At 71.9% G+C, this 56,262-nt stretch carries 55 protein-coding genes, 2 pseudogenes and 1 riboswitch (2 of these 58 running past the window's edge); of the genes and pseudogenes, 39 read left to right on the forward strand and 18 right to left on the reverse strand.

The window, feature by feature from the left end; translation table 11 throughout:
• The 5 genes from ID554_RS26325 to ID554_RS26345 all read right to left on the reverse strand — a co-directional run.
• Positions 1-616, reverse strand: the start of a protein-coding gene (locus ID554_RS26325) for a phage tail sheath family protein (RefSeq protein WP_117228106.1). Its footprint begins 656 nt before the window's first position; the window shows 616 of its 1,272 coding nt (coding positions 1-616); its start codon is at positions 614-616; its stop codon lies beyond the left edge, outside the window.
• A gap of 22 nt (positions 617-638) precedes the next feature.
• Positions 639-1,328: a carboxypeptidase-like regulatory domain-containing protein gene (locus ID554_RS26330; protein WP_117228105.1), complete on the reverse strand. Its 690-nt coding sequence runs from the start codon at positions 1,326-1,328 to the stop codon at positions 639-641.
• A 79-nt stretch (positions 1,329-1,407) separates the two neighbouring features.
• Positions 1,408-1,743: a hypothetical protein gene (locus ID554_RS26335; protein WP_117228104.1), complete on the reverse strand. Its 336-nt coding sequence runs from the start codon at positions 1,741-1,743 to the stop codon at positions 1,408-1,410.
• An 82-nt stretch (positions 1,744-1,825) separates the two neighbouring features.
• Positions 1,826-2,593: an LppM family (lipo)protein gene (locus ID554_RS26340; RefSeq protein ID WP_117228103.1), complete on the reverse strand. Its 768-nt coding sequence runs from the start codon at positions 2,591-2,593 to the stop codon at positions 1,826-1,828.
• A 215-nt stretch (positions 2,594-2,808) separates the two neighbouring features.
• Complete coding sequence (locus ID554_RS26345) at positions 2,809-3,795, reverse strand: LacI family DNA-binding transcriptional regulator (RefSeq protein ID WP_117228102.1); 987 nt, start codon at positions 3,793-3,795, stop codon at positions 2,809-2,811.
• A 178-nt stretch (positions 3,796-3,973) separates the two neighbouring features.
• Between ID554_RS26345 and ID554_RS26350 the strand changes: the two genes are divergently transcribed.
• The 3 genes and pseudogenes from ID554_RS26350 (at position 3,974) to ID554_RS26360 (ending at position 6,581) form a co-directional block, all read left to right on the forward strand.
• A complete protein-coding gene (locus ID554_RS26350) occupies positions 3,974-5,224 on the forward strand; it encodes an MFS transporter (RefSeq protein ID WP_396888570.1) in 1,251 nt (416 codons plus the stop codon).
• 185 nt (positions 5,225-5,409) lie between these two features.
• Positions 5,410-5,848: pseudogene (gene paaI, locus ID554_RS26355) on the forward strand (hydroxyphenylacetyl-CoA thioesterase PaaI); the annotation flags it as partial.
• A gap of 166 nt (positions 5,849-6,014) precedes the next feature.
• Positions 6,015-6,581 carry a dienelactone hydrolase family protein gene (locus tag ID554_RS26360; RefSeq protein WP_117228197.1) on the forward strand — a complete coding sequence of 189 codons (567 nt, stop codon included), beginning with the start codon at positions 6,015-6,017 and terminating at the stop codon, positions 6,579-6,581.
• Between the two features lie 582 nt (positions 6,582-7,163).
• Here ID554_RS26360 and ID554_RS26365 read toward each other — a convergent pair.
• Positions 7,164-8,534: pseudogene (locus ID554_RS26365) on the reverse strand (adenylate/guanylate cyclase domain-containing protein); the annotation flags it as partial.
• On the opposite strand from ID554_RS26365, the gene ID554_RS26370 reads away from it, so the two are divergent.
• The 5 genes from ID554_RS26370 to ID554_RS26390 all read left to right on the forward strand — a co-directional run bounded on the left by ID554_RS26370 (position 8,533) and on the right by ID554_RS26390 (position 16,704).
• Complete coding sequence (locus ID554_RS26370; protein WP_117228100.1) at positions 8,533-11,418, forward strand: helix-turn-helix transcriptional regulator; 2,886 nt, start codon at positions 8,533-8,535, stop codon at positions 11,416-11,418. The pseudogene ID554_RS26365 and the gene ID554_RS26370 overlap by 2 nt on opposite strands.
• Positions 11,419-11,503: 85 nt before the next feature.
• Positions 11,504-12,274, forward strand: coding sequence for a DUF5995 family protein (locus ID554_RS26375; RefSeq protein ID WP_117228099.1), 771 nt, complete (start codon positions 11,504-11,506; stop codon positions 12,272-12,274).
• A gap of 257 nt (positions 12,275-12,531) precedes the next feature.
• Entirely contained in the window at positions 12,532-12,831 is a 300-nt protein-coding gene (locus ID554_RS26380) for a hypothetical protein (RefSeq protein ID WP_117228098.1), read from the forward strand.
• 5 nt (positions 12,832-12,836) lie between these two features.
• Positions 12,837-14,930: an APC family permease gene (locus ID554_RS26385; RefSeq protein ID WP_223884261.1), complete on the forward strand. Its 2,094-nt coding sequence runs from the start codon at positions 12,837-12,839 to the stop codon at positions 14,928-14,930.
• Positions 14,931-15,099: 169 nt separating this feature from the next.
• Positions 15,100-16,704 (forward strand): right-handed parallel beta-helix repeat-containing protein, encoded by a 1,605-nt coding sequence (locus tag ID554_RS26390; protein WP_117228196.1) that lies wholly within the window; start codon positions 15,100-15,102, stop codon positions 16,702-16,704.
• Positions 16,705-16,808: 104 nt separating this feature from the next.
• On the opposite strand, the gene ID554_RS26395 is transcribed toward ID554_RS26390, so the two are convergent.
• The 5 genes from ID554_RS26395 to ID554_RS26415 all read right to left on the reverse strand — a co-directional run bounded on the left by ID554_RS26395 (position 16,809) and on the right by ID554_RS26415 (position 20,819).
• Positions 16,809-17,015, reverse strand: coding sequence for a hypothetical protein (locus ID554_RS26395; RefSeq protein ID WP_117228195.1), 207 nt, complete (start codon positions 17,013-17,015; stop codon positions 16,809-16,811).
• A gap of 205 nt (positions 17,016-17,220) precedes the next feature.
• Complete coding sequence (locus tag ID554_RS26400) at positions 17,221-17,949, reverse strand: helix-hairpin-helix domain-containing protein (RefSeq protein ID WP_117228096.1); 729 nt, start codon at positions 17,947-17,949, stop codon at positions 17,221-17,223.
• Positions 17,950-18,168: 219 nt separating this feature from the next.
• Positions 18,169-19,518 (reverse strand): FAD-dependent oxidoreductase, encoded by a 1,350-nt coding sequence (locus ID554_RS26405; RefSeq protein WP_117228095.1) that lies wholly within the window; start codon positions 19,516-19,518, stop codon positions 18,169-18,171.
• 14 nt (positions 19,519-19,532) lie between these two features.
• Complete coding sequence (locus ID554_RS26410) at positions 19,533-19,880, reverse strand: TcmI family type II polyketide cyclase (RefSeq protein ID WP_117228094.1); 348 nt, start codon at positions 19,878-19,880, stop codon at positions 19,533-19,535.
• A 132-nt stretch (positions 19,881-20,012) separates the two neighbouring features.
• Positions 20,013-20,819, reverse strand: a complete 807-nt coding sequence (locus tag ID554_RS26415; RefSeq protein WP_117228093.1) for an AfsR/SARP family transcriptional regulator — start codon at positions 20,817-20,819, stop codon at positions 20,013-20,015.
• Between the two features lie 309 nt (positions 20,820-21,128).
• Between ID554_RS26415 and ID554_RS26420 the strand changes: the two genes are divergently transcribed.
• From ID554_RS26420 to ID554_RS26485, 14 genes are all read left to right on the forward strand, one after another.
• Positions 21,129-21,455 (forward strand): TcmI family type II polyketide cyclase, encoded by a 327-nt coding sequence (locus ID554_RS26420; RefSeq protein ID WP_117228092.1) that lies wholly within the window; start codon positions 21,129-21,131, stop codon positions 21,453-21,455.
• On the forward strand, positions 21,452-22,846 hold the full coding sequence (locus tag ID554_RS26425; protein ID WP_158573724.1) for an ATP-binding protein: 1,395 nt from the start codon (positions 21,452-21,454) through the stop codon (positions 22,844-22,846). Before ID554_RS26420 ends, ID554_RS26425 begins: the two co-directional genes overlap by 4 nt.
• Positions 22,843-23,589: an SRPBCC family protein gene (locus ID554_RS26430; protein WP_117228091.1), complete on the forward strand. Its 747-nt coding sequence runs from the start codon at positions 22,843-22,845 to the stop codon at positions 23,587-23,589. Before ID554_RS26425 ends, ID554_RS26430 begins: the two co-directional genes overlap by 4 nt.
• Positions 23,582-23,980: a cupin domain-containing protein gene (locus ID554_RS26435; RefSeq protein ID WP_117228090.1), complete on the forward strand. Its 399-nt coding sequence runs from the start codon at positions 23,582-23,584 to the stop codon at positions 23,978-23,980. Before ID554_RS26430 ends, ID554_RS26435 begins: the two co-directional genes overlap by 8 nt.
• Positions 23,977-25,251 (forward strand): beta-ketoacyl-[acyl-carrier-protein] synthase family protein, encoded by a 1,275-nt coding sequence (locus ID554_RS26440; RefSeq protein WP_117228089.1) that lies wholly within the window; start codon positions 23,977-23,979, stop codon positions 25,249-25,251. The genes ID554_RS26435 and ID554_RS26440 overlap by 4 nt, the downstream gene beginning before the upstream one ends.
• The gene (locus ID554_RS26445; RefSeq protein ID WP_117228088.1) at positions 25,248-26,549 is read left to right on the forward strand and encodes a beta-ketoacyl synthase N-terminal-like domain-containing protein; all 1,302 of its coding nucleotides are present in this window, start codon (positions 25,248-25,250) and stop codon (positions 26,547-26,549) included. Before ID554_RS26440 ends, ID554_RS26445 begins: the two co-directional genes overlap by 4 nt.
• Positions 26,546-26,890 (forward strand): antibiotic biosynthesis monooxygenase family protein, encoded by a 345-nt coding sequence (locus ID554_RS26450; RefSeq protein ID WP_117228087.1) that lies wholly within the window; start codon positions 26,546-26,548, stop codon positions 26,888-26,890. Before ID554_RS26445 ends, ID554_RS26450 begins: the two co-directional genes overlap by 4 nt.
• A gap of 244 nt (positions 26,891-27,134) precedes the next feature.
• Positions 27,135-27,317: a hypothetical protein gene (locus ID554_RS26455; RefSeq protein ID WP_117228086.1), complete on the forward strand. Its 183-nt coding sequence runs from the start codon at positions 27,135-27,137 to the stop codon at positions 27,315-27,317.
• Positions 27,318-27,742: 425 nt separating this feature from the next.
• Positions 27,743-30,205 carry a sensor histidine kinase gene (locus ID554_RS26460; protein WP_117228085.1) on the forward strand — a complete coding sequence of 821 codons (2,463 nt, stop codon included), beginning with the start codon at positions 27,743-27,745 and terminating at the stop codon, positions 30,203-30,205.
• Positions 30,195-30,620 (forward strand): roadblock/LC7 domain-containing protein, encoded by a 426-nt coding sequence (locus ID554_RS26465; RefSeq protein WP_117228084.1) that lies wholly within the window; start codon positions 30,195-30,197, stop codon positions 30,618-30,620. Before ID554_RS26460 ends, ID554_RS26465 begins: the two co-directional genes overlap by 11 nt.
• Positions 30,617-31,051, forward strand: a complete 435-nt coding sequence (locus ID554_RS26470) for a DUF742 domain-containing protein (protein WP_117228083.1) — start codon at positions 30,617-30,619, stop codon at positions 31,049-31,051. Before ID554_RS26465 ends, ID554_RS26470 begins: the two co-directional genes overlap by 4 nt.
• Entirely contained in the window at positions 31,035-31,625 is a 591-nt protein-coding gene (locus tag ID554_RS26475) for a GTP-binding protein (RefSeq protein WP_117228082.1), read from the forward strand. The genes ID554_RS26470 and ID554_RS26475 overlap by 17 nt, the downstream gene beginning before the upstream one ends.
• 70 nt (positions 31,626-31,695) lie before the next feature.
• A complete protein-coding gene (locus ID554_RS26480; protein WP_117228081.1) occupies positions 31,696-32,667 on the forward strand; it encodes a glycine betaine ABC transporter substrate-binding protein in 972 nt (323 codons plus the stop codon).
• A 101-nt stretch (positions 32,668-32,768) separates the two neighbouring features.
• Entirely contained in the window at positions 32,769-33,029 is a 261-nt protein-coding gene (locus tag ID554_RS26485; protein WP_117228080.1) for a hypothetical protein, read from the forward strand.
• A 131-nt stretch (positions 33,030-33,160) separates the two neighbouring features.
• Here the strand turns inward: ID554_RS26485 and ID554_RS26490 are convergent, their stop codons facing one another.
• Positions 33,161-34,597 (reverse strand): glycine hydroxymethyltransferase, encoded by a 1,437-nt coding sequence (locus ID554_RS26490; RefSeq protein WP_117228079.1) that lies wholly within the window; start codon positions 34,595-34,597, stop codon positions 33,161-33,163.
• An 18-nt stretch (positions 34,598-34,615) separates the two neighbouring features.
• Positions 34,616-34,705, reverse strand: a riboswitch (ZMP/ZTP riboswitch).
• 88 nt (positions 34,706-34,793) lie between these two features.
• Positions 34,794-35,240, reverse strand: a complete 447-nt coding sequence (locus ID554_RS26495) for an Lrp/AsnC family transcriptional regulator (protein ID WP_117228078.1) — start codon at positions 35,238-35,240, stop codon at positions 34,794-34,796.
• Positions 35,241-35,403: 163 nt separating this feature from the next.
• Between ID554_RS26495 and pdhA the strand changes: the two genes are divergently transcribed.
• The 5 genes from pdhA (at position 35,404) to ID554_RS26520 (ending at position 41,250) form a co-directional block, all read left to right on the forward strand.
• Positions 35,404-36,567, forward strand: coding sequence for a pyruvate dehydrogenase (acetyl-transferring) E1 component subunit alpha (pdhA, locus tag ID554_RS26500; protein WP_117228077.1), 1,164 nt, complete (start codon positions 35,404-35,406; stop codon positions 36,565-36,567).
• On the forward strand, positions 36,567-37,580 hold the full coding sequence (locus ID554_RS26505) for an alpha-ketoacid dehydrogenase subunit beta (RefSeq protein WP_117228076.1): 1,014 nt from the start codon (positions 36,567-36,569) through the stop codon (positions 37,578-37,580). The genes pdhA and ID554_RS26505 overlap by 1 nt, the downstream gene beginning before the upstream one ends.
• Positions 37,577-38,983, forward strand: coding sequence for a dihydrolipoamide acetyltransferase family protein (locus ID554_RS26510; protein WP_117228075.1), 1,407 nt, complete (start codon positions 37,577-37,579; stop codon positions 38,981-38,983). Before ID554_RS26505 ends, ID554_RS26510 begins: the two co-directional genes overlap by 4 nt.
• A gap of 471 nt (positions 38,984-39,454) precedes the next feature.
• Positions 39,455-40,711, forward strand: a complete 1,257-nt coding sequence (locus ID554_RS26515; protein WP_117228074.1) for a L,D-transpeptidase — start codon at positions 39,455-39,457, stop codon at positions 40,709-40,711.
• Between the two features lie 188 nt (positions 40,712-40,899).
• Entirely contained in the window at positions 40,900-41,250 is a 351-nt protein-coding gene (locus ID554_RS26520; protein ID WP_117228073.1) for an STAS domain-containing protein, read from the forward strand.
• A gap of 100 nt (positions 41,251-41,350) precedes the next feature.
• On the opposite strand, the gene ID554_RS26525 is transcribed toward ID554_RS26520, so the two are convergent.
• From ID554_RS26525 to ID554_RS26535, 3 genes are all read right to left on the reverse strand, one after another.
• The gene (locus ID554_RS26525) at positions 41,351-41,731 is read right to left on the reverse strand and encodes an FKBP-type peptidyl-prolyl cis-trans isomerase (protein WP_117228072.1); all 381 of its coding nucleotides are present in this window, start codon (positions 41,729-41,731) and stop codon (positions 41,351-41,353) included.
• Positions 41,732-41,895: 164 nt separating this feature from the next.
• Complete coding sequence (locus ID554_RS26530; RefSeq protein ID WP_223884263.1) at positions 41,896-42,468, reverse strand: DoxX family membrane protein; 573 nt, start codon at positions 42,466-42,468, stop codon at positions 41,896-41,898.
• A 183-nt stretch (positions 42,469-42,651) separates the two neighbouring features.
• Positions 42,652-43,371, reverse strand: a complete 720-nt coding sequence (locus ID554_RS26535) for a helical backbone metal receptor (protein ID WP_117228071.1) — start codon at positions 43,369-43,371, stop codon at positions 42,652-42,654.
• Between the two features lie 78 nt (positions 43,372-43,449).
• Here ID554_RS26535 and ID554_RS26540 point away from each other — a divergent pair, with 78 nt between their 5' ends.
• Together ID554_RS26540 and ID554_RS26545 are read left to right on the forward strand one after the other, a co-directional pair.
• Entirely contained in the window at positions 43,450-44,358 is a 909-nt protein-coding gene (locus ID554_RS26540) for a PDDEXK family nuclease (protein WP_223884264.1), read from the forward strand.
• A 267-nt stretch (positions 44,359-44,625) separates the two neighbouring features.
• A complete protein-coding gene (locus tag ID554_RS26545) occupies positions 44,626-45,885 on the forward strand; it encodes a hypothetical protein (RefSeq protein ID WP_117228069.1) in 1,260 nt (419 codons plus the stop codon).
• A 70-nt stretch (positions 45,886-45,955) separates the two neighbouring features.
• Here ID554_RS26545 and ID554_RS26550 read toward each other — a convergent pair whose 3' ends face one another.
• Positions 45,956-46,300, reverse strand: a complete 345-nt coding sequence (locus tag ID554_RS26550; protein WP_117228068.1) for a histone-like nucleoid-structuring protein Lsr2 — start codon at positions 46,298-46,300, stop codon at positions 45,956-45,958.
• Positions 46,301-47,030: 730 nt separating this feature from the next.
• Between ID554_RS26550 and ID554_RS26555 the strand changes: the two genes are divergently transcribed.
• The 8 genes from ID554_RS26555 to ID554_RS26590 all read left to right on the forward strand — a co-directional run bounded on the left by ID554_RS26555 (position 47,031) and on the right by ID554_RS26590 (position 52,522).
• Positions 47,031-47,306, forward strand: a complete 276-nt coding sequence (locus ID554_RS26555) for a hypothetical protein (RefSeq protein ID WP_117228067.1) — start codon at positions 47,031-47,033, stop codon at positions 47,304-47,306.
• Entirely contained in the window at positions 47,303-47,647 is a 345-nt protein-coding gene (locus ID554_RS26560) for a hypothetical protein (RefSeq protein ID WP_117228066.1), read from the forward strand. The genes ID554_RS26555 and ID554_RS26560 overlap by 4 nt, the downstream gene beginning before the upstream one ends.
• Before the next feature lie 86 nt (positions 47,648-47,733).
• Positions 47,734-48,483, forward strand: a complete 750-nt coding sequence (locus ID554_RS26565) for a DUF5131 family protein (protein WP_117228065.1) — start codon at positions 47,734-47,736, stop codon at positions 48,481-48,483.
• Between the two features lie 123 nt (positions 48,484-48,606).
• On the forward strand, positions 48,607-49,674 hold the full coding sequence (locus ID554_RS26570) for a three-Cys-motif partner protein TcmP (protein WP_117228064.1): 1,068 nt from the start codon (positions 48,607-48,609) through the stop codon (positions 49,672-49,674).
• 118 nt (positions 49,675-49,792) lie between these two features.
• Positions 49,793-50,044, forward strand: a complete 252-nt coding sequence (locus ID554_RS26575; RefSeq protein ID WP_117228063.1) for a hypothetical protein — start codon at positions 49,793-49,795, stop codon at positions 50,042-50,044.
• Positions 50,041-50,550 carry a hypothetical protein gene (locus ID554_RS26580; RefSeq protein ID WP_223884265.1) on the forward strand — a complete coding sequence of 170 codons (510 nt, stop codon included), beginning with the start codon at positions 50,041-50,043 and terminating at the stop codon, positions 50,548-50,550. The genes ID554_RS26575 and ID554_RS26580 overlap by 4 nt, the downstream gene beginning before the upstream one ends.
• Positions 50,504-51,820 carry an IS256 family transposase gene (locus ID554_RS26585; RefSeq protein ID WP_191088637.1) on the forward strand — a complete coding sequence of 439 codons (1,317 nt, stop codon included), beginning with the start codon at positions 50,504-50,506 and terminating at the stop codon, positions 51,818-51,820. The genes ID554_RS26580 and ID554_RS26585 overlap by 47 nt, the downstream gene beginning before the upstream one ends.
• Positions 51,821-52,102: 282 nt before the next feature.
• Entirely contained in the window at positions 52,103-52,522 is a 420-nt protein-coding gene (locus tag ID554_RS26590) for a roadblock/LC7 domain-containing protein (RefSeq protein WP_117228836.1), read from the forward strand.
• Between the two features lie 122 nt (positions 52,523-52,644).
• On the opposite strand, the gene ID554_RS26595 is transcribed toward ID554_RS26590, so the two are convergent.
• On the reverse strand, positions 52,645-53,763 hold the full coding sequence (locus tag ID554_RS26595; protein WP_117228837.1) for a hypothetical protein: 1,119 nt from the start codon (positions 53,761-53,763) through the stop codon (positions 52,645-52,647).
• 229 nt (positions 53,764-53,992) lie between these two features.
• On the opposite strand from ID554_RS26595, the gene ID554_RS26600 reads away from it, so the two are divergent.
• On the forward strand, positions 53,993-56,056 hold the full coding sequence (locus ID554_RS26600) for an alpha-glucuronidase (RefSeq protein ID WP_117228838.1): 2,064 nt from the start codon (positions 53,993-53,995) through the stop codon (positions 56,054-56,056).
• Positions 56,057-56,190: 134 nt separating this feature from the next.
• Positions 56,191-56,262, forward strand: partial view of a LolA-like protein gene (locus ID554_RS26605; protein ID WP_223884266.1) — the 5' portion only. 741 nt of this gene lie beyond the right edge of the window; the window shows 72 of its 813 coding nt (coding positions 1-72); the start codon lies at positions 56,191-56,193; its stop codon lies beyond the right edge, outside the window.

Genomic DNA, 56,262 nt, shown 5'->3' on the forward strand with positions numbered 1-56,262 from the left:
GCCGGTGCGCCGTCGGGTTAGCGCTCGACCCGGTCGTACCACCGCCCGAGCCGCCGGAGCCACCCGAGCCACCCGAACTGGCCGGGGTGTCGCCGCCCTCGCTGGGCTTCGCCGCCCGGCCGGCGCCGGCCGTGGCCACCCGGGTCAACGTCGAGATGTCGTCGATGTCGGGAGCCGGATCGCAGATCGCGACCATGGTGCGGGTGCGCTCTGCCAGGCTCAGCAGCGCCTCGTGCGCGACCGCGTCGTGGAAACCGGGCGCGGCCACGATGGAGATCTCGTCGATCGCCTCCAGCAGGTCCAACCCGCCGCGCTGGCGGCCGTTGCCGGTGAGCGCGCCGCCCTCGCCGACGTTGACCACCCAGCAGCGGGTGCCGCCGTTGTCGAGGAAACCGAAGACCGCGCGGGCCAGCGGGGTGCTCTCGAACTCGTCGCCGTCGGCGTAGAGGCGGAGGAACTCGGTCCAGTTGTTCACGGCGAGGGCCTCGCCGAGGCGGGCGGTGCGGTCCGGTGCCACGCCGACGAAGGCTGCCGTGCTGGTGCCGACCGGTCCGATCGGCCGGGCACCGGCAGGCACCTCCTCGACGTAGATCCCGGGTGAGAAGTAGCTGGGCATCGGTCCTCCCGTACTGGTCGGGTCAGCGGGTCGGTGGCGCGCAGACGATGACGATGTCGGGGTCGGTCGGGTCCACCTCGGCGGTGAGCACCTGACCCCGACCGGTGAGCCGGAGCCGGACCGGTCCGGGCTGCTCCGGGTCGTGTGGCACGCCGACGACCCGGAAGCGTCCCGCCGGGTCGGTGCGGGTCGCGTACGGCTGACCGACGACCTCCACCCGCATCGCGGCGAGCGGCTGGTCGGCGGGACCGACGACGCGGCCGTCGAAGGTGAGCATCTCCAGTTGCCGCAGCCGCAGCGGGCGCAGCACCGGCGGTGCCGGCTCGTGCGGATGGGTGACCTGCACCGGTACGTCGATCAGCAGGGCGGGCCGGGGCGGTACGCCGAGCGCCACCCACAGCGCCGGGTCCCCGGCCTCCAGCACGAGCGTGTGTCCGCTCGGACTGGTGGCCTCGACCAGCACCCGGTCCAGCTTCGCCAGGGCCTTCGGTCCGTCGGCGGCGAGCAGGTAGCGGACGATCAGCCGGTACGGCTCGGGTCCGCCGCTGCCCCGGGTCTGCCGGGCCGGGCGCAACTCCAGCGGCCACAGGGTCAACCCGTCCGCCGCCGGTCCGGGCGCGGGCGGGCCGACCGGGACGGCGTCGCCCGCCGCCCCGGCCAGCCACCGCGCCAGTTCGGCGGTGGCCGCCTCGATCGGACCGCCTCCGGTCATCGCGGCGGCGTCCCCTGGATCCGGTACGCGATGGCCTCGTTCCACACGTGCGGGTAGACGCCGATCATGACGACTCCACTCAGGCCCAGGAGCGGATGAAGCGGGGCTCGTTGCCCTGCGCCAGCCGGGTGGGCGTCGCCTGCCGGTTGCCGGGGGGCAGTTGGTTGACGCCGAGGGCGGCGGAGAAGATGACCAGCCCGTTGAAGAAGGCGATGATCCACTTCTCGGCGCCCGCCTCAGTGGCGAAGGCCGCGGTGAGGTACGACAGCAGCAGGGCGATACCCAGCGCGATCCACTTGCGTGCGGTGTCGGCACTCGGGCCGATCAGCCCGCCGATGACGTTGGTGGCCAGCAGTGTCGCGGCGCTCGCGCCGGTGAGACTGCCCAGTGCCGCCCAGGTGAAGAGATCGTTCATCGCCGATCCCCCTTCGGTTTCGCGTGGTGCGAGGTGGGATGTGGTGCCGCCCGCCGGGGCGGGCGACGGCGCCGGCTGAGGTTCAGCCGGAGCCCGACGCACCACCGGTGGTGGTGCGCGGTGCCGGGCCGGGGATGCCCGAGCCGCCGGGCGTGCCCGGGCTGTCGGGCGTGGGAGGTGCGCCGGAGGTCGGGGAATCGCCGGCTGCCGGGCCCTTCGGCCGCCGCAACAGGAGTACGACGAGCGTCGCCACCAACAGCAGGATCACCGCACCGGCTCCGACCAGCAACCATGGGAAGTCCCCGCCGGTGTCCTCCTCGTCCGCCGGGGCGGACGGCCGGGGCGGCGCCTCGGCCACGGCCCGCAGTTCGGGCGGCTTCGGCTGGTTGCGGGCGACCCGCCAGGTGACCGTACGGTCGTTGACCTGACCGCCCGTGCTGACGTCCAGAACGCGTCCGGGGAACGTCACCGAGATCTCGAACGACATCAGCGTCATGAATCGCGCCTGATTCGCCGGATCCTGTTCGGCAACCTTTCCGCCGTACTTCTTCGGATCAAGCGGAAGGGTGAATACGTACCGGTCGTCACCCTGCCGGACGATGCTCAGACTTTCGCTGTCGAATCGATCGAGCGGAACATTCCGATAGTTGATCTGAGAACCGTAGTGGGTGACGTCCTCGTACCGGGTCTCGGTGCCTTCGGGAAGCGCCGGGATGTTCTGCCGAAGCTCGGCGAAGCCGGCCTCGAGCGTCTTGTTGTTCACGGTCAGCACGTTGCGTTCGGCGGTCAGCAGGAGCTGTCCGCTGACCGTGTCGTCGGCGTTGACGGTCAGTCCGGTGTTGAGTTGCATGCAGCCGGAAAGGGCCGCCAGTAGGACGAGACACGCCGCGCCGTGGAGTATCCTGGTGCGGCCGGGCCCCGATTTCATGGGCTCAGTCTGTGCGTTCGCGACCCGAACCATCAGTCAGCGATCAGTCAGATGGCGGTCGCCGATCTTACCGATTTCCGGTCACATTCGACCGAGGTCGCACACCGCCGAAATGGATATCCTGAAAGGTTCGGCCGTCAGGCGCTGTCGCGGCTTACCAGTGCGGACGGGAAACGGGTGCACATCGGGGCGTGCCGGTGTTCCAGCACCATGGTGGCGGCGGCGCTGGCGATCTGGCGGACCGGGTGACTGGCGGTGGTCAGGGCCGGTGCCGTCACGGCGGCCAGCGGGATGTCGTCGAAGCCGGTCACCGCGACGTCGCCGGGCACCTGCACGCCGTCGGCGCGGAGCCGACCGATCACGCCCAGCGCGGTCGCGTCGCTGATCGCGACGATCGCGTCCGTGTCCGGCCAGCGGCGCAGCACCTCGCGGGCGGCGGCGCGGCCCCGCTCCACGGAGAAGTCGCCGACCACCTCGCGCGTCGGCAGGCCTGCGTCGCGCATCAGCCCCCGGTACGCGTCTACCGAGCGGTTGGCGCAGGTCAACCACGGGGGGCCGGTGACCATCGCGATCCGGCGGCGACCGCCGGAGTAGAGGTGACGGACGATGGCCTCGGTGGCGCCGCCGTTGTCGATGTCCACCGACGGCACGGTGGCCGAGCCGACTCCGATCGACACGGCCCGCCCGCGCAGCCGGCGCGGCACCAGTTCCAACAGTTCCGCGGTCGTGTTGACCAGGATCAGGCTGGTCACCCCTCGGTCGTCGGTCAGTCGGACCAGTCGCTCCGGCGCGTGCAGCGGCACCCAGTCGACGGTGACGCCCAGGCCGTACGGTGCGCAGACCCGCGCGGTGGCGCCGAGCACCTGGTCGACGTAGCTGTCGTCGAGCACGGCCGGGTCGTTGCCGGCCACCGCCACCAGCAGCCGTACGCCGGTGCCGTGCACCAGCGCCCGGGCGGCCGGGTTGGGTACGTAGCCCAGCTCGTCCGCGGCGGTGCGGACCCGTTCCCGGGCGGTCGGTGACGCGAACCCGTTGCCCGCGATGACCCGGGACGCCGTGGAGCGGGAGACTCCGGCGGCACGGGCGACGTCGTCCAGGGTTGCCGGCCGGCGTGCCGTGGTCATGGTGTCTCCCTGTTGCCCTCGGCCCGCCTGGTACGCGGGCTCCCACCCGCATCATGCCTCGCCGACGGTCCAGGGGTAAGGACCGGAGGTGGATTGTGGTGGTAGCGCTCCCAGGTGTGTGATCGTTGCCTGCGCCCCACCACCGTCGAGAGGACCGGGAAGTTCCATGGATCCCGCCATCAGCACCCCCGCGACACCGCCGGTCACCTCGGGTCCGCCTCGGGCGGTGCTGGCCGCCCGTAACGGCGTGGCGGTGGTGTTCGCACTCAACGGGCTGGCCGTCGCGACCTGGTTCTCCCGGGTGCCGGCGATCCGCGACGGGCTGGAACTCAGCCCCGGGCGTCTCGGCCTGCTCCTGCTCGCCATGTCCATCGGCGCGATCGTCGCGATGCCCACCGCCGGCCTGCTCACCCAGCGCCTCGGCGCGGCCCGCGCGGTGGCGTTCTCCACCACCGTGGTGGCCCTCGGCCTCACCGTGGCGGGGGTCTCCGCCGTGGCCGGCTCGTTGCCCGGGGTGGCGGTGGGCCTGTTCGCGCTCGGGTACGGCTCCGGCAGTTGCGACGTGGCGATGAACATCGAGGGTGCGATCGTCGAACGCCGCCTGGGCTGGACGGTGATGCCCCGCTTCCACGCGGCGTGGAGCCTCGGTTCGGTGGCGGGTGCCGGTCTGGGCGCCGGGGCCGCCCGGCTCGGCCTGCCGGTCGCCGTTCACCTCGGGGTGCTGGCGGCGGTGGTGCTCGCCGGCACACTGCTGGGTGCCCGCGCGTTCCTGCCCGCCGTGCCCGGCACGGAGAGCGAGGGCTCCGGCGGCGGCCGCAAGTCCCTGCTCGCCGCCTGGCGGGAACCGCGCACCCTGCTCATCGGCCTGGTGGTGCTGGCGGCGGCGTTCGCCGAGGGCAGCGCCAACGACTGGATCGCGGTCGCCTTCATCGACGGATACGGCTTCAGCGAGGCGGCCGGGGCAGCGGTCTTCGCCGTCTTCGTGACCGGCATGACGGTGGGCCGCACCCTCGGCACGGTGGCGCTGGACCGGTGGGGGCGGGTGCCGGTGCTGACCGTCACCATCCTGCTCGCCATCGTCGGCGCGGGGGTGGCGATCCTCTCCGGCTCCGGACCGGTCGCGGTGGTCGGCGTCGTGCTGTGGGGGATCGGCGCCTCGTTGGGCTTCCCGGTCGGCATGAGCGCCGCCGCCGACGACGAGGAGCACGCCCACGTCCGGGTGAGCGTGGTCGCGGTGATCGGCTACACCGCGTTCCTGGCCGGGCCGCCGTTGCTGGGTCTGCTCGGTGACCGGATCGGCACGCTGCACGCGTTGCTGGTGGTGCCGTTGTTGCTGCTGCCGACCCTGCTGCTGGTACGGGTCACCCGCCCGCCCGTCTCCGGCGCCACGGGGGCGGAGCGGGCTGGTGCCCCCCGGCCGGAGGCGTAGCGCAGGACTCATCACGGGCAGGCCGCTTACCGCGGTGGGCTGCGGTCCAGGCTTGTTGCCAATGATGTGTGACTGCGAAAGAGTGGCGAAGCGATGATCAGCGCCGGGCCGGATCGGGGACACCGATCCGGCCCGGTCGTCGTCGCGGACCCGCCGCGCCGGACGCCCCGGTCGGCGGTGGCATGATGGCGGTCCCCGGGGCGCAGGGCCCCGCCGATCACCGTCGGGAGCCAGGTGGACGCCCGCACCGCCGCGCACGAGATGTTCGAGGCCGACGTGGCGTCGAACCGGCTCGGCATCGAGCTGGTCAGCGCCGCGGGCGGCGCCGCAGTGGCCCGGATGACGGTCACCGACACCATGGTCAACGGCCACCGCATCGCGCACGGCGGCTTCGTCTTCCTGCTCGCCGACACCGCCTTCGCGCTGGCCTGCAACAGTCACGGCCCGGCCACCGTCGCGGCCCGCGGCGAGATCACCTTCGTCCGCCCGGCCCGCGCGGGGGACTTGCTGGTCGCCCGGGCCACGGAACGGACCCGGTACGGCCGCAGCGGGATCTACGACGTCACGGTGAGCCGCGCGGACGGGCAGGTGGTAGCCGAGTTCCGAGGGCACAGCCGGGTCCTCCGGCCGGACGCCGGTGCCCGGGATGGCGTAACGGCTCCGGCGCGGCCGGACGGCGGACCGGAACAGGGGGCACCGGCCGGCGGACCGGTCGGGGCCGGCCGAGACTGACCGGAGTGCCCGCGCGCGGCGGCCCGGGACGGTCGGCGCCGTCGGGCACGATGAGCGGATGGGACACGTCGCTCTCTTCCACTCCGTGTACGGGCTGCGGCCCGCGGTGCGGGACACCGCCGACCGGTTGCGCGCCGCCGGACACCAGGTGCACGCGCCCGACCTGTACGGGGTGCCCGCCGTCGACACCGTCGAGGAGGGGTTCGCCCTGCTCGACCGGGTCGGGCAGCAGACCGTCCTGGACCGGGCCCGGGCCTCGCTCGACGGGCTGCCGCCCGACACCGTGCTCGCCGGGTTCTCGATGGGCGCCGGGGTGGCCGGCGCGATGCTGACCGAACGCCCCGACACCGGCGGCCTGCTGCTGTGGCACGGCACCGGCGGCGCTCCCGCCGACGTCCGGCCCGGTCTGGCGGTCGAGCTGCACCTGGCCGATCCCGACCCGTACGACCCGCCGGCCGAGGTCGACCAGTGGCGGCGGGAGATGACCGCGGTCGGCGCCCACGTCACCGTGTACGGCTACCCGGGGGCGGGACACCTGTTCACCGACCCGGCCGTGGCCGACCACGACCCGGCCGCCGACGCGCTCGCCTGGGAGCGCGTGCTGTCCTTCCTGGCCGGTCGCTGACCCCGACCGCACCGGTCCCGCCGCCGGCTCGGGGCATGCGTCGGGGACCGGGACACCGGCCCGGCGGGTGAAGGTGGCCCGCGTCGCCCGGGGAAGCCGGGCGACGGCGACCTCCCGCAGCGCCGGGTCGACGAACGCGTGCCCACCGGTGGGCGGCCGGACGAGCAGACCCGCCCCGGTCAGGGCGCGCAGGGCCGCCTCCACCTGCGCTCCGGCCCAACCGAGTGCCCGGGCCAGGTCCGCGACCGGGCTACCGGGCGGGAGGGCGGCGACCGCCATCAGGGCAGCCCGTCGGGTGCCGTCCAACCGGTCCAGCCGGGCTTCGGCGGCCCGCCGGATGCTCTCCGGCACCGGCAGCCGGGCCGGGTCCGCCCCGGCGAGCGATCGCACGTACGCCACCGCGCGTCCCGGGTTGCCGCCGACCAGCGGGATCAGCCGTCCTACCAGCCCGGCCGGCTGACCGGCCCGGCGCAGCAGGCGCCGCAGCAGCCGGCCGCTCGTCACCGCGTCGAGCGGACGCAGCCGTACCCGGGTCGTCGGCCGGGCGGAGTGCACGCCCGCCCCGGTGCCGACCAGCACCAGCGGCAGGCCGTCGGCGGTGGCCAGGTCGACCAGGGCGTCCAGGTGACGGCGCAGCGCCGGGGCGGCGCGGTCGAGGTCGTCGACGGCCACCACCACCGGCTGCCGCCGCGCCAGCCCGAGCAGGACGTCCCGCCAGTGCAACGCCGCCCGGGCAGCGGCGGCCCCACCGGTGCCGGTCACCAGATCGTCCACTGTGTCCAGCGCCGCCGCGAGGCGGTCGCCGGGGACCGCGCCGCCCACCGCGGCGGCCAGCCGGTCGCGGAGCACGTCGGCGGCGACCGGGGTACGGGTGCCGGCCAGCGCCCGGACCAGGTCCACGACGGGAGCCAGCGGCCCGTCCGGGTACGGTGGGCAGGCGGTCAGGCACCACCGCACCGGCATCCCGTCCAGCGTGGGCGTGCTGCGGGCCAGCTCGCGCAGCAACCGGCTCCGTCCGCTGCCCGACGGACCGGTCAGCACCAGTCGCCGTACGCCGTGTCCGCGTACCGCCTCGGCGAGCTGTTCCCGGACGGCGGCCAGCTCCCGGTGCCGGCCGATCAGGGGCGTGTCGTGACGCGGCGGCCGGGGCGCCACGGTGCCCACGGCGTGCCAGACGCCCACCGGCAGCGTCTTGCCGCTGACCGTCACCGCCGGCACCGGGCGCAGCCCGATCAGCCCGGCGACGGCCCGGTGCGTGGCCGCGCAGACCGCCACCCCGCCGTGCGGGGCGTGTTCCTGAAGGCGGGCGGCGAGCGTGATCACCGCGCCGCTGGCCATACCGTGCCCGCCGTCCCGCCCGGCAGCCAGGTCCACCATCGCCTCGCCGGTGGCCACCCCGACACGGACCCGCAGCTCGGGCGCGCTGGCCAGCGGCCGCCGGTCCAGTGCCCGCTGGACCTCCAGCCCGGCCCGCACCGCCCGGTACGCCTCGAAGCCGTCCCCGGCCCGCGCGCCGAACAGCGCCATCACCGCGTCGCCGACGTACTTCTCCACCACGCCGTCCCAGCGGCGCAGCACCCGGGCGACCGTGCGGAAGTAGACCCGTTGCAGTGTGCGTACGTCCTCCGGGTCGAGCCGGTCGACCAGACGTGTCGACCCGACGATGTCGACGAAGAGGACGGTCACCGTCCGTCGTTCCTCGGCTACCGGCCAGCGCCTCCGCCGGGCCGGTTCATCTGCGACAACCCACATGGGCATCGAGATCGCACCCGCCTCTCCCCCCGTGTGTGCCAACGATGTCCGGAGACTGCCATCCCCGGTCCGACGGCGGATCTGCCGAACGACGTATGTCGGCCGAGCGCAACCTTCGGTCGCATTGTCGACGCGAGTGGGGGAGGGGCGGCGCGGCGACGGTAGAACGGGGGCGGCGGCGGTGACTAGGCTGCGAGCCATGGCCAGCGCCGTGGACACCACACCGCTCGTCGGTCGGGCCGACCTGGTGGCGACGGCACGTGCCGCGCTGCTCGACGACGTGGCGCCGGGAAACACGGCCGGCGTCTTCCTCACCGGCGAGAGCGGCGTGGGCAAGACCCGGCTGCTGCACGAGATTGGCGGGCAGTTGAGCGCCGGTGGGGCGGTGGTGCTCACCGGTTCCTGTCTGGACATCGGCGACGCCTCGCCGCTGCATCCGTTGCGGCAGGCGCTGCGGCGTCTCGACGCCCACCTGGCCCCGGCCGCCGCCGCGTCGGTGCGCGCCCTGCTCGGCGTGTTCGCGCAGGACTCGACCGGGCCGGACGGCGCGGGGGCGTTGCTGGAGCGGGTGTCGCGGGGGCTGGGCGTGATCGCCGGCGGTCGTCCGGTGGTGCTGGTCCTGGACGACCTTCAGTGGGTCGACCGGACCACCCGCCAGTTGCTGCTCTATCTGCTCGCCGGTCTGGGTGACCTGCAACTGTCGGTGCTGGCGGCGGTGCGGTCGGAGTCGTTGCAGGGTGCGCACCCGCTGCGCCGGGTGCTGACCGAGTTGCGTCGGCTGCGGTCGGTGCGGGTGTTCGATCTGGCGCCGCTGGACCGCACCGCCACCGAGGAGCTCGCCGCGGCGATCGTCCGGGCCCCGCTCGCCCCCGAGGCGGCCGACCGGCTGTGGCAACGCAGCGGGGGCAACCCTTTCGTGGTGGAGGAGTTGTCCCGGGACCTGCGGGACGGTCGTGACGATCTGTCCGACACCCTGCGCGAGGTGTTCCTGGCCCGGGTGGACGCGCTGCCGCAGCCGGCGCACCGGGCCGTGCACGCGGTCGCCGCCGGGGTGGAGCCGGTCGAGCACCGGCTGCTCGCCGAGGTGGTCGGACTGCCGGAGCAGGAGGTGCTCGCCGCGGTGCGGGCGGCCGTCGCGCACCGGTTGCTGGTCGGTTCCGAGGACGGCTACCGGCTGCGGCACCGGCTCGTCGCCGAGGTGCTGGAGGACGAGCTGCTGCCCGCCGAACGCGCCCTGCTGCACCGGCGGTACGCCGAGGCGCTGACCTCGGCGCCGGGCGAGCTGCACCAGGCCCGGCTGGCGCACCACTGGCGGCTGGCCGGTGAGCCGGAGCGGGCGTTGCCGGCGGCGGTCGCCGCCGCCGAGGAGGCTGAGCGGCTGTACGGCTACGCCGAGGCGCACCGGCACTTGTCGGTGGCGGTGGAGTTGAGCCAGGGGCGGGCCGGGGTCGACCGGGCGGCGCTGCTGGGCCAGGCCGCCGAGGCCGCCCACAAGAGCGGAGAGTACGCCCGGGCGCTGGCCCTGCTGGAGGAACTCGCCGCCACCGACTCCGCCCCGCCCGCCTGCGAGCTGCACATCCGGCGGGCGCGGTACCTGGCCGCCGCCGGACGGTCGGCGCTGGCCGAGGTGGAGTACCAGCAGGCGCTGGACGCCGCGGACTGCACGCCCGGACAGCGGGCCACCGCCGCTGCCCATCTGGCGGAGCTGTTGTTGCATCTGGGCCGGTACGCCGACGCGGGCCAGCGGGCGCGGGAGGCGCTGGCCCTGGCGGAGCAGGTCGAGGGCGCCACCACCGAGGTGGTGCTGGCCAGTGCGGCGTTGGGCTTCTCCGAGGCGTACCTGGAGGATCCGGACGCCGGTCTGGTGGTGCTGCGGCGGGCGCTGGACACCGCCGAGCGGGCCGGCCGCCCGGAGGACGTGGCGCGGGCCTACCTGCACCTGGCGGAGCTGCTCACCGGGCCGCTGAACGTCATCGAGGAGGGCGTGGTGGTGGCCCGCCGGGGCGCCGAGCGGGTTGCCGAGCTGGGGCTGGGCCGCGCCTACGAGACGCGGCTGCTGGCCATCGCCACCAACGGGCTGTTCCGGGTGGGGCAGTGGGCCGAGGCGGAGAAGGTCATCGCGGCGGCGCTGCGGCACCGCCCGTCCGGTGCGGACGCGGTCGAGCTCCTGCTGGCCCGGTGCCGGCTGTCGGTCGGGTACGGCGACGTCGAGGCCGCCGACCGGGATCTGGACGCGGCGGCCACCATGCTGGCCGGCGGCGGTGCCCGGCACGTCATCCCGCTGCTCACCCTGCGCGCTGGGCTGGCGATGTGGCAGAGGCGGCACGACGTGGCCCGGCACGCGGTGCAGCGCGGCCTGACCGAGACCCGCTCCGACGACCTGGTGATCCTCGCCGTGCTGGTCTGGCACGGGCTGCGCGCCGAGGCCGAGGCGCACGCCAGCCGCACCGTCGCCGTCGATCAGAATGCGGTACGCCGGCTGCGCGACATCGCCGACCGGGTGGCCGGACGGAGCGTGCCCGCGGCCCGGCCGGTGCGCGACGTGGTCGACGGGTACCTGGCGCTCTGCGCGGCCGAGGTGAGCCGGCTGGACAACAGCGACCCGGAGCTGTGGGCGCGGGCGGCGGCGGAGTGGGATCGGCGCAACCACCCGTACCCGGCGGCCTACTCCCGGCTGCGCCAGGCCGAGGCGCTGCTGGCCCGCCGCCGCCGTACGGCGACCGCCGGCCGGCTGCTGCGGCAGGCGTACCAGGTGGCGCAGGGGCTCGGCGCGGTGCCGTTCACCGAGGAGATCCGTGGCCTCGCCGGCCGGGCCCGGGTGGAGCTGGAGGAACGTACCTCCGGCCGGGCCGAGACGCCGCCGGGCGCGGGTGAGGAACTGGCCGCGCTGACCGCGCGGGAGCGTGAGGTGCTCGCCGCGGTGGCCGAGGGGCTGACCAACAAGGAGATCGGCCAGCGGCTGTTCATCAGCGAGCGGACCATCGGCGTGCACGTCTCGCACATCTTCGACAAGCTCCAGGTACGCACCCGGGTGCAGGCGAGCGCCATCTTCCTGCGTAGTCGCGTGTCGGTGTCGGATACGTAGTTCTACTGATGCCGGCGGTGTCCCCGCCTGAAAGGCTGTGCCCGGCGTCGTACCGCGACGTCGGGAGCAGCGACGAGGGGGCAGCGTGAGTGAACCGGTCTGGGGGCCAGTGCACCGGGACATCGTGGACCTGCTCGCCGATCACCCGGCTGACGTGCCCGCCGTCGTCGACCACCTGACCAAACTCCAGGACATGTTGGTCCGGCTGCCACCGCTGCTGGACAGCTGCCCACTGGCCGACTTCAACAAGCTCTACCTCACCATCACCACGAGCGTGTTGGACGGCCTCTACGCCGACCGGTTCGTCGACCCGGTCTTCCTGTCCCGGCTGGACGTCGAGTTCGCCGCCCGCTACTTCGACGCGTTGCGGATGTGGAGCGACTCCAGCCCCGGTACGCCCAAGGCGTGGGCCTGCCTGTTCGAGCGGATGCGTGGCCCGGACGCCCGGCCGTTGCCGTCGGCGGCGGCCGGCGTCAACGCGCACATCAACTTCGACCTGCCGTTCGCGTTGGTCACCACGTTCGACTACCTGGAGTCCGAGCCGGTCGAGGGCAGCGACCAGCACCGCGACTACCTGGAGATCAACCGGATCTTCGCCGACAAGATCCCCGGCCTGCGCCGGGGCTACCTGGAGCAGTGGCAGCTGCTCATCGACATGGTCAACGGCGACATCGACGACTGGTACCAGGGTGAGCTGATCGAGTACACCCGCGATGTCGCCTGGCGCAACGCACAGCGGATCTGGCGGTGCCGGCACGACCCGCATCGACACGAGCGCGAGCGCGCGCGGCTGGACCAGACGGCCGCCGCGCTCGGTCGGTTGCTGCTGTCGCCCCTCGGGGCGTTCCTGCAGTAGCCGGGACGGGGGGTCCCCGCGCCTCGCCCGACGGCGAGGCACGGGGGCATCCGACCCGCCCGGGCGACGTCGCCCGGTATGTGAGCACGGGGGGAACAGGAGGCCGGCCGGCCAGGGGGGTGTCGGCCGGCCTTCGCTGGGTACGCGGCGCCCATGACCGCTGCCTTCCGGCGTCCCGCCGCACGGCCCCGCCCGCGCCCCGCCGCACCGCCTCGTCCGAGTCGGCCGGGGGACCGGGCCGGCCGGCGGGTCCGGGGATGACCACACACCGCTTCCCGTTCCGGTTCGACCCGCCGCTGCGCCCGCTCCTGGCCCTGCTCGGGGTACGGCCCTCCACCGCCTGGGTACGGGTCGACGGCGACACGGTGGCGGTGCGGTTCGGGCCCTGGCTGCTGCGCACCTTCGGCAGTTCCACCGCCACCGGGCTCTGCGTCCGCTTCGCGCGACCCGTGCCGGCGCTGCTGCCGGGCGGCCGTCCGCGCCATCCTGGGCTGACGGTGACCGTCGACGACCCCGCCGCCCTGGCCCGCGCGTCGGCCACACCGCGCGTCGGCTGACCGCGATGGGGGACGGGGCCAGAGCGCGGCGGGGCCGGGACCGGCGCCGCCCGGCGTCCGGGACACCGGAACCGTCGCTGCGTGCCGCGCGGGACCCCACCCGCCCCGGCGAACGGGCCGGTCGACGGGTCACCGTGCCCGACCAGGTCGCCGTACCGGCCGGACCGGCGCGCCCGCAGAGTCGGCTGCGTCGGTGGCTGTTCGTGCACCAGGTGCAGCCGGTCGGACCGGAGACGGCGGAGGGGCAGGCCCGGTCGCACGCCTGGTGGCGGGTGATGTGTCTGACCGGTGTCGACTACTTCTCCACCCTGTCGTACCTGCCGGGCATCGCCGCGCTGGCCGCCGGGGCGCTCTCTCCGCTGGCGACGTTGCTGATCGTGGCGCTGACCCTGTTCGGCATGCTGCCGATGTACCGCCGGGTGGCCGGGGACAGCCCGCACGGCCAGGGGTCGGTGGCGATGCTGGAGCGGCTGCTGCCGTTCTGGCGGGGCAAGGTCTTCGTCCTGGTGCTGCTCGGTTTCGTCGCCACCTCGTGGATCGTCACGATCACGCTCTCCTCGGCCGACGCCACGGTGCACATGTTGCAGAATCCGTACCTGCCGGACGCGTTCGGCGGGACCACGGTGGCGGTCACGGTCACCGTGGTGCTGCTGCTGATCCTCGGCGGGGTGTTCCTGCTCGGTTTCCGGGAGGCGGTGGCGGTGGCCGTGCCGCTGGTCGCCGTCTTCCTGGCGCTGAACGCGGTGATCGTGGTGGTGTCGCTGACCGACCTTGCCGCGGATCCCGCCCCGCTGGCGGACTGGACGGCGGCGCTGACCGCGGACGGCGGTGGACCGGGTGGGGTGGTGCTCACGGCGGCGCTGGCGTTTCCGCTGCTGGTGCTGGGACTTTCCGGCTTCGAGACCGGGGTGAGCATGATGCCGCTGGTCGCGGGAGCGGGCCGGGACGCCGAGGCCCGGTTGGCCGCGCGCATCCGTAACACCCGGCGACTGCTCACCGCCGCCGCGCTGATCATGTCGGTGTACCTGCTCTCCACCACCTTCGTGACCACGCTGCTGATTCCGCCCGACCAGTTCGCGCCGGGCGGCGCCGCCAACGGTCGGGCGCTGGCGTTCCTCGCCCACGAGCACGTCGGCGAGGCGTTCGGCACCGTCTACGACCTGAGCAGCGTGCTGATCCTCTGGTTCGCCGGTGCCTCGGCGATGGCCGGGCTGATCAACATCGTGCCGCGCTACCTACCGTCGTACGGCATGGCGCCGGAGTGGGCGCGCGCGGTGCGACCCGTGGTGATCGTCTACACGCTGGTCTGCATCGTGCTGACCGTCCTCTTCCGCGCCGACGTCGACGCGCAGGCCGGCGCGTACGCGACCGGGATCCTGGCGATGATGGTCTCCGCCGCGGTGGCGGTGGCCATCGCCGCGGTCGCCCGGCGCCAGCGCGCGGCCTCCGTGGGCTTCACCGTGCTCACCCTGGTGCTGGTGTACGCCCTGGTGGAGAACGTGATCGAGAAGCCGGACGGGATCGCCATCTCCGGCCTGTTCGTCCTCGGCATCATCGCCGTCTCGTTGGTCTCCCGGGTCAGCCGGACCACTGAGCTGCGGGCGGAGCGGGTCGAGTTCGACGAGGTGGCGCGGCGGTTCGTCGCCGATTCGGTGGCACACGACGGCCGGTTGCACGTGATCGCCCACAAGCGGCGCAGCGGTGCGGTCAAGGAGTACACCATCAAGGAGCGCGCCCAGCGTGGGCTGAACCCGGTCCCCGGGGCGACCGACGTGCTGTTCCTGGAGATCGACGTGGTGGACCCGTCCGGGTTCCGCCACGTGCTGCGGGTGTGCGGCGTCGAGGTGGGCGGGTACCGGGTGTTGCGGGCGAGCAGCCCGGCCGCGCCCAACGCCATCGCCGCGATCCTGTTGGCGTTGCGCGACGCCACCGGCGTACGCCCGCACGCGCACTTCGAGTGGTCCGAGGGCAACCCGATCGCGCACCTGCTGCGGTACCTGATCCTGGGGCGTGGCGACACTCCGCCGGTGGTCCGGGAGATCCTACGCAAGTCCGAGCCGGACCCGGCCCGGCGGCCGGGCATCCACGTCGGCGGATGACCCCCGAGTCCGCTCTGTTCTGATGTGAACGCGAGTGGCGTACTTATTCATGTATTACGGATTTGATTCTTATGTCGCCATACGGTGACCTCTGACGGCGGAGGCGACGTCCGCCACCCCGCGCCCGGTTCGGCGCGGCCGTGTCTTCGCACGAGAGGCAGGCAACGTGATGTCCACCTACCGAGGCAGCCCCGGGTCGCGTCGACCCGGACGGCGGTCCCGCTGGCTGTTGGCCGGCGGGCTGATTGCGGGAACTCTGGCGGTCGGAGCGACGGGCGTGACCGCCGTCGCCTCGGCCAGCGAGGATCAGCCAGCGGTGCCGGGCCCCGGCCGGCCCGCCGCGATGTTCACCGCCGTGCCCGGGACTTCGGACGCCACGCCCGGTCCCGACAAGGACCGGCAACGCCCGGAGTGGCGGCACGACGGCGGCGACGCGGACGGCGCGCGGGGCGGCCGGCGCGACGACGCGGCTGCGGGGCGCGACGACGACGCGTCGGCCGACCGTCTTCCGGCCCGCAACGGCCGCCCGCCGCAGGGCGAGGCGGTGCGGGTGCCGTGCGACTCCGCCGGACTCATCGCGGCGCTGGTCCGCGCCAACGCCGAGGGCGGCGCGACACTTCGACTGGCCGAGGATTGCACCTACACCCTGACCCACGCGTTCGCGCAGGTCGACGAGTACGACGGGGGTATCCGCGACGCGCGGGAGGCCGCGGACGCCGCCGAGAACCCGGGCGACGCCGAGGCGCCGGCCCGCAACCCCGACGACGACAAGGCCGGGCTGCCGGCCATCTACCACGGCATCACCATCGAGGGCTCCGGCTCCTCCATCGTGCGCGGCGTCGACGACGAGGACTTCCGGTTCTTCACCGTCCGGGACGGCGGTGAGCTGACGCTGCGCGATGTGACCCTGCGCAACGGTCGGTCGAAGGCAGAGGGCGGCAGCATCTACGTCGTGCACGGCGCGACCGCGGTCGTCGAGGGAGTCACCGTGGTGGACAGCACCTCGCTGTCGGCCGAGGGCGGCGGCGGGGGCATCTTCAACGACGGCAACCTCCAGATCAGCGACAGCCGGCTGATCGGCAACCGTGCCGCCGGCGTCCAGGGCAAGGGTGGGGGCCTGCTCAACGGCGGCGTGATGGTCGTGAACCGCACCGAGTTCCGGCACAACAGCGCGGTCAGCTACGGCGGTGGCCTGGCGAACTTCCGGGCCGCCGGTGACGTGTACTCCTCCACCTTCACGCAGAACCACGCCGGACAGGGCGGTGGCCTGGCCAGCTTCTCGGCGCGGACCAAGGTCTTCGACAGCGCGGTGGTCGGCAACAGCGCCGAGACCGGCGGTGGCCTGGCCAACTCCGACGCGGTGCTGGTGTTGCGGCAGATGACGATCCGCGACAACCTGGCCCGGGTGGCCGGTGGTGGCATCTCCACCGTCCAGGGCCTGCTGCCGTTGGACGACAGCGTGGTTCGGGACAACACCACCCGGGGCAACGGTGGCGGCATCTACGCCGAGAAGTCCAACCTGCTGGTGCGCGGCAGCGACGTGGAGGACAACGCCGCCGTCGGGCCGGCGTCCCGTGGGGCCGGGCTGTTCGTCACCGCCGGCACCGGCTCGCTCTACCGCAGCCAGGTGACCGGCAACCGGGCGACCGGGGATGTCGGTGGCGTGCAGGTCGAGCGGGCGCAGCTCAAGATCGACGACGAGACCGTCGTGATCGAGAACAACCCCACCAACTGCGACGGGAGCCGTCCGCCCGTGGCGCACTGCTTCCGCTGATCGTTCCTCCGTCCGGCCCTCCGCCGCCTGGTCCTTGTGACCGGGCGCGGGGGGCCGGTGCGTCGACGAGTGATGGGTGGCGCTGTGGCGCCACCCGGGAAGAGTCACTGCGAAGGCTGCGGCAGCTCGCATTCGACCTGGGGGTTGGCGCCGACGTAGTTGAGCGGCCCGGCGACGATGGTCACCAGGATGGTGCCCAACTCGGCACAGTTGGTCTCCTCGTTGTCGTAGTAGCCGCGCTGGCCGGCGGCGACCGCGCCGATGATGAGCCAGATCACGACCAGGACTCCGAATATCGACGTGCCACGCATGGCTTCCTCCACGGTCCGGTGGGTTGCACGGTGCCGGGCCTTGTACCCATGCGGACGCAACGGCCAAACGGATGCCGGCGCGGCCACGGCGACGATCAGGTCCCCGGCGACCGCCACCGGCGGTCCGGTGACCGCACCGGCACGGGCTGCCGACGCGGGGACGGTCCGGTGACCTGTCCGCGTCGGCGGCCCGTCGGGCGATCGGTCAGTCGGTGCCGCCGGCCGCCAGCACCTTCGCCTGCTGCGGCCAGGTGACCAGGCTCGCGGTGGCGCGCAGTCCGGCACCCTTGATGACCTCCCGCAGCGCGGCCTCGTCCAGCTCGGCCAACTGCTGGTACGTCAGGATGCCCGCGCCCTGCAGGGCGGCGGCCATCTTCGGCCCGACACCCTGGATACGCCGGAAGTCGTCCGCCGCTCCGGCGGTGACCGGCGGGGCGGCAGCGGGCGGGGCGGCAGCGGGCGGGGCGGCGACCGGCTCGGCGACCGGCTCAGCAGCGGGCGCGGCGACGGGGTCCGGGGTGACCGGCTCGCTGGTCACCGGTGCGGCGGACACCGCCGGGGCGGGCTCGGGCTCGCCCGCCGCCGTCGCGTCGACGGTCGTCGGCACGGTGGCGACGTCCTCGGCCGGGGTCGGCTCGGCGTTCGCCGCCGTCGCGGTCTCTGGGGCGGTCGGGTTCGACTCGGTCTCTGCGGCGGGCGTCGCGGTCTCGACCGCGCTCGGGGCCGGTTCGGCGATGGTGGCGGCAGGTGCCGGTGCGGTCTCGACGGCAGCGGGGGTCGGCTCGCTGGTGGTGGCGGCCGGGGTCGGCTCGCTGGTGGTGGAGGGCGACGCGGGAGGTTCGCCCCGTCGGCCGCGCATCAGCACCCAGCCCACCGCCAGACCTGCCAGCAGCGCCCCGAGCAGTATCAGCCAGCTCCCGAAGGAGTCGCCCACGGTAAACCTCCCTGAAGTCCAACATCCGAATCGTCGCGAAAAAAGCTCGCCGCAGCTTCGCACACGTGGGGTCGGGGCAACAGGCAGGCCATGTAACAGTCCGTACCCGCGGGACGGGGATCACCGCAGGTGTCCGACGCGGGACGGACGGTGTGGACGGCGCGGGGTGCGCCGCGACCCCGGCACGGGTCGGCCGTGTCGGGGTCGGGTCGGTACGGATCAGTCCTCCTCGCCGCGGTAGGTGTAGAAGTCGTCGACGAACTTGCGGCGCAGCGGCGGTACCCGGCTGGTGACCCGGAAGTAGCCACGTGCGCCGATCAGCGCGAGTCGGCCGGACACCGGCCGGTACATCCGGTCGTCGCCGTTGGTGCCGCTGCGGTTCAACGAGTCGGCCACCCTCGCGAAGCCGTACGGCAGCATCGCCGCCTCGTAGTCGGCCACCGCCTGCACCGGTGTCGTCTCGCCCGTCAGGGCGCGAACCAGGTGGCGGCGCAGCAGGTTGGCGTCGCGCAACGCGGTGTTGGCGCCGACGCCCCGGCCCGGGGTCATGGTGTGGATCGCGTCACCGAGCAGCGTGACGGTGCTGCTCTTCCAGGGTGGCACGGGCTCCGAGGTGGACACCCGGATCGGCAACGCGCTGTCGGGGTCGGCATGCCTGAGCAGTTCGCGCAGGGTCGGATGCCAGTTGGGGGTCAACTCCAGCGCCACCTGGAGCAGATCCCCGCCACGGCGGCGCAGCACGTCCGCCGGGAAGCGCCGCGCGGTGCTCCACACCACCAGGTTGATGTTGTCGCGGGTCGGATCGTGCCGCAGCCCGGGCCAGTCGGTCAGCAGGGCCGCGTCGGTGGACGCGACATCCGGTTTGAGTCTCCCGTCGCCGTCCCACTTGAACTCCATCACGTGCAGGACGCCCATCACCCCGCCGGTGCCGAAGATCAGCGAGATGCCGCGCCGGACGGTCTCCGGCAGCAGTGCCCGGGTGTGTGCGGTGAGGGGGATCCGGGTGGCGATGTTGACGGTGCCGGCGTCCCGGACGGTGGCGTGCGGCAGGTACTGCCGGCGGACCGCGGAGTGCGTACCGTCCGCCGCCACCAGCAGGTTGCCGACGGCGGTGCTGCCGTCGGCGAAGTGCGCGGTGACCGTACCGTCGTCGTGCTGGGCGTAGCGGGTGAAGGTGCGGTCGAAATGCACCACGTCCTCCATGCCGGTCAGCAGCACCTGACGCAACGTCATCCGGGCCACCGACCGTTCGGTGTCCACCGGATCGGAGTCCGGCCGCAACGGGAACGACGCGGTGTGCCGCATCCGCTGGGTGAGCACGTTGAAGAAGCGGGGTGAGCGGGCACAGGTGGCCAGGTAGATCCGGAACAGCTCCGGCGGCAGGCAGTCGCGCAGCGCCCGGCTGCCGGTGGGCCCGATGCCCACCCGGTAGCCGAGCAGCCCGTCGCCCCGGGTCCGGTGCCGTTCGTAGACGGCGACGCTGATCCCGGCCCGGCGCAACCCGTGCGCGAGGCAGAGACCGCCGGCGCCCGCGCCGATGACCAGGACATGCGGTGTTCGGGTGGACATCAGTCGACCACCGGTCAGCCGGCCACGCGGGGGGCCGGGACGTCCGCGGCGTCCCAGCGGTAGAAGCAGCTGGCGATCGCGTCGCGGGGGGAGCGCCAGGTCGGCAGGTACGGCGACGTGTGAGCGGAGAGCCGTTCGTTGACCTCGCGGTACAGCGGGTGGTTGCGGGCCGCCGCGAGGGCGTCGGTGCCGACGTCGTCGGTCTCCATCAGGTGTACGCACAGGTCGTGCAGGCAGTACAGGGACCGGTGGCGTACCCCGGTCAGGCTGGGCAGGTCGGTTGCGTCGGACTCGGCGAATATCTGCGCCACCCGTCCCTCCGCGCCCGGGATGATCCTGTTCACGATCACTAGACGGCTCATCGGACCCCTCTCACCGGTGTTCCCGCCCGGACACCTCGCCGGGCCATGGACGGCTGTCCGGTGTCACTCTGTCGCGTGGAGTGTCACCTGCCCGTCAACGCGACCGGTCGGGCCGGTGACGCGGCCGGCGGCTCAGCGGGTCCGGAACCGCGCCCGGCCGCCGGGGTGGCGGGGTTCGGCCGGGACCCGGGTGGCCCGGCGGATCGGTTCCAGCGTCTCGTCGAGCAGCGCGCTCATCGCCGGGGACGGTTCCAGACGCAGCTCCCGCAGCAGCAGGTCGCGATAGACGTAGAAGGCGTGCACCGCTTCGAAGGCGTTGCCCTCGGCGAGGTGGGTGCGGACCACCAGCCGGTGCGGCGTCTCGCGCAGCGGTTCGGCGGCCATCGCCTCCAGTGCCGTCTCCAGCGCCTCGCCGTGCCGCCCGGCGGCCAGGTGCTGGGCGGCGGCCTGCTCCAGCATGTGCAACCGGAGCTGGCGCAGTCGTTCCCGGTCGGTCAGCACCCAGTCCTCGTACCAGCCGGGCAGCAGGTCGTGCCGGCCCGCGGCGAGCGCCTCGGCCGCGTCCTCGGGCGCCTGGCCGTCGCGTACCCGGGCGGCGGTCTCGACCAGCCGGTCGACGTCGACCCGGACCAGCGGGTCGAGGCGGATGGTGTCGGCGGTGGTGGTCAACGGGCAGTACGGGTCCTGCCGCAGTCGCCACAGCGCGGTGCGCAGCGAGGAGAGGGCGCGGTCCTCGCCGGCCTCCGGCCAGAGCAGACCGGCCAGGTGGGCGCGGGTCGCGTCGGGTCGGAGCCCGATCAGCGCGATGATCCGCTGCAGTCCTCGGGGGACGACGACCGGGGTGGCGTTGTGGGTGAGCCGGAAACCGCCCAGCAGGTGCAGTCGCACCTCGGCGTTCCGGTGTACACCGCTGGTCGGCGCGGGTGGTTCGGCGGCCACGGCGGTACCCCCTGCGGGACGGGTCGGTTCCGTGGTGAAGATTATCAATCGCAGTTACTCTGAGTCAACGTCGGTGTCGGCATGGTAACTAAACTCGCTTCATGAATGGGGCTCTGAACTGCGCACTTGCGATGATCGCGGCGTTCGGCGGCATTCAGGTGGAGCACAGCATGCGTCAACGGAACGTCACCAACCGTCCTTGTGGACCGAGGTTCCGGTGACGCCCGGGTGACGCGGCGCGGCACATCGTGGCCGCATTCGTCCGGGCATCCGGTGGCGTCTCCACCGGCCCACAGGGGGAGGTCCAGCATGGACCGCACGCTGATCGTCGCGAAGGTGGACCCGACCGCCGAGGCCACCGTCGCCGAGATCTTCGCCGAGTCCGACACCACCGAGCTGCCCCGGTTGGTCGGCGTCCGGCACCGGTCGCTGTACCGGCTCGGCGACCTGTACGTGCACCTGCTGGAGACCGACTCGCCCGGCGACGAGGCGGTCGCCGCCGTCCGGGACCACCCCGAGTTCCAGCGGGTCAGCGCCCGGCTCAGTCCGTACGTCTCGCCGTACCTGCCGACCTGGCGGTCCCCGCGCGACGCGATGGCCCGCTGCTTCTACCACTTCGACGGGCCACGGTCGTGACCGCCACCGCGCCGGCCGACGGGACGCTCTGGTCACGCTGCGGCGGCTGCGCCACCCTGCTGTACCGCAAGCGGCTGCGACGCAACCTCGACGTCTGCCCCGAGTGCGGGCGGCACGCCCGACTCGCCGCCCCCGAGCGGGTACGCCAACTGGTCGACCCGGCGTCCTTCCAGCCGCTGCCGGACCGCGCGGTCGAGGTGGACCCGATCGGCTTCGTGGACGTGCTGCCGTACCCGCACCGGCTCACGGCCGCCCGCGCCGACACCGGACTCGCCGAGGCGGTGCTCTGCGGCGCCGCAACCGTCGGCCGGTACCGGTGCGCGCTCGCCGTGATGGACTTGGCCGCGCTGGCGGACAAGTCCTCGGCCCGGGCGCTGATGCGCCGCGCCGGGCTGCCGCTGCCGCCGGGCGCCGTGCAAACGGTGCCGACCGTGGGCGAGGCCGCGGTGGTCGCGGCCGAGGTGGGCTATCCGGTGATCGTCAAGGCGGCGGCCGGCGGCGGTGGGCGGGGGATGACGGTGGTACGCACACCCGCCGACCTGCCCCGCGCGTACGCCCGCACCCGGGCCGCCGCCCAGGCTGCCTTCGGCGACGACCGGGTGTACGTCGAGCGGTACCTGAGCGACGCCCGGCACGTGGAGGTCCAGGTGCTCTGCGACTCCCACGGCAACGGCGTGCACCTGGGCACCCGGGACTGCTCGGTGCAGCGGCGGCACCAGAAGCTGGTCGAGGAGGCGCCGGCGCCGGCGCTGGCCCCGGCGATCCTGGACGCGCTCGCGCGGACCGCCCTGCGCGGCGCGCTGGACGTCGGCTTCACCGGTGCCGGGACGGTGGAGTTCCTGGTGGACGCCGAGGATCGGTACCACTTCCTGGAGATCAACTGTCGGATCCAGGTGGAGCATCCGGTGACCGAGATGGTCACGGGTATCGATCTGGTGCACGAGCAGTTCCACGTCGCGGCCGGGACGCCGCTGCGCTGGCGGCAGGAGGACGTCCGGTTCACCGGAGTGGCCGTCGAGTGCCGGGTCAACGTGGAGGACCCGGACCGTGGGTTCGCCCCGACCCCCGGCCGGCTGGACCGCTTCGTGCCGCCCGGCGGCCCGTTCACCCGGGTCGACACCCACGGTCACGCCGGTTACCTGGTCGGTCCGCACTACGACTCGTTGCTGGCCAAGGTCGCGGTCTGGGCTCCCGACCGTGACCTGGCCCTGAACCGGCTGGACCGGGCTCTGCGCGAGTTCGAGATCACCGGTCCGGGCGTGCGGACCACCATCCCCTTCGTCCGGCGGGTGCTCGACGACGCCGACTTCCGCAAGGGGCGCTACTCCACCGGCCTGGTCGACCGTCTGACCGCCGGACCGCCCCCCGTTCATCCGAGGAGGAACCGATGACCGTCACCGATGGCCGCTCGCTGACCGCGGAGATCACCCACATCCTGGTGACCAACTGCGGGCTGGACCCGGACGCCGCCGCCCGCGCCCCGGCCGCCTCCCTGGAGGAGCTGGGGATGGACTCGCTCGCGCTGCTCGAACTCTCCGCCGTGGTCGCCGACCGCTGGCGGGTGAGCATTCCGGAGCAGGCCGCCCAGCTGACCATCCCGGCCGTCGCCGAGCTGGTCGCCGAGCAGACGGATCCGCCCGCAGACCCGCCCGGGCACACCGAGAACAGCATCGTCATCGCCGCGCCGCTGGAGCTGGTCTGGTCGGTCACCAACGACGTCGCCGGGTGGCCCGAGCTGTTCACCGAGTACGCCAGGGCCGAGATCCTCGGCCGGGACGGCGACACCGTGCGGTTCCGGCTCACCATGCACCCCGACGAGAACGGGGTGGCCTGGAGCTGGGTCAGCGAACGCACACCCGACCCGGTGACCCGGCAGGTGCGGGCGCGTCGGGTGGAGACCGGACCGTTCGAGTACATGCGGATCCACTGGACCTACACCGAGGAGCCGGAGGGCGTGCGGATGACCTGGGTGCAGGACTTCGCCATGAAGCCGACCGCGCCGGTGGACAACGTGGGGATGACCGAGCGGATCAACACCAACAGCGTGGTGCAGCTCGCCGGGATCAAGGATCGGATCGAGCGGCTGGCCCGGGAACGGGCCGAGTCGGTGGCGACCGGAGGCGACGATGAGTGACCTTGCTCTGGTGGCCGCCCGGGACGTGCCCGCCGACCGCCGCCGTGGCGGTGAGCTGCGCGTGCTGCTCGGCCCGCGTACCGTCGGCAGCACCTCGGGGTTCATGGGCGTGGCCACCATGGGGCCGGGGGAGCGCATCGCCGAGCACTACCACCCGTACAGCGAGGAGTTCCTCTACGTCGCCCGGGGCACGATCACCGTCGACCTGGACGACGAGCCGGTGGTGCTGGCGGCCGGCGAGGCGCTGTTCGTGGCCCGCAACGTCCGGCACCGGCTGCGCAACACCGGCGACGAGCCGGCCGAGGTGGTCTTCCACCTCGGCCCGCTGGCCCCCCGCCCGGAACTCGGCCACGTCGACACCGAGGTGGCCGACGAGCGGGGCGGGTCGTGACCGGGCGCCGCACGGTGGTGACCGGGGTCGGGGTGGTCGCTCCCGGCGGCGTCACCCGGGACCGGTTCTGGAAGGGCATCACCGAGGGGCGTACCGCGACCCGGCGGATCAGCTTCTTCGACCCGTCGCCGTTCCGCTCCCAGATCGCCGCCGAGTGCGACTTCGACCCGGACGCCGCCGGGCTGACGCCCGCGCAGCGGCAACGCGCCGACCGGTACGTGCAGTTCGCGCTGGCCTGCGCCGCCGAGGCGGTCGCCGACAGCGCGCTGGAGTTCACCGACGCCGAGCGGGACCGGGCCGGCGTGGTGCTCGGCACCGCCGTCGGCGGGACCATGAAGCTGGAGCAGGAGTACGTCACGGTCAGCGACAGCGGACGGCACTGGCTGATCGACGCGGCGCTCGGCGGGCCGTACCTCTATCCGGCGCTGGTGCCCAGCAGCCTGGCCGCCGACGTGGCCTGCCACCACGGGCTGCACGGCCCGGCGCAGGTCGTCTCCACCGGCTGCACCTCCGGCATCGACGCCATCGGGTACGCCCACCAGCTCATCGCCGACGGCGAGGCGGACATCGTGCTGGCCGGCGCGGCCGACTCGCCGATCTCCCCGGTGACTGTGGCCTCCTTCGACGCGATCAAGGCCACCAGCCCGGACAACGACGACCCGGCGCACGCCTCCCGGCCCTTCGACGCCGACCGGCACGGGTTCGTGCTCGCCGAGGGGGCGGCGGTGCTGGTGCTGGAGGAGGCCGGGCACGCCCGGCGGCGCAACGCGCACGTCTACTGCGAGGTGGCCGGCTACGCCAGCCGCAGCAACGGCTATCACATGACCGGGCTGCGTCCGGACGGGGTGGAGATGGGCCTGGCCATCACCGACGCGCTGCGGCAGGCGCGGCTCGCCCCGGAGGACGTCTCCTACATCAGCGCGCACGGCTCCGGCACCCGGCAGAACGACCGGCACGAGACCGCCGCGTTCAAGCGGGCGCTCGGGTCGGCCGCGTACCGGGTGCCGATCAGCTCGATCAAGTCGATGGTCGGGCACTCGTTGGGCGCGATCGGCTCGATCGAGATGGCCGCGTGCGCGCTGGCCATCGAGTTCGGGGTGGTGCCGCCGACCGCCAACTGGACCACCCGCGACCCGGAGTGCGATCTGGACTACGTGCCGAACGAGGCGCGGGAGGTGCCGGTGGACGTGGCGCTCTCGGTGGGCAGCGGCTTCGGCGGGTTCCAGTCGGCGATGCTGTTCCGCCGGCTCGGCCGGGAGGTGACGCGGTGACCGCGCCCGCGTACGGCGGCCCGGCGACCGGCCGATCGCCCGGCGACAGCACCGTAGCCCGCGCGGTGGTGACCGGCATCGGCGTGGTCGCGCCCAGCGGCGTGGGCGCTGACGCGCACTGGCGTACGGTGCTCGCCGGTCGGCGTCGCACCGGGCCGATCAGCCTCTTCGACGCCAGCGGCTACCCGACCCGGCTCGGCGGGGAGGTGGCCGACTTCGATCCGTCCCGGTACGCCGACAACCGCGCCCTGGTGCAGACCGACAGGTGGACCCACCTCGGGTTCGCCGCCACCGCGCTGGCGCTGGCCGACGCCGGCCTGCCCGAGCAGGCCCCCGACCCGTACGCGTGGGCGGTGACGTTGGCCAGTTCCTCCGGCGGCAACCTGTTCGGCCAGCGGGAGCTGCAACGGCTCTGGTCGTCGCCGACCCGCACCGTCGGGGCGTACCAGTCGATCGCCTGGTTCTACGCGGCCAGCGTCGGGCAGCTCTCCATCCGGCACCAGGCCAAGGGCCCGTGCGGGGTGCTGGTGGCCGAGTCGGCCGGTGGCCTGGACAGCCTCGCCCACGCGGTACGCACCGTACGGCGGGGCGCCTCCGTGGTGCTCGCCGGGGCGACCGAGTGCCCGCTGAGCCCGTACGCCCTGGCGTGTCAGCTCCGGTCCGGCCTGCTCAGCGCGGAGACCGACCCGGAGCGAGCCTATGGACCGTTCGACGCCGCGGCCAGCGGCTACCTGCCGGCCGAGGGCGGGGCGGTGTTCGTGGTGGAGGAGTGGGGTCACGCCACCGCCCGGGGCGCCCGGGTCTACGGCGAGGTGACCGGGTGGGGTGCCACCCACGACGCCGCGCACACCACCGCCGAGTCCGCCGGTGACCCGCAGCAGTACGCCCGCGCCATGCGGCTGGCCCTCGGCCGGGCCGGGGTCGAACCGGCCGACGTGGACGTGGTGGTCCCCGACGCGCTCGGGGTGCCCCGGTACGACCGGTCCGAGGCCGCCGCGCTGCGGTCCGTCTTCGGCGGGCTCGCGCCGCCGGTGACCACCCACAAGTCGTTGACCGGGCGGGCGCACCAGGGCGGTCCGGCGCTCGACGTGGCCACCGCGCTGCTCGCCTTCGCGCACGACACGCTGCCCGCGTCGGCCGGCCCGGACACCGTGGCCGAGGGCTGTGAACTGGGCTTCCTGCGGGCAGCCCGGCGTCCGCGCCACCGGCTGGCGCTGGTCTGCGCGCGGGGATTCGACGGATTCAACAGCGCGCTGGTGGTGCGTGGCGCGCCGCCGAGCGGAACGGAGCAGCGATGACGGCACGACAGCGCGGGGAGCGGGCGGGTGGGCACCGGGCCCGGGTGGTGTTCCTGGTCCGCGTCCCCACCGACCGCACCGACGACTTCCTGCGGGCGTACGAGGCGGTGCGCCACCTGGTCGCCGACGGGGTGCCGGGGCATCTGGTGGATCAGGTGTGCCGATCGGCGACGGACCCGGAGCAGTGGCTGATCACCAGCGAGTGGGCCAGCCTGGCCGACTTCGAGGCGTGGGAACGCAGCTCCGAGCACCGTGATCTGGTCCGGCCGATGCGGGAGTGTTTCACCGACGCCCGCTCGTTGCGTTTCCAGGTGTACGCGCAGACCCCGGTCCCGGCCTGAGTGACCGCACCGGATCGGATCGGGACGGATCGTACGGTCGGTCACCTCACGTGCACCGGGAGTCGACACACGGATCCGATCCTGCCCGCCGGAGCGGTTGCCGACAATCCCGCCAGCCGCCCTTTCTCCTTGAACCATTTGCATCTGGCAATGCTCGTCTCGGCTGCCGTAGGGTTCCCGCAGCGCTCCGAGGCACGCGCTACGTGGGCTGTCGCCCGCACCAACACAGGACGGTGGCGATCACATGACGGGCCCGCTGTACCTTCCGACCGAGGCGACCCGGCACGTACCCACCGACCTGTTCGGACGTCCCGCCGACGAGCGCCCGGAGCGGGCCCGGGGTGGCCGGGGCGAGCCCGGTGGCCATGACCCGGCCTCGCGGCACGCCGGCCCGACCGTCGCGGCGGCGGTCCCCGGCGACGAGTGACCCCGGCCCGCCGACCCGGCTGACGGCCGACTTCCGCCACCGCCGGTCGCGTCTCGCTGCCGACCGTCGAGAAGGGGTGGTCCGCGTGCCGCCCGCCACCGTCGCGGCCCTCGCTCTCGGGTGACGATCCGGCCCACCGGGTACTCCGCCAGGTCGGGGAGGGCGGATCCTCCGATGCCGACGATCGGGCACTCGTTCGGGTTCCGCACGCTTCACAAAGCCTGAAGCCGGGTTCCGCCGATCGGGCGGCCCGAGCTGTCCGAACGGACGGAACCCAAGCTCTCCGGCCGTGACGAGTCCGTCCAAGGGTTGTGGGCGGCCGGGTATGCCGGGATATTGCTGTGATCAATCCCCCGATTCCTCACCACCGGCCTGGTGGCCATGCCGGTGATTGGAGACCGCGTGTCCACACAGGTTCCCGACCGATGCGCCCTGCCGGCGTACGACCACCGCCCGACCCGGGCACCGCGGGGTCCCTGGTGACAGGCGGCGGCAGCATCCGCACCCGACTTGCCGCCATCGTCGCGTTGCCGGTAGTGGTCGTGCTGATCCAGATCAGCTACGTGACGGTCATCGAGGTGTCGTCCTATCAGGCCGTCCGCAAGGCCAGCGAGTCGGTGTCGCTCGTCCTGAAGGTGCAGGACCTGACCCAGGAGCTGCAGGTCGAGCGTGGCCTCAGCGCCGCCTTGCTCGGTGGCAACGACGCCTTCCGCAACGAGGTCACCCCAGCTCGCGAGCGGGTGGACGAGCGCCGCCGGGCGGTCGAGGAGGCGATCGCCGACGGCGGGCCGGTGGCCGACCGGATCGACGCCGCGCTACGCGAACTCGACGGGCTCGCCGTGGTCCGTTCCGCCACCGACAGCGGCAGCGCCGAACGAGCGGCGACCTTCGACTTCTTCACCGAGCGCATCGCGTCGCTGAACCGCCTCGACTACGAACTGGACCAGGCGACAGACCCGGAACTGCAACGACACGTGGCGACCCTGACCGCGTTGAACCGGATCAAGGAGAGCACCGCCCAGCAGCGCGCGTTCCTCAACGGAGTCTTCTCCGCAGGCGGCTTTGCCGAGGGTGAGTTCCTCCAGTTCGCCGCGATGCGCGCGGCCCGTGACACGGCGCTGGCCGACTTCGAGGAGCGGGCCACCCCGAGCCAGAAGGCCGCCAACGACTGGGTGCTGGACACCGGCGCCGCCCGGGTCGCCGGCTTCTTCGAGCAGGTCGCGCTCGACTCCGCCGACGGTCGCCGGGTGCAGGTCAACCCGCAGGCCTGGTGGTCGTCCCTGACCACCGTGCTGGACGGCATGCGCCACATGCAGGAGTACGTGGGCGCGGAGATCGAGGCGCGGGCCGCGGAACGGCAGTTCGAGTCGACCCGGCGTCTGTTCGTGATCGGCGTTCTGGTGGTGTTCTTCCTCTCCGGTGCGGTGGGTCTGCTGCTGCTCGCGTCCCGGTCTGTCACCCGGCCGCTGGCGATGCTGGCGGCCGAGGCGCGTGACCTCGCGGCCAACCGGCTGCCCGTCGCCGTGCGGCAGCTCCAGGACGGCACCGTGGACAGCGAACCCCGCGCCCCGGACCCGGTCCAGGTGCCGGCCCGATCCAGCACCGAGATCCGGGCGGTGGCCGGTGCCCTCGACCAGGTCCAGGCGGTGGCCTTCCGCCTCGCCACCGAGCAGGCGGTGCTGCGTCGCAGCACCACCGAGTCGCTGGCCAACCTGGGGCGGCGCAACCAGAACCTGCTCCGTCGCCAGCTCAGCTTCATCACCAAGCTCGAACGGGAGGAGACCGACCCGGCCGGGTTGGCGAACCTCTTCGAGCTGGACCACCTGGCCACCCGCATGCGCCGGAACGCGGAGAGCCTGCTGGTCCTGGTGGGGGCCGGAGGTCCTCGCCAGTGGACCCGGCCACTGGCGATCGCCGACGTGATCCGGGCCGCCATCTCCGAGGTCGAGGAGTACCGGCGGGTGCAGATCCGCCGGATCGACGACGCCTGGGTGGTCGGGGCCAACGTCAGCGCGGTCGCCCACATGCTCGCCGAACTGGTCGAGAACGGGCTGACCTTCTCCCCGCCGGACTCCGACGTGGAGATCCAGGGCCGGCGCAGCGGAGACGGCTACCTCGTCGCCATCACCGACCAGGGCATCGGCATGTCACCCGAGGACCTGGCCGAGGCCAACGCCCGCCTGCGCGGCGAGGTCGACTACGTCTCGGCCCCGACCCGCTACCTCGGGCACCACGTGGTCGGTCAGCTCGCCCGGGACCTGGACATCGACGTCCAGCTCGCGCCCTCCCCGGTGACCGGGGTGACCGCCCGGGTGCTGCTGCCTGCCACGGTGCTGACCAACCCGAACGCGATCGCTCCGGACGGGGGTGCGAACGGTGTCGGCACCACGCAGACCCTCACGGTCGCCGCCACCACGACCCGGGTGGCCGCCGAACCCACCTCGGCGCCCGTCCTGCCGTCGGTGCCCGCCGCCCGGCCGACGCCGGCCGTCGGCATCGCCGGAGCCGGCACGCGGAACGCCATCGATCCGCCACCCGCCCGACACGCCGCACCGGCCGCGCCACGCGGGTACGACCGACCCGTCGCCGGTCGGCCACCCACCATCGCCGGCGAGGTGTCCGCCGTCGGTCCGGTGGAGGAGCGCACCACCAACGGACTGCGCAAACGCCTGCCCCGCGAGCGGCGGGCCAGCGAGGCGGCCCCGGCGGCCGGCCCGGTCGCGTCCGCGCCGCGCTCGGACGCAATGGACGACTCGCCGATGGAGATCCGGAACCGGTTGACCGCGTTGCGGGCCGGGACGCTTCGCGGCCAGGTCGACCGGCCGGCACCACCGACCCGGTCCAGCGACGACACCACGATCGAGCCTTGGGGGACACGTGAAGGTTGACATCCAAAGTGATCCACACCAGTTGAACTGGCTGCTGGCGAACTTCGTCCGCCAGACGGACGGGATACGGGACGCGGTCGCCGTCTCGTCCGACGGGTTGCTCATCGCCGTCTCCGCCGGTCTCAACCGGGGGGCCGGCGACCAACTCGCCGCGATTGTGTCCAGCATGTCCAGCCTGGCCCGGACCGCCTCCCGCAAGTACGACTTCGACGGCCTGAAACTCATCATGATCGAGATGCGGCGGGGCTTCCTGCTGGTGTCCGCGATCAGCGACGGCAGTTGCCTGGGGGTGCTCGCCGACGGGGACTGCGACCTGGGACTGGTCGGTTACGAGATCTCGCTGCTCGCCGACCGGTTCGGCACGATGCTGACGCCGGCCTTGATCTCCGAGTCGAGACGAGTGTTGCCCCGGTGAGCGGTGCCGGACCGCGGCTGCCCGACCCGCGGATGATCCCGTACTGGACCGCTGCCCCGGCACCGGCCGACCCGGCTCCCGAGCCGCCGCCGGTCACGCCGGAGCCGCCGGACGCGGAGGCGGTACGCCCGTTCCTGCTTACCGGCGGACGTACCCGTCCGGTGCAGGACGGGCTGCGGGTGGAGACGTTGCTCTCCGCCCAACCTGCGGCGCTCTCCGCGCCGCTGCGTTTCGAGGCCCGCCGGATTGTCGAGTTGTGCCAGCGTCCCATCACCGTGGCCGATCTGGCGGTGGCGCTGCGGGTGCCGCTCGGCGTCACGCGGGTGCTGGTGGCAGACCTGCTCAGTGAGGGCTACCTGCGCCGTGAGGAACAGGGCGAGCTCTCCGTCGCCATGATCGAGAGGATCAGGGACCGTGTCCGCGCTCTCTAGCCATTCGCCCGTCCCCACCGCGGTCAAGATCGTGGTGAGCGGGGGGTTCGGCGTCGGCAAGACCACCTTCGTCGGCGCGGTGTCGGAGATCGAGCCGCTCGTCACCGAGGCCGACATGACCGAGGTGTCCGTGGGGGTCGACGACACCTCGGTGGTGTCCGGGAAGACCACCACCACCGTGGCCCTGGACTTCGGCCGGATCAGTCTCGACGAGTCCCTGCTGATGTACCTGTTCGGCACACCCGGACAGGACCGGTTCGCCTTCCTCTGGGACGACCTTGTGGACGGCGCGCTGGGTGCGGTCGTCCTGATCGACACCCGGCGGATCGAGGACTGCTTCCCGGCCATCGACTACTTCGAGGACCATCACATCCCGTTCCTGCTGGCCGTCAACACGTTCGAGGCGACCCGCCGCTTCGCGCTGGCCGAGGTGCGGGAGGCCCTCGGCGTCGCGGACGACGTGGTGCTGGTGGAGTGCGACGCGCGTCAGCGGGAGTCGGTGAAGCAGGTGCTCGTCGCACTCACCGAGGTGGTGCTGGCGCAACGCCTCGCGCGGGCCGGCGCCGGTCGCTGACCGACAGGCTGGGCAGCACCCCTCCGGCACAGCGGGCCGGGCGCAACGACGAAGAGGAGAAGAAGCAGCGATGCAGAGATCAGGTTGGGTCAGAGCGGCGGCCCTCGCCTGCGTGGCCGCACTGGCACTGACCGGCTGCGCGGCCGACATCCAGCCCCGGGTCGCGGCGCCGGGGCCGCCGGAGCGGACGGAGTGCGGCACGCTGACCCTCGCCAACCTGCCGTGGATCGGGTACGAGGCAAACCTCGCGGTGATCGGCTACCTGGCCAAAAATCGGCTCAACTGCACGGTGGTGGTCAAGGACCTCACGGCGGAGGAGGCGTGGGAGGAGGTCGCCGCCGGCAGCACCGACGCCATCCTGGAGAACTGGGGCCGTGAGGGTCTGAAGAAGCGGTACATCGACGAGGAACGCAAGGCCGTCGAGCACGGCATGACCGGCAACAGGGGCGTCGTCGGCTGGTACGTCACGCCGTGGCTGGTCGAGCAGCACCCCGGCATCACCAACTGGCGGAACCTCAACGACTACGCCTACCTGTTCCGGACGCCCACCTCCGGCGGCCGGGGCGTCCTGCTCAACGGCGATCCCTCCTACGAGACCAACGACCGGGCGTTGATCCGCAACCTGAAGCTGAACTTCACGGTCGACACCGTGGGCAGCGAGGACGAGCTCATCGAGGTGTTCCGAAAGGCGGAGCGCGACCGCCGGCCGGCGATCGGCTACTTCTACACGCCGCAGTGGTTCCTGGCCGAGGTCGACCTGGTACACGTCAAACTGCCGCCCTACACCCCCGGCTGCGACGTGGACCCGGAGAAGGTGGCCTGCGACTACCAGCCCTACGACCTCGACAAGATCGCCAACCGGGAGTTCGCCGAGTCCGGCAACCCGGCCGCCGAACTGATCAAGAACTTCCAGTGGACCAACGCCCACCAGAACGAGGTGGCCCGCTACCTCACGGTCGACGAGTTGTCCTACGACGAGGCGGCCAAGAAGTGGCTCGACGCCAACCCGGAGGTCTGGCAGGACTGGCTCCCCGCCGACTGACCGGCCGATCCCCACCGACGCGTCCCGGCAGCGACACACCGCGTTCGCCGGAAAGCGAACGGTGACCTTCGCCGTACCGCGCTCCTGCGTGGACGGTCATAATGGGCGGCATGGTTGCCTGGGAGTACGCCCTGCTGGTCCGCCGTTACCAGGGACAGGGCCGCAATTTTCACGTCTCGTTCGTCTGGTACGGCCCGGACGGGTCACGTAAGGACATCACCGCGTACGGCGACACCGCCGTGGCGCATCTCAACCGGTACGGCCGGGAAGGCTGGGAACTGGTCACCGCCGCCGAGGACGTCAACAACGTACAGGGCAGCACCGAGGTGCACCGATACCACCTCAAGCGTCCGCTGAACTGAGCCCACCCGACGATCGCTCGACCACCGCCCGGGAACGCGTTGACGACGTGTCCCGGGCGTCGTCGCGCTTGTCGCCAGATGTCGATGCGTGCGCGCCGGACCGGTGCCACCGGCCCGACGCACGTCCGTCGTCAGCCCAGGTCGACGTTCGGGTACAGCGGGAACCCGGCGAGCAGCTCGCCGGCCTGCCGGCTGACCTTGTCCGCGAGGGCCGGGTCCAGCACGTACTTGGCCTTGGAGGCGGTGCCGTCCGGGTTGGCCCCGGCGGAGGTCTGGCTGAGCACCGTGTGGATCAGCTCGGCGGTACCGTCCATCTCGGCCGTGCCCAACCCGCGCGTGGTCAGCGCGGGCGTGCCGATCCGGATGCCAGAGGTGTACCAGGCGCCGTTGGCGTCCTGCGGCACCGCGTTGCGGTTGGTCACGATGCCCGAGTCCAGCAGCGCCTGCTCGGCCTGCCGGCCGGTCAGCCCGTAGCCGGTCACGTCGATGAGCACCAGGTGGTTGTCGGTGCCGCCGGTGACCAGCGTGGCGCCCCGACGCAGCAGCCCGTCGGCCAGTGCCTGGGCGTTGTCGACGATCCGTCGGGCGTACCCGGCGAAGTCGGGGCGGCGCGCCTCGGCCAGCGCGACCGCCTTGGCCGCCATCACGTGCGGCAGCGGACCGCCGAGGACCATCGGGCAGCCCCGGTCCACCTGGTCGGCCAGCTCCGGCCCGCACAGCACCATGCCGCCGCGCGGGCCGCGCAACGACTTGTGCGTGGTGGTGGTGACGATGTGCGCGTGCGGCACCGGGTCGAAGTCACCGGTGAAGACCTTTCCGGCGACCAGGCCGGCGAAGTGGGCCATGTCCACCATGAAGGTGGCGCCGACCGAGTCGGCGATCTCCCGCATGATCCGGAAGTTGACCTTGCGCGGGTACGCCGAATAGCCGGCGACCAGCACCAGCGGCCGGAACTCGCGGGCCGCCTCGGCGACCTTGTCGTAGTCGACCAGCCCGGTGGCCGGGTCGGTGCCGTAGCTGCGCTGGTCGAACATCTTGCCGGAGATGTTCGGCCGGAAACCGTGGGTGAGGTGACCGCCGGCGTCCAGCGACATGCCGAGCATCCGCTGGTCGCCCAGCTCCCGGCGGAGCGCGAACCAGTCCTGCTCGGTCAGGTCGTTGACGTGCCGGGCCTGCGCCCGCGCAAGCGCCGGGGACTCCACCCGGTCGGCCAGGATCGCCCAGAACGCCACCAGGTTCGCGTCGATGCCCGAGTGCGGCTGCACGTAGGCGTACGTCGCGCCGAACAGCTCCCGGGCGTGCTCGGCGGCGAGCGCCTCGACCGTGTCGACGTTCTGGCAGCCGGCGTAGAACCGGCGCCCGACCGTGCCCTCGGCGTACTTGTCGCTGAACCAGTTGCCCATCGCCAGCAGGGTGGCCGGCGAGGCGTAGTTCTCGCTGGCGATCAGCTTGAGCGACTCGCGCTGGTCGGCCAGCTCCGCCCCGATGGCGTCGGCCACCCGCGGCTCGACGGCGCGGATGACCTCCAGCGCGCTGCGGAAGGCGGCGGATTCGGCGTTCGACGGCATGCGACCTCCTGATGACGTGCGGAAGGCCCAGGCGCTCGGCGTGCGTCCTCATGACGGGGCCGCTTCCCGATGGTGCTCCATCCCCACGCGCCAGTCACGGCCCCCGCCGATCCTAGCGGGTCGGCTCGGCGACCCCGGAGCACACCGGGTCGGCCCCCCCCGGCCGGCCGGCGAGGTCGCGAGCGCTGAGCGGAGGTCAGGCCCACGGGCTGCGGACACCGTCGTACTCCTCGAAGACCAGCCAGCTCCGGGTGGACAGCACTCCGGCGATGCGCTGGACCCGGTCCAGCACCACGTCCCGCAGGGTGGCGTTGTCCGGCGCCCGGACCAGGGCGAGTACGTCGTGTTCGCCGCTGAGCAGCGCCACGTGCTCGACGTAGCGCACCCGGGACAGCTCCGCCGACACCTCCCGCCAGGTGTTCTGCTGGATGGTCAGGGCGATGTACGCCGAGGTGCCCAGCCCGGCCGGCTCCGGCGCGACCCGCGCGGCGAACCCGGTGACCACCCCGTCGCGCAGCAACCGTTCCATCCGCGCGTACGCGTTGGTGCGCGACACGTGCACCCGTTCCGCCAACGTACGGATGGAGATCCGCCCGTCCCGGGTCAGCTCGTCGAGGATGCGGCGGTCTACCTCGTCCAACATCGGGGCCGTTCGTCCCGTACCACCGCGCAGGGGCGCTGTGTCAGCGGTCTCCTGGTCCACGGAAGCCTCCCATAGTGCCGTATGTCCCGCCTTCACCGGCCATCTTGAGTCAATCATCCGACCAAAGGAGCATAAGGCCACCACACGTCCAGGAGGTTCCGCCGTGACGACCACCCCTCAGGCGGCCCGCAGGGCAACCCCGCGGAAGCGCCGCTCGGCCACCCCGACCGCGCCCGACCCGGCGGCCGGCCTGCTGCCCCAGGCCGACCCGGTCCGGTTGCTGAACCCGGAGGGCACCCTGCTGCCGTCCCGGGCCGACTATCTCGAGCCACCCGTGGAGACGCTGCGCGAGATGTACCGGCGGATGGTCGTCGGCCGCCGGTTCGACGCGCAGGCCACCGCGCTGACCAAGCAGGGCCGCCTCGCGGTCTACCCGTCCTCCCGAGGTCAGGAGGCGTGCCAGGTCGGCGGGGTCCTCGCGCTGCGCGACGACGACTGGGTTTTCCCGACCTACCGCGAGTCGATGGCGCTGACCGCCCGGGGCATCGACCCGGTCGAGGTGCTCACCCTGCTGCGCGGCGACTGGCACTGCGGGTACGACCCCGCCGCGCGGCGGACCGCCCCGCAGTGCACCCCGCTCGCCACCCAGTGCGTGCACGCCGCCGGGCTGGCCTACGGCGAGACGTACCAGGGGCGCGACACGGTGGCGCTGGTCTACATCGGCGACGGCGCGACCAGCGAGGGTGACTTCCACGAGGGGATCAACTTCGCCGCCGTGTTCAAGGCCCCGGTCGTCTACTTCGTGCAGAACAACCGGTACGCGATCAGCGTGCCGCTGTCCCGGCAGACCGCCGCCCCCACGCTGGCCTACAAGGGCGTCGGCTACGGCGTGCCCAGCGAGCAGGTCGACGGCAACGATCCGGTGGCCGTGCTCGCCGTGCTGGCGAAGGCGGTGGCGCACGCCCGCGCCGGCAAGGGGCCGTTCCTGGTCGAGGCGCACACCTACCGGATGGAACCGCACACCAACGCCGACGACGCGACGCGCTACCGGGACGTCGGCGAGGTGGAGGCGTGGCGGGACCGCGACCCGGTGGCCCGGCTGGAGGCGTACCTGCGTTCCCGCGAGGTCCTCGACGACGACGCCGTCGCCGCGATCGCCCAGGAGGCCGAGGAGTACGCCGCGCGGCTGCGCGAGCGGATGAACGCCCAGCCCACCGTCGACCCGCTCACCCTCTTCGACCACGTCTACGCGCAGCCCACCCCGCAACTCGTCGAACAGCGCGACCAGGTCCGCGCCGAGCTCGCCGCCCAGGAGGAGGACGCCTGATGGCCACCATGACCATGGCGAAGGCGCTCAACGCGGCACTCGCCGACGCGCTGCTCGACGACGAGCGGGTCGTCGTCTTCGGTGAGGACGTCGGGCAACTCGGCGGCGTCTTCCGGATCACCGACGGGTTGCAGGCCCGCTTCGGCGACAAGCGCTGCTTCGACACCCCGCTGGCCGAGGCCGGCATCGTCGGCTTCGCCGTCGGACTGGCCATGTCCGGGCTGCGCCCGGTGGTCGAGATGCAGTTCGACGCGTTCGCGTACCCGGCGTTCGAACAGATCGCCTCGCACGTGGCGAAGCTGCGCAACCGTACCCGGGGCGCGCTGAGCGTGCCGATGGTTATCCGGGTGCCGTACGCCGGTGGCATCGGCGGGGTGGAGCACCACTGCGACTCCTCCGAGGCGTACTACGCGCACACCCCGGGCCTCAAGGTGGTCACCCCGGCGACCGTCGACGACGCGTACTCGCTGCTGCGGGAGGCGATCGACGACCCCGACCCGGTGGTGTTCATGGAGCCCAAGAAGCTCTACTTCACCAGCGCCGAGGCGGCCCTGCCGACGCGGACCGAGCCGTTCGGCCGGGCGGTCGTCCGCCGGTCCGGACGCGACGCCACCCTGGTCGCGTACGGGCCGGCGGTGCCGGTCGCGCTGGAGGCCGCCGAGGCCGCCCGCGAGGAGGGCTGGGACCTGGAGGTGGTCGACGTCCGCACCATCGTGCCGTTCGACGACGACACGATCGCCGCCTCGGTCCGGCGTACCGGCCGCTGCGTGGTGGTGCAGGAGGCACAGGGTTTCGCCGGGGTCGGCGCGGAGATCGCCGCCCGGGTGCAGGAACGGTGCTTCCACGCGCTGCACGCGCCGGTGCTGCGGGTCTCCGGGCTGGACATCCCGTACCCCGCGCCGATGCTGGAGCACACCCACCTGCCCTCGGCCGACCGAGTGCTCGACGCGGTGGCCCGCCTGCAGTGGGACGACCAGCCGGACTCCCGCTGGCTCAGCGAGGTGCCGGCATGAGCGAGCAGATCTTCCTGTTGCCCGACCTCGGTGAGGGGCTCGCCGAGGCGGAGATCGTGCAGTGGCGGGTCGCGGTCGGCGATGTCGTCACCGTGGACCAGAGCGTGGTCGAGGTGGAGACGGCCAAGGCGGTCGTGGACGTGCCCTGCCCGTACGCCGGCCGGGTCGTGGCCCTGCACGGCGCGGAGGGTGAGGTGCGTCCGGTCGGCCAGCCGCTGATCACGGTGGCCGAGCCGGTCGCCGACGGTTCGACCGAGCCCGCCGGTCACGCGGTCTACCGCGAGGAGGAGCGGGCCGGCTCGGGCAACGTGCTGATCGGGTACGGCACCGGGCACGGCGGCACGCGCCGCCGTCGACGCCCCCGCCTCGCCCCGGCCGCGCACGCCTCCGCGCCGGGGGCGGCGGTCACCGGTACGGCGGTGGCGAACAGCGCGGCCCCGGCTGTCCCCGTCGGTGCGGACCCGTCCGCGACGCCGCCGCTGGTCATCTCGCCGATCGTGCGGCGGCTGGCCCGCGAGCACGGCGTCGACCTGACCTTGCTGCGTGGCACCGGCCCCGGCGGTGTGGTCCGGCGTGCCGACGTGGAGGCGGCGGCTGGTGTGACCGCGTCGGACCGGTCGACGCCGGGTACGACCGCGACGGACCGGTCGACGCCGGGTCTGCTGGCCGGGCCGCCGCCGTCGCACGTCGGACTCGCTCCGGCCGACGCGCGGGACCAGGTGATCCCCCTGACCGGTGTCCGCCGGGTGATCGCCGACAAGCTCTCCCGTAGCCGGCGGGAGATCCCGGAGGTGACCATCTGGGTCGACGTGGACGCCACCGCGCTGCTGAGCACCCGGGCCGCGATCAACGCCGCGCGACCGGACCGACCGGTGAGCATCCTGGCGCTGCTCGCCCGGATCTGCCTGTCCGGGCTGCGCCGGTACCCGCAGCTCAACGCCCGGGTGGACACCGAGGGGCAGCGGATCGTCCAGTCCGCCGCGGTGCACCTGGGCATCGCCGCCCAGACCGATCGTGGCCTGGTCGTGCCGGTGCTGCGTGACGCCGACCGGCACACCACCGCCGAGTTGGCCGCCGAACTGGCGGCGACCACGACCGCGGCGCGGGCCGGTGAGCTGCCGCCGACCCGGCTCACCGGCGGCACGTTCACGCTCAACAACTACGGGGTGTTCGGTGTCGACGGCTCCACCCCGATCATCAACCACCCGGAGGCCGCGCTGCTCGGGGTGGGCCGCATCGTGGACAAGCCGTGGGTGGTGGACGGAGACCTGGCGGTGCGCAAGGTGACGCAGCTCAGCCTCACCTTCGACCACCGGGTATGCGACGGAGGCGTCGCCGGCGGCTTCCTGCGACACGTCGCCGACTGCGTCGAGCAACCCGCGCTGCTGATCGCCGCCGTCTGACCCCGCCCGCCCCTGCCCTTACCCCGCCCCCCGCCCCCGCCCCCGCCCCCCGCCCCCGCCCCCGCCCCCCGCCCCCGCATTCGTCGATCATGGAGTTGTGCAGAGGTCATAACGCCCATAAAAGGTCAAAATGACTGCCACAACTCCATGATCGACGCGGGGTCGGGGCGAGAGATCGACGCGGGGTCGGGGGTCGGGGGTCGGGGCGCGGGGTCGGGCGTCCGGAGAGGATGCCGGGGCCGCGGCCGAGGTGGTGCGATCCGACCCGGATCGGCGGGTGTCCGGACATTGGTCGCAGGGCGCCGACTAGCGGTCGGGATATGACGCTCAGGCATTGTCGGGCCGTGGTGGCGCGATTGCGTGGAAATGTCCCCGGCGCAATAACCGCGCGGTTTCGTCGAACTACTGAATCGCTGGTGGGTAGCCGGTGAGAATGTGGCGGAGGGCGAGAAATAAACGGGGGGACGCATCATGAACCTGAGGGGGCGATTGGCGCTGCTGACGGTGGCCGTCGCAGCGGCACCGCTGGCACTCGGCGCGTGCACGGACGATCGGAGGACCGCCGAGGGGCGACCGGCGGCTCCGGAACTCGCCGTGACGCCTGCGGAGGGCGCGCGGGACGTACCGATCAGCGGTGAGATCGGCACCACGGTCAAGCACGGGCGGGTCACCGACGTGCGGATCACCGACGACATGGGCGGGAAGGTCGCGGCCGAGCCGCGCGAGGACGGCACGGGCTGGGTGCCGACCAAGGTGTTGAAGCCCAAGCGGACGTACACCGCCGAGGTCACGGTGACCGGTGAGAAGGGACAGACGGTCACCCGGAAGACGACCTTCACGACGCAGCCGAAATCAGCCAAACCGGCGATCACCAGTACGCTCTATTTTGCCGGCAATCGGACGTACGGAACGGCCATGCCGGTAACCGTCGCGTTCGACCCGCCCATTCCGAAGGAGGCCAGGGCGGATGTGCAACGTCGTCTGTTCGTGAAGACGGAACCGGCGCAACCGGGCACCTGGTCCTGGGTGTCCGACGGTAGTCAGGCCTATTACCGAGCGCCCGACTTCTGGCGGCCCGGCACGTCGATCAGCGTCCGTGCCGCGCTGGAGGGCCTGCCGATCGGCAAGGAGAACGTCGGCGACGCCGACCGGCGGGCCACGTCGAAGATCGGTCGGCAGGTGGCGCTGGAGATCGACAACGCGACCAAGCAGATGTCGGTGATCCGGGACGGGAAGCTGCTGCGCAAGCTCCCGGTCAGTCTCGGCAAGCCGAGCACGCCGACCTCCAGCGGCAAGATGGTGATCATGGAGAAGCACGACTTCACCACGTTCGACACCACGGGCTCGGCCGACCCGTACGTCGTCGACGTCGAGGACGCGCAGCGGCTCACCTGGGGTGGCGAGTTCATCCACGGCGCGCCCTGGTCGGAGGGGGACCAGGGGTACACCAACGTGTCGCACGGGTGCACCAACCTCTCCGCGGTCAACGCCGACTGGCTGATGGGCGTCACCCAGGTCGGCGACCTGGTCACCGTCAAGGGCACCGAGGTCGAACTCGGCGAGGGCAACGGCTGGACGGCGTGGAACGTCGGCTGGGACCAGTTCGCCAGGGGCAGCGCGCTGCCCGTACCGGCCGGGTTGGGGCCGGCGCCGACCACACCGGCGGACCCGGGCGCGGTGGCCGGCGGCGGCTCGCCGGAGCCGCAGCCCTCCGCCAGCGGGGGCTGACCGTCCGGATCGGGGGCAGCGGGTCGTGACCGGCCCGGTGTCCCCGGTGAGCGGCCTGGGTGCTCAGGTAGTGGTCGGGGGATCGTCCCTAGGGTGGATACGCCGCGCCTGCGGGTCATGCCCTGGGCTTACCCGGAACCCCCTTTGCGCAGGGTGTAAGTGTCGGTGGTGGGCGATAGGTTTTTCTCATGCCAGAGCGCGAGGAGCGGTTCCACGTGGAGACGACGGTCTTCGACGACGCGGTGTGCGTCCGCGTGGTCGGTGCCGTCGACATCGCCACCGTCGCGGCCTTCCGCGCGGCCCTCTGGGCGGCGCCGGCCCGGCCGGAGCTGCGGGTGGATCTCTCCGAGGTCCGGGTGCTCTCCGCCGCCGGGGTCCGCACGCTGGTCGCGGCCCGGCTGTGGGTACGGGCGCAGGGTGGCCAACTGGTGTTGACGGACCCGCCACCGGTGGTGGAGCGGGTGCTGCGCGCCACCGGCCTGCGCCGGGTCATCCCGGTCGTCGGCTCGTGCACCGAGCGGGTGCTGGCCGGGGTGTGACGTCGCCACGGCGGGTTCGTCCCACCGTGGCGTGCGCTGGTCGGCCGGCGCCGACCGCGCGTCCGGCGCCGGGTACGGGGGCCGGCGCCGGACGTGGCGCTCAGCGGACGCCGAGCAGGTCGACCACGAAGACCAGGGCCTCGTTGGGCTTGATGACACCACCGGCGCCCCGGCTGCCGTAGCCCAGGTGCGGCGGGATGGTCAGCTTGCGCCGGCCGCCGACCCGCATCCCGACCACGCCCTGGTCCCAGCCGGCGATGACCCGGCCACCGCCGAGCGGGAACTCGAAGGCGTCCCCACGGTTCCAGGAGGCGTCGAACTCGGCGCCGGTGGAGTGCGAGACCCCGACGTAGTGGACGCGGGCCACCTGGCCGCGCTGGGCCTCCGGGCCGTCGCCCACGGTGATGTCCTCGATCACGAGGTCGGCGGGCGGGGCACCCTCGATCGGACCGATCTCGGGCTTGCTCGCTGCCTGGTTCATGCGGATTCTCCTGTGACGTCGGTTCTGTTCAGCACAATCCTGCCGGATGCTACGCCAGCCGTGCTCGTCGCACGCCGTACGGCGGCCCCGCCGACCGTGCCGGCCACGACGGCGGGCGGCACCCGCAGGGGTGACGCCCGCCGTGTGGGGAGGGAGGTGACAGGTCAGCGGAGCCAGGCGAATCGCCGGACGATCGGCAGCCGGGCCCAGGTGCGGCCGAGGCCCCAGGTGTCACCGGCGTTGGTCACCGCGAGCAGGGCCAGCACCCCGGCGTAGACGAGGTGGTCGTCCATGAAGGGGTTGTTCGCGGGCAGCAGGGCCGCGGTCCACATCAGCACCAGCAGCAGGCCACCGGTGGCGGCGGCGACACGTACCCCGATACCGAGGATGAGGGCGGTGCCGATCGCGGCCAGGCCGATCATGAAGAGCCAGTCGGCCCAGACCGCCCCGGCCATGCTCTGGTAGAAGCCCTCGAACGGACCGGTGACGCCGAAGCTGAGGAAGCCCTCGGTCGGGCTGCCACCGTTGATCCAGGCGTTCTTCCCCTCGGTGGCGAATCCCAGGCCGAACAGCTTGTCCAGGAAGGCCCAGAGGAAGATCCAGCCCAGCGCCAGGCGCAGCCCGGCGAGCAGGTGACGGGTGGCCCGCTTCCGGGTGGCCTGCTCCCGCACGGTCTCGGCCCCCGGGGTGCCTGCGGCGGCGGTGTTCCGCTCCGTCATCGCGGTCATGATGTCCACGTCCCTTCTCTGCTTCGCACCGCTGTCCCGGTGACACCTCCATTGGACGCCGGTGGCGCCGGATGCGGTCAGGGCCGACCGGGCCCGGACCGGCCGGGACCTTCGACCCCTTCCCGCCGGGCCGTCGGACCGGTGCGACGGGCGTACGTCGGGGCGCCGGGGTGTCGGGGTGTCGGCTGATGCTCAGCCGACGGGATTCGCCAGTTGATCGGCCAGCACCGACGGCGCCTCGGCCAGCGATGGGCCGTACCAGGTCAGGTGCCGTCCGGAGAGCAGGGCGCACGGTACGCCCGGAAATGCCTCCGGCCCGTCGTCGGCGGTGAACAGGTACGGCTCGTCCGGCAGCACGACCAGATCGGGTGCGGTGGCGCGCATCTGGTCCAGGGTCGGTCGCGGGTACCGTTCCGGCTGCCCGGCGTAGAGGTTGGCCACGCCCAGCCGGCGGAGCACGTCACCGGCGAAGGTGTCGGTGCCGAGGACCACCCAGGGACGCCGCCACACCGGTACCACCGCCCGGTGCCGCACCAGGCCCGCCGGCCGGTCGGCCCAGGCCCGCCGTGCCGCCGCCAGCCAGTCGGGTTCGGCGCGCGCACCCAGGTCGCGCAGCAGGTCGGCGAGTTCGGTCAGGGCGGTGTCCACCGTACGCGGATAGGTGATCCGGATCGGCAGGCCGGCGGCGGCCAGCGCGGCGGCGTCCTCGCGCCGGTTCTCCTCGACGTTGAGCAGCACCAGGTCCGGTCGTAACGCGCGGACCCGGTCGAGGTCGGGGTACTTGCTGCCGCCCACCCGAGGCACGTCCAGGTCGGCCGGAGCGGTGCACCAGTCGGTGGCCCCGACCAGCAGACCGGGCAGGGTCACCGCCACCGCCTCGGTCAGCGAGGGCACCAGGGACACCACCCGCATCCGTCCACCTCCTCGCCTCCGGCGTGGTCGGTCACCGTCGTGGCGGTCACGCAGGGCCCACCGGGGGAGCCGCCGGGCATGATCGTCATCCTAGACTCGGTCGGTCGACGGCAGGATTGGGTGGATACGACGATGACCGGTGACGACTCGTGGCTGTCGACGATTCCGGCCGGCGGTCGTCCGCCCGTGCTGGCGCGCGAGGGGCAGCGGGTACACGCCGGCCCACGCCTGGGTGAGGTGATCCGGCGCCGCCCGCCGGGGCTCACCGGCAATCAGTGGAACACCGCCGCCCGGGTGGTGCTCGACCACGTGGTCTGCGCGGACGACACCGGGCTTCCGCAGTTCGCGGTCGAGTTCCGGGGACCGGCGCCGGACGCGTCCGCCCGGCGGGTGGACCGGATCGTCGAGGCGGTCACCGCCAGCGTCGGCCTGCCGCTGCTGCGGATCGGCTCGGCCACCCTGCGCGCCGCCGACCACGGGCCGGGCATCGTCGGGTACGTGATCGACGCCCGTCGGTACGCCGACGGCGCCGCCGGGTCGGACGTGCCGGCCGTCGGGTTCCGCGACATCGTCGGCCGGCTGCCGGACGGGCGCACCGGCGCGGTCAACGACCTCGGCGCGCTCGCCCGGGCCGAGGCGGTCGAGGCGTACGTGGCGCGGCGACTGGCGGATCCGATCCTGCGGGGACTGCACGTGCGCTGGGTCGACGGTCCGGTCGAGGGGTGGAGTTGGGTCGAGGTGTGCCCGGGCGACTTCCTGGTGGAACGGGTCGTCCTGCGGTCGTACCGGTTCTCCTGCGGTGTGGATCCGGCGCGACTCGCCGAGGACCTGGCCGCGCTCGCGGTCGGTGAGCGCCTGCGCACCCTGGATTCGGACCCGCCCGCAGTGGTGGGGCGTGCCGATCTGCTCGATGACATCCGGCGGCTCGGGCAGCGTCGCGACGAACTTGTGAACGGTTTCGCCTACGACCAACTCCACCAGGTCTGACCTGCTCGACTGTCGCACGGCCGGGACCGCAGAAAAAAAGTCCACCTTCTTTTGAACTCCCGCCACGGCGGGGCCGTACCTCACCAGGAATGGACAGGATCTCCCCAACCCGCGCCGGGCGGCGCGGGAGACGGTGCGGAAAGGGCATCGTCGTCTGTCGACGTGCCATCGGTGCGTTCGAACGGCCTCCGTCGAGCGCGCCACCACGATTCCGTTCGGTCCGTCGAGTCACGCGTCAGGTACCGGATCGAGAAGGAGAGCAATTCGATGCGCAGGTCCACCCGGTCACGCAGACCAGCCGGTAACACGCGGACCAAACGACTTGTGGCCGTTGGTGCCACGCTCGCCGTCTTCGGCGGCGTGGTCGCCGTCACCCAGATCTCGTCGGCCGGTGACCGACGGCCGAACAAGCAGCAGACCCGCCCGATCTCGGCCGAGTGTGTGGAGCCCAGCCCGGGTGCGACCGCGCCGACCGCCCGTGGCGCCACCACCACCCGTACGTTCCAGAACGGTCGTTGGGTGACCAACCACTGGGGTGACGGGCAGCAGTCCGTGGAGGAGTGCCAGGAGACCCGCAGCGGCAACGGTGGCGCGACCACCGGTGCGTTCGCCGTGGCCTGTCCCGACGTGGTCAGCCGCCTGCCGCAGGTGCCGGACCGCGCCCGCGCCGAGGTGGACCGCAACCTGGCCCTGCTGCAGACCCAGATTACCGAGGCCGACCAGCGCCTGGCCGCCGAGGGCAACAAGGGTCAGGCGTTCATCCGCAACGCCATCCTCGACCCGCTGGCCAGCAAGCGGCGGGCCACGCTCGACCGGATCACCATCTCCATCGACCGCTTCGGCCCCCGGCCGCGTGGTCTCGCCGGTCTGGCCGCCTGCCAGGTGCAGCCGGTGAACAACAACAACGGTGGGAACAACGGCGGCAACAACCCCGGCAACGGTGGGAACAACGGCGGCAACAACGGCGGGGGCAACAACAACGGCCTCGACGTGCTGGCCAACAACTGCAACAACAGCCAGCTCCAGCCGCACGACGGCTTCCAGAACGGCAACCGCTGCATCAGCACCGCCTTCGGTGAGGTCGGCTCCGCCGCGAACAACCCGTCGCTGCTGATCACCGAGTTCCCGCAGCAGATCAACCGCAACGAGGGCTTCGCCCTGCGGGTCAGCACCCGCAACCTGGTCCGGGACCGCTTCCTCCCGGCCGGTCAGGGTGGCTACTACCTGGAGAGCTCGCTGCTCAACGGTGAGGGCCTGACCCGTGGCCACTTCCACACCGCCTGCCGGATGCTGAACAACACGGACGAGGCGCCGGCGGCGGATCCGGTACCGGCCTTCTTCGTGGCCACCGAGGACGGCGGCGGCGGTCGCCAGCCGGACAGCGTGGTCATCCAGGTCCCGGGCCTGCCGGAGTCCGGCACCGCGCAGTGCGCGGTCTGGGCCGGTGACGGCTCGCACCGCATCCCGATGTCGGAGCGGGCCAACCAGACCCCCGCCTTCGACGCGGTGCGGATCCAGGTCAACTGACCCGGAACGACACGCGGGCCGTCCGGAACCTCGTTCCGGGCGGCCCGCGACGTGTGTACGGTGACGCTGTTCAGCGGTTCTTGTACGCCTCGACCACCTCGACCGGGATACGACCGCGTTCGGAAATCTGGTAGCCGTTGCTGACCGCCCATTCCCGGATCGCGCGGTTCTGCTCGCGGTTCATTCCGGGTGCCGCTGCCGCGACGCGTCGCGGTCCGCGGCCGGTGTCGGCACTGCCGCGTCCGAGCCGTCGGCCCGCATTGATAAACGGATCCAGCGCCTTGCGCAGGACACCCGCGTTCTCGTCGGAGACGTCGATGGTATAGCTCACGCCATCGAGGCTGAAGTCGACCGTCCGATCGGCCTTTCCGCCGTCGAGGTCGTCAGTCAGCACCGTGATTACTTTTTTCGCCATCGTCGATTACTCCCTGTGTCTGGCGGGGTGTGGTCAAAGTTTGACTCATCGCCCGGCAATTGCGCAACAAGAGCGCCTGCTTGCCGGTCTCGCGTTTTGCGCCGCGCGTAAATCCCGAAGGCGGTGACAACATGCATCACTACGCGAGGTGTCGGCAAGCTGCGACTGGCATCTTCGACAGTCTGCTGACTCGGCTGGCGGCTCGACGAACGCGGCGTAGCAAACCTCCTGCACGTCCTGCCCGGCACCAGCCCAAACACCGCCGGGGCCGTCCATGGAGGGCACGCCCGCGACGTTGATGACCAGTCAGGGCGGTCCACAGCTTGAGGTTAGAGACACAGGTGCAGCCGTCGAACTGACACCCGAGTCAAGCCGCTGATCAGGCCAGCAAAGACCTGGTGGTCCGTGGTTGAGAGCGAACACCGTGGAGACGCTCGCCCTCAACCGGGCGGAACTTGCGTCAGCCCCTCCAGGGGCCGAGGCCCAGGGCGACTAGCGCGATCACGAAGATCTGGATCACCATGGTCTGGGGGAGCCGCAGTCGGATGCTCATCTCTGTCACTCGTTCACCTCCTTCCCGGCAGCCGTTCCGTACGTGCCAACGAAGCGCCTATGCGCCAGCAGAGGCATAGGTGTTCAACAGCCCAGCCTGGGCCGGGCGAGCGAGGTCCGCTGAGCGATAACCGCCAGCCCGCTGGCTGTTGGAATACGCGCGTATTACGCTTGGGGTGTGCCGTACGAGTGGGAAGTGTGGGCGCTGCGGGCCCTGGCGGGCATTCACCCCTACGAGGTCCGCCAGGCTCTTGACGCCAAGCAACGGTGGCCGCGCCCCGCAGCCGACCAGGCCGGCTTCCGGGTGCTCACCGTCTGGGCGCGCACCCGGGACGGACGGCCCCTGATCGTGGCCGTCCGCCACATCGACGGTTTTGCCTGGAAGATCATCGGAGCGCGGGACATGACCCCCGCCGAACTGGCCGACTTCACCCGATGGGAGCAGACGCGATGAACAACGACAAGGGCCTCCCGCGCACCCCGCACGAGGCGGCCGACCTGATGAACAACCTGGCCTTCGATGCGCCGCCAACGGCCGAGCGTGAAGACGAACTGCTGGACGCACTCCCGCCGCAAGGCTCGGAGATCATGGTCGTCCGCTCCCTGCGCCTACCGACCGAACTCGACGAGTCGGTAGCCGTAGCGGCCAAGGCCGCCGGGGTTACCAAGACCGCCTGGATCCGCCAAGCCATCGAGATCGTGCTCACCATGCAAGCCGACGACGACCAGCCCATCTCCCGCGCGGACGCCCTCCGGGCACTCACCCTCCTGCGTCCCGTACGCCGTGTCGCGTAGGCGGTGAACAACTGCGCTGATTCGACGACGTCCGCTCTGCCGAACCTTCGTTCGAATCAATACTCTTCGTTAGGTGGGGATCGGATATGGGTGACCGCAGTGCCATCGAATGGACAGAGGCGACGTGGAACCCCACGACGGGCTGTGACCGCGTCAGCCGTGGATGCGACAACTGTTACGCGTTGACGCTGGCCAAGCGGCTCAAGGCGATGGGGCAGCCGAGGTATCAGCGAGACGGAGATCTGCGGACGAGCGGGCCAGGGTTCGGGTTGACTCTTCACCCGGACAGTCTTGAGTTGCCGTTCACCTGGAAGCGGCCCCGGCTCGTGTTCGTCAACTCGATGAGTGACCTGTTCCACGCCCAGGTTCCGGTGGAGTTCGTCCGTCAGGTTTTCGAGGTCATCGCCGCGACTCCGCAGCACACCTATCAGGTGTTGACCAAGCGAGCCCGCCGCCTACGTCGGCTGGGGTCCTCCTTGACCTGGCCGCCCAACCTGTGGGTGGGCGTCTCGGTGGAGAACGCCGATGTAGTGGATCGAATCGATGATCTACGGGGCGTACCAGCGGCGCTGCGGTTCCTGTCATGCGAACCGCTGCTTGGCCCGCTGTCGGACCTGAAGCTCGACCGCATCGGCTGGGTTATCGCCGGCGGCGAGAGCGGCATCAATGCTCGGCCGCTGCACCAGGATTGGGTGATAGGCCTGCGCGATCAGTGCACGCGCGCCGGGGTGCCGTTCTTCTTCAAGCAGTGGGGAGGTCGAACGCCCAAGGCTGGCGGTCGGGAGCTGAACGGCCGTACGTGGGACGACATGCCTCTGAGCCTGCCTGTCTCATGACAGCGGGGGTGGCCCGGCACGTCCAGACCGTACGGGTGCCGACGGCGATCATCAGAGGCTTTTCTCTCACAGGTGTGCAATGAGAGACTGCTCCGCAACACATCGTGATCATCTGGGGGCTGAATGCCAGTCGACGGTCCGGTGCCATGGCCGTGTGCGGAGCATACGGGTGCCAAACACGACATCTACCGCCGCTACCTTGAGCGATGGTTTCCGATCCTCCTCGCCGGCTATCCCTCTGTCACCTACGCCGAGGGATTCGCCGGGCCTGGCATCTACAGCGGCGGAGAAGCCGGGTCGCCCGTCATCGCGATCCGCGCGCTTGTCCAGGAGGTCTCCGCGAACAAGGGCATCACCCGATTCGTCTTCATCGACGATGACGAGCGCTGCGTCAAGATGCTGCGGGAGACCCTGCAGGAAGCGTTTCCCGTACGACCGCGGTCGGAGAGCGCGATGCCCGTCATGATGGGCAAAGGCACCTGCGCTGACGATCTCGGAGTTGCGCTCGACCAGATGGGTGCCTGGGGACAGCCGATATTCGCGAACCTGGACTCCTGGGGCAACGCGCCGGTGCCCTTCAAGCTGCTGCAGCGTCTCGCCGGCAACGTATCCACCGAGGTCATCGTCACGCTGCTCCCGCAGCACTTCGTTCGATTCGTGAGCAACATGGGTGAGGCGGGTGACGACGTCTTCGGCGGCGACCCGCACTGGCGTGATGTCGTCAACCTGCCGCCAGCGGCGAAGAGTCGGCACATCCTCACCTGCTACCGGCAAGCTCTGGAGAAGGCTGGCTTTCCCTACCTACTGGACTTCGAGCTGATTCCTCGCAATGGCCAACCTCTGTATCTCGTCTTCGGCACCGGGCACCCTCTCGGTGTGCAGAAGATGAAGGACAGCCTCTGGGAGGTGGACCGAGCCCAGGGCGTCGGGTTCCGTGACCCCCGCGACGAACAGGCAGAGACCTTGTTCGCGATGGATGAGCCGCTCCTGGGACCACTGACCCGACTGCTACAGCAGAGGCTGCGTGACAGCGGTCCGGTCCGCGTCGAAGACCTGCGCCGGTTCGCTCTGCTCGAGACGGTGTACCGACCAGAACACGTCATCAAGGCACTGAAGCCGCTCGTCGACAACGGCAGCGTGAAGATTGCAGACGGTGGTCGGCTGCAGAGATCATCCTTCGTCTCGCTGTAGCCATGCCTACTCATTGAAGGAAGCGACTGCCCGCCTTTTCCTGAGCGGTGCCGAGCGAAGACCGGCGCAGCAGCTCTGGTAGCACCGCCGGTGCTACCAGTGGGGTACGCTCTCCACCATGACCGCGAAACGCTCCATCAGCGTGCCCGACGACGTCGCGCAATGGCTCGACGGCCAGCGCAACGTGTCCGCTGCGATCACCGCAGCCGTCCGCGCGCAGATGGCCGGCACCCAGCTCGACGAGGTGCTGCGCCGCGCCGGCATAGAGGTCACCGACGCCGGCAAGGCCCGCTGGCGCGACCGCCTCGCCACCCCCATCCCTGATGAGGCCCTCGCCGAGGGGCAGCGCCTGCTCGACGAGGCCGCGTGAACGACGTCCAGGTCGCCGTCGTCCTGGACGTCACCGCCCTCGCCGCGTACGTCGCCGGCCAGGTCGCCGTCGGTGAGCTGATCGCGGAGGTCGCCGACGAAGGCCGCACGGTCGGCGTGCCGGCCGCCTGCCTCGCCGCCGCGTACGCCGCCACCAGCAGCGAGGTCAGCGCGGCCCTGCTCACCCTCCTGACCACCACCCCGGCCGTCACCGTGCTACCCCTCGGCGCCGAGCCCGGCATCGACGACGCCCGCCAGACCGGCGTCCTCGCCCGCGCCGCAGGCGGCGACATCGCCCTCGGCCACGCCGCCCGCACCGCCATCGCCCACCAGGCGCACCTGGCCACCACCGCCCCCACGCCGGCCGCCACCGTCCTGCCCGCCGGCTGGAGCATCCTCGACCTCAGCCAGGGGGACTGTAAAAACAACGGTGTAACTCCGATCAAGGGAGTAGCACCTGATGACGATCACGACCGATGCGGTGGACACTGCCGCTGTGCCCGGTGACGAGAAGGCCAAGCGGCCGCGTACGAAGACGACGCCAGGGGGTGTCGACCCGGCGCTGGTGTCACAGCTGGTGACCCAGGCTCGTGAGCAGGGGCTGCAGCTGTCCGGTGAGGGTGGGCTGCTGCAGCAGCTGACGAAGATCGTGCTGGAGTCGGCCCTCGATGGTGAGATCACCGACCACCTCGGCTACGACAAACACGACCAGGCCGGCGCGAACTCCGGCAACTCCCGCAACGGCAACCGGTCCAAGACGGTGCTCACCGATGTCGGGCCGGTGCAGATCGACGTGCCACGCGATCGAGCGGGCTCGTTCGAACCGGCCATCGTCAAGAAGCGTCAGCGCAGGTTGTCCGGGGTGGAGGACCTGGTGCTGTCGCTGTCGGCGAAGGGCCTGACCACCGGCGAGATCTCCGCGCATCTGGCCGAGGTCTACGGCGCCGAGGTCTCCCGCCAGACGATCTCCACCATCACCGACAAGGTGATGGACGGTATGACCGAGTGGCAGAACCGGCCCCTCGATCCGGTCTACCCGGTGGTCTTCCTCGACGCCATCAACGTCAAGATCAGGGACGGGAAGGTCGCCAACCGGCCGATCTACGTCGCTCTCGCGGTCACCGCCGACGGCCACCGAGACATCCTCGGCCTGTGGGCCGGCGACGGCGGGGAGGGCGCCAAGTTCTGGCTGCAGATCTGCACCGAACTGAAGAACCGGGGCGTCGACGACGTGCTCATGGCCGTCTGTGACGGACTGACCGGCCTGCCGGATGCCATCGGAGAGGTCTGGCCCCGCACCGTGGTCCAGACCTGCGTGGTGCACCTGCTCAGGAACTCGTTCCGCTACGCGGCCCGCCAGCACTGGGACGCGATTGCCAAGGCACTCAAACCGGTCTACACCGCACCGACCGAGGCCGCCGCTACCGAACGATTCCTCGAGTTCGCCGAGGCATGGAGCAGCCGCTACCCGGCGATCGTGAAGCTGTGGGAGAACGCCTGGGCCGAGTTCGTGCCGTTCCTGGCCTTCGACGCCGAGATCCGCCGGATCATCTGCTCCACCAACGCCATCGAAAGCGTCAACGCCCGCATCCGCCGCGCCGTCCGCGCCCGCGGACACTTCCCCAACGAGCAAGCCGCCCTCAAGTGCGTCTACCTCGCGGTGATGAGCCTCGACCCGACCGGGCAAGGCCGCAAACGCTGGGCCACCCGCTGGAAGAGCGCACTCAACGCCTTCGACATCACCTTCGACGGACGCCTGTCCGCCGGCCGCAAGTAGAAGATCAACCAACCCCAGTTACACCGTTAACTTGACAGACCCGCCTGATGCCAGCAGCACGGAGCCGTACCAACTGCAATTTCCGGACGACACCTGGGCGTCACTGTTGGTGAGACGGATGGTGCATCAGTGTGACCGTGGTGTCTGGCCCGTCCGGTTGGGTGACCAGGGTGTTCGTGCGTTTGGGGGAGGAGGGAACAGGATTCGGGGGAGTGTCAGTCACCTGACGCCGGGCCTTCTCTGGTACGAACGTAGGAGTTTCGACGAGAGGACAGCGCCCTGATGACCCATGCCCTGGTCGCCGCCGAGAACCTCAACGCCGCGCTCGACGACATCGTGGATCGTGTGCCTGGTGCCAAGTTCGCGGTGGTGCTCTCCCCGGACGGCATCATGCTGGGGGCGTCGCGGGGCATCGACGAGGAGATCGCCGAGCAACTGTCCAGTGTGGTCTGTGGGCTTCAGGCGCTGGGCCTTGCCGTTGCCCGATTGTGCGGTGACGGTGAGCTGCACCAGGTGGTGGTGCAGATGTCGCGGGCGTTCCTGTTCCATGCCACCACCGGCAACGGGGCGATCCTCACCGTCGGCATCGACGGCTCGGCCGAGGTCGGGGACATGGCGTACGAGGTCGCCCTGTTCTGTGCCAAAGCCGGACATCACCTGCCGGTGTACGTGGAGCCGGCGCCCAAGGTGGGCGCGCGGTGATCCGGCCCTCGCGTCCAACGGGATGTCGGTAGGGGAGGTCGGCTCTGCGCATCGTGGAGGGCTGCCTACCGATGTTGTCCCCGGTCGGGGCGGGATGGAGCACCGCCCCGACCGGGTCTCGGTCAGACGTTGGACGAGTAGGTGAGGAGGAACTGGTTCGCTGTCTGTGCGCCCGCGTTGTTGAAGCAGATGACGTTACGGATGATCGCGGTGGCGCCGGACAGGATCCAGGGGGTCTGTAGGTTGCAGTAGTCGGGTGTCGGGCCGAACGCGGTGACCTGCACGGTCGTCATCCGGTAGCCGACCAGGGGAAGGGTGACCAGGTACTGGCCGACCCCGGACACCATGATGCTGTTCACTCCGCCGGCGGAGTTGAAGTCGGTCGGACCGCCGAGGCCGGGGCTCCACACGTAGGCGAAGTGTTTCGGCGGTACGGCGCCGAAGATCGGACGTTCCCGGTGGTAGGTCAGGTTGAACCAGCTGTCGGCGTGGGCGCCGGTGGGGTCGAAGCAGAACACGTAGGCCAGCACGGCGCCACCGGAGACACCCCAACGGGCGATCTTGCAGCGGCGCGGGAGGTTCGGGTGTTCGGCGGTGGCTTGCAGGTTTCCGCTCAGTGCGGTCGTGCTCAGGCCGTTGAGGCGGACCTCGTAGATGCCGGTGCCGAGGTGGGCCACCGTGTTGGCGGCGCCGGCCGAGTTGAAGGAGGCGGTCATGCCACCGGGCGGTGTCCCTCTGACGTAGCCGAACGCATGTGATCCGGGCGGCAGCAGGCCGGAGCTGGTGCTGTAGTCGACGACGAAGCGGGCGTTGTCAGGTCCGCCACCGGGACGGTAACACTGCACCTCGACGGCCTGGTCGGCGCCGAAGGGGTAGGTGGCTGCGACCTGGCACCAGCGCGGTGCGTTGTCGACGGCGGTGACGTGTGCGACGCCGTTCGTCGAGGCGGTGGCCGGGAAGTAGACCCGGTAGCGGCCGACGCCGATCTGGTCGACGGTGGCCCAGGCGCCGGGGAGGCTGGTCTTCCAGCCGCCCCACTGTCGGCTGGTGTCCAGGATGGTGCCGGGGGCCGGGGTCGGTGTCTGTAGGTAGGCGAAGCCCCACCGGTCGGGCACGGCCGCGCTGGCCGGGGCCGCCGTTGCGGTGAGTGCGATGGTGGCGGCCAGGGCGGTGGTGACGAACAGGGCCAGACTTCGGCGGGCGACGGCGGTTGCGGTTCGGGAGCGAGCGAGTACGGACACTCATCCACCTCCATCAATTGTTACGGGCTTGTCAGCGTAGTGAACACGCGGGGTGATCGGATGACTCTCTTCCGTCATTGCCACTACTGTGCTATCTGGCTTGTCTGGCATTCCGGTAATCGCCCATGGTCGATGTCTGGGCCGGCGGGGGTGGGTGGCGGGCCCGGCATCGTCCGAAAGGTTCCGGAAGGTCCTTGACGTATCGATCGAGATGGTTACGATCTGCGCAATGCGACCGAACCGCCCGGAGCGCGTGACCAGCCCCGATCCGACCGACGTCCACCCCGCCTGGCTGCCCCCGGCCGCGTTCCGCGCCGTCGGCTCCCGGCACGTTCTCGTGTACGGCGACGGCCCGCTCGTCGACACGGTGCTGCGCGAGGCCCGACTCGCCTGCGCCGCGTACGGCGGCACAGCCCGTCGCTGCGCCGACGGCCCCGCCGCACAACTCGTCCTCGCCCTGCGCGGCACGCCGGGAATCGCCGCCGTGGTGCGGACCGACCCGGCCGCCACCGGGGGGCTCGGCGACGAGGGGTACGCGGTCACCCGCCGCGACGAGGTCACGGTGGTACTGGCCGACGAACCGGCGGGACTGCTCCACGGGCTGTTCCACGTCGTCCGGCTCGGTGAGTCGGCGTTCGGCGCACCCCATCCGGCGCGGGCGTACCGGCCGGTGATGCGGCGACGGATGCTCGACCACTGGGACAACGTCGACGTACACCCGGTGATGGGTCAGGTCGAACGCGGCTACAGCGGCGGGTCCATCTTCTGGCGCGACGGCCGGGCACACCCGGACCGGGCCCGGGTGCGGGCGTACGCGCGGCTGCTGGCGGCGTGCGGGGTCAACGCGGTGTCGGTGAACAACGTCAACGTGCACGCCACCGAGGCGCGGCTGCTCACCGACCGGCTCGACGACGTCGCCGAGATCGCCGACGACCTGCGTCCGTACGGCGTCCGGGTGCACCTGTCGGTGAACTTCGCCGCGCCCGTGATGGTCGGCGGCCTGCCCACCGCCGACCCGCTCGACGAGAAGGTACGCCCCTGGTGGGCCGAGACCACCGCCCGGGTGTACGCGCGCATCCCGGACTTCGGCGGGTACCTGGTGAAGGCCGACTCGGAGGGGCAGCCCGGCCCGTTCAGCTACGGCCGGGACCACGCCGACGGGGCGAACCTGCTGGCCGAGGCGCTGGCGCCGTACGGGGGCGTGGTGCACTGGCGGGCCTTCGTCTACGACCACCGGCAGGACTGGCGGGACCGGTCCACCGATCGCGCCCGCGCCGCCCATGACCATTTCACCCCGCTCGACGGCCGCTTCCGGGACAACGTGGTCGTGCAGGTCAAGCACGGCCCGCTGGACTTCCAGACCCGGGAGCCGGTGTCGCCGGTGATCGCGGCGATGCCCGGCACCCGGCTGGCGGTGGAGTTCCAGGTGATGCAGGAGTACACCGGCCAGCAGCGGCACGTCTGCTATCTGGCGCCCTGGTGGCACGAGGTGCTGCGGTTCACGCCGTGGGGCGACGGCGGGCCGACCGTCGCCGACGTGGCCGCCGACGGTGGCGGGCTGGCCGCCGTCTCCAACGTGGGCGACGATCCGTTCTGGACCGGTCACCCGCTGGCCCAGGCCAACCTGTACGCCTACGGGCGGCTCGCCTGGGACCCGCGCCTGCGTCCGGAGGACGTGCTCGACGAGTGGATCGACCTGACCTTCGACCCGGCCGCCAGCGCCGACCCCGACCTGCTGCGGCGGACGCTGCACGAGATCATGGACGACTCGTGGCGCACCTACGAGCGGTACACCGCCCCGCTGGGGGTGGGCTTCATGGTGCGACCCGGGCACCACTACGGCCCGGACGTCGACGGGTACGAGTACACCCCCTGGGGCACCTACCACTTCGCCGACCGGGACGGGGTGGGCGTGGACCGGACCCGGGCCACCGGCACCGGCTTCACCGGCCAGTATCCGCCGCCCTGGTCCCGGGTGTACGAGTCGCCGGAGCGGTGCCCCGACGAGCTGCTGCTCTTCTTCCACCACGTCCGCTACGACCATGTGCTGCACAGCGGCAGCACGGTCGTGCAGCACATCTACGACACGCACTTCGCCGGGGTGGCGCAGGTGACGGCGATGAGCGATCGCTGGGCGACGCTGGCCGGGCTGGTCGACCCGGCGGTGCACGCCCGGGTGAGCGAGCGCCTGGCCGAGCAGCGGCGCAGCGCGCAGGAGTGGTGCGATCAGGTCAACGCCTACTTCCACCGTAAGTCCGGGGTGCCGGACGCGTACGGTCGCTCGCTGTACTGAGGCCCGGTGGGCCGGTGGGTGACTGCGGGGTTGACCGACTCCGGTAGCGTGTCGGCGGTCTGTCTGGGGGAGGCTCCCAGAGCTGTCCAGGGAAATGGGGCTGTCCGTTGTCACTGTCCAAGAGGGTCGCCGTCGTGGCGGTCTCCGCACTCACGGCCTTCGCGATGACCGCCTGCGGCGGCTCGTCGTCCGGCTCGTCCGACTCG

The sequence above is a fragment of the Micromonospora craniellae genome (assembly GCF_014764405.1).
Classification (GTDB): Bacteria; Actinomycetota; Actinomycetes; order Mycobacteriales; family Micromonosporaceae; genus Micromonospora; species Micromonospora craniellae.

Bases quoted from the DNA above. Each gene is read 5' to 3' on its own strand.
- ID554_RS26330 (WP_117228105.1), bottom strand. From the start codon at position 1,328: ATGACCGGAGGCGGTCCGATCGAGGCGGCCACCGCCGAACTGGCGCGG.
- ID554_RS26335 (WP_117228104.1), bottom strand. From the start codon at position 1,743: ATGAACGATCTCTTCACCTGGGCGGCACTGGGCAGTCTCACCGGCGCG.
- ID554_RS26340 (WP_117228103.1), bottom strand. From the start codon at position 2,593: ATGCAACTCAACACCGGACTGACCGTCAACGCCGACGACACGGTCAGC.
- ID554_RS26345 (WP_117228102.1), bottom strand. From the start codon at position 3,795: ATGACCACGGCACGCCGGCCGGCAACCCTGGACGACGTCGCCCGTGCC.
- ID554_RS26360 (WP_117228197.1), top strand. From the start codon at position 6,015: ATGGGACACGTCGCTCTCTTCCACTCCGTGTACGGGCTGCGGCCCGCG.
- ID554_RS26370 (WP_117228100.1), top strand. From the start codon at position 8,533: ATGGCCAGCGCCGTGGACACCACACCGCTCGTCGGTCGGGCCGACCTG.
- ID554_RS26380 (WP_117228098.1), top strand. From the start codon at position 12,532: ATGACCACACACCGCTTCCCGTTCCGGTTCGACCCGCCGCTGCGCCCG.
- ID554_RS26385 (WP_223884261.1), top strand. From the start codon at position 12,837: ATGGGGGACGGGGCCAGAGCGCGGCGGGGCCGGGACCGGCGCCGCCCG.
- ID554_RS26390 (WP_117228196.1), top strand. From the start codon at position 15,100: ATGTCCACCTACCGAGGCAGCCCCGGGTCGCGTCGACCCGGACGGCGG.
- ID554_RS26395 (WP_117228195.1), bottom strand. From the start codon at position 17,015: ATGCGTGGCACGTCGATATTCGGAGTCCTGGTCGTGATCTGGCTCATC.
- ID554_RS26405 (WP_117228095.1), bottom strand. From the start codon at position 19,518: ATGTCCACCCGAACACCGCATGTCCTGGTCATCGGCGCGGGCGCCGGC.
- ID554_RS26410 (WP_117228094.1), bottom strand. From the start codon at position 19,880: ATGAGCCGTCTAGTGATCGTGAACAGGATCATCCCGGGCGCGGAGGGA.
- ID554_RS26420 (WP_117228092.1), top strand. From the start codon at position 21,129: ATGGACCGCACGCTGATCGTCGCGAAGGTGGACCCGACCGCCGAGGCC.
- ID554_RS26430 (WP_117228091.1), top strand. From the start codon at position 22,843: ATGACCGTCACCGATGGCCGCTCGCTGACCGCGGAGATCACCCACATC.
- ID554_RS26435 (WP_117228090.1), top strand. From the start codon at position 23,582: ATGAGTGACCTTGCTCTGGTGGCCGCCCGGGACGTGCCCGCCGACCGC.
- ID554_RS26450 (WP_117228087.1), top strand. From the start codon at position 26,546: ATGACGGCACGACAGCGCGGGGAGCGGGCGGGTGGGCACCGGGCCCGG.
- ID554_RS26455 (WP_117228086.1), top strand. From the start codon at position 27,135: ATGACGGGCCCGCTGTACCTTCCGACCGAGGCGACCCGGCACGTACCC.
- ID554_RS26460 (WP_117228085.1), top strand. From the start codon at position 27,743: ATGCGCCCTGCCGGCGTACGACCACCGCCCGACCCGGGCACCGCGGGG.
- ID554_RS26480 (WP_117228081.1), top strand. From the start codon at position 31,696: ATGCAGAGATCAGGTTGGGTCAGAGCGGCGGCCCTCGCCTGCGTGGCC.
- ID554_RS26485 (WP_117228080.1), top strand. From the start codon at position 32,769: ATGGGCGGCATGGTTGCCTGGGAGTACGCCCTGCTGGTCCGCCGTTAC.
- ID554_RS26490 (WP_117228079.1), bottom strand. From the start codon at position 34,597: ATGCCGTCGAACGCCGAATCCGCCGCCTTCCGCAGCGCGCTGGAGGTC.
- ID554_RS26495 (WP_117228078.1), bottom strand. From the start codon at position 35,240: ATGTTGGACGAGGTAGACCGCCGCATCCTCGACGAGCTGACCCGGGAC.
- ID554_RS26505 (WP_117228076.1), top strand. From the start codon at position 36,567: ATGGCCACCATGACCATGGCGAAGGCGCTCAACGCGGCACTCGCCGAC.
- ID554_RS26510 (WP_117228075.1), top strand. From the start codon at position 37,577: ATGAGCGAGCAGATCTTCCTGTTGCCCGACCTCGGTGAGGGGCTCGCC.
- ID554_RS26515 (WP_117228074.1), top strand. From the start codon at position 39,455: ATGAACCTGAGGGGGCGATTGGCGCTGCTGACGGTGGCCGTCGCAGCG.
- ID554_RS26520 (WP_117228073.1), top strand. From the start codon at position 40,900: ATGCCAGAGCGCGAGGAGCGGTTCCACGTGGAGACGACGGTCTTCGAC.
- ID554_RS26525 (WP_117228072.1), bottom strand. From the start codon at position 41,731: ATGAACCAGGCAGCGAGCAAGCCCGAGATCGGTCCGATCGAGGGTGCC.
- ID554_RS26535 (WP_117228071.1), bottom strand. From the start codon at position 43,371: ATGCGGGTGGTGTCCCTGGTGCCCTCGCTGACCGAGGCGGTGGCGGTG.
- ID554_RS26540 (WP_223884264.1), top strand. From the start codon at position 43,450: ATGATCGTCATCCTAGACTCGGTCGGTCGACGGCAGGATTGGGTGGAT.
- ID554_RS26545 (WP_117228069.1), top strand. From the start codon at position 44,626: ATGCGCAGGTCCACCCGGTCACGCAGACCAGCCGGTAACACGCGGACC.
- ID554_RS26550 (WP_117228068.1), bottom strand. From the start codon at position 46,300: ATGGCGAAAAAAGTAATCACGGTGCTGACTGACGACCTCGACGGCGGA.
- ID554_RS26560 (WP_117228066.1), top strand. From the start codon at position 47,303: ATGAACAACGACAAGGGCCTCCCGCGCACCCCGCACGAGGCGGCCGAC.
- ID554_RS26565 (WP_117228065.1), top strand. From the start codon at position 47,734: ATGGGTGACCGCAGTGCCATCGAATGGACAGAGGCGACGTGGAACCCC.
- ID554_RS26570 (WP_117228064.1), top strand. From the start codon at position 48,607: ATGCCAGTCGACGGTCCGGTGCCATGGCCGTGTGCGGAGCATACGGGT.
- ID554_RS26575 (WP_117228063.1), top strand. From the start codon at position 49,793: ATGACCGCGAAACGCTCCATCAGCGTGCCCGACGACGTCGCGCAATGG.
- ID554_RS26585 (WP_191088637.1), top strand. From the start codon at position 50,504: ATGACGATCACGACCGATGCGGTGGACACTGCCGCTGTGCCCGGTGAC.
- ID554_RS26590 (WP_117228836.1), top strand. From the start codon at position 52,103: ATGACCCATGCCCTGGTCGCCGCCGAGAACCTCAACGCCGCGCTCGAC.
- ID554_RS26600 (WP_117228838.1), top strand. From the start codon at position 53,993: ATGCGACCGAACCGCCCGGAGCGCGTGACCAGCCCCGATCCGACCGAC.